At 47.6% G+C, this 57,671-nt stretch carries 37 protein-coding genes, 1 tRNA gene and 1 CRISPR repeat array (1 of these 39 running past the window's edge); of the genes, 27 read left to right on the top strand and 11 right to left on the bottom strand.

Features of this window, described 5'->3' with window-relative positions; all coding sequences use genetic code 11:
• The 12 genes from ACQY6I_RS24425 to ACQY6I_RS24370 all read left to right on the top strand — a co-directional run.
• Positions 1-67 carry the final stretch of a CvpA family protein gene (locus ACQY6I_RS24425; protein ID WP_044617402.1) on the top strand. It extends 422 nt beyond the left edge of the window, so the window shows 67 of its 489 coding nt (coding positions 423-489); the start codon falls outside the window, past its left edge; the stop codon is at positions 65-67.
• Between the two features lie 28 nt (positions 68-95).
• Positions 96-1,619 (top strand): amidophosphoribosyltransferase, encoded by a 1,524-nt coding sequence (purF, locus tag ACQY6I_RS24420; protein ID WP_428244286.1) that lies wholly within the window; start codon positions 96-98, stop codon positions 1,617-1,619.
• A 116-nt stretch (positions 1,620-1,735) separates the two neighbouring features.
• Positions 1,736-3,331: a methyl-accepting chemotaxis protein gene (locus ACQY6I_RS24415; RefSeq protein ID WP_428244285.1), complete on the top strand. Its 1,596-nt coding sequence runs from the start codon at positions 1,736-1,738 to the stop codon at positions 3,329-3,331.
• A gap of 69 nt (positions 3,332-3,400) precedes the next feature.
• A complete protein-coding gene (locus ACQY6I_RS24410; protein WP_428244283.1) occupies positions 3,401-4,327 on the top strand; it encodes an AAA family ATPase in 927 nt (308 codons plus the stop codon).
• A 5-nt stretch (positions 4,328-4,332) separates the two neighbouring features.
• Positions 4,333-5,319 (top strand): DUF58 domain-containing protein, encoded by a 987-nt coding sequence (locus ACQY6I_RS24405; protein WP_428244282.1) that lies wholly within the window; start codon positions 4,333-4,335, stop codon positions 5,317-5,319.
• Positions 5,309-7,321, top strand: a complete 2,013-nt coding sequence (locus ACQY6I_RS24400) for a transglutaminaseTgpA domain-containing protein (RefSeq protein ID WP_428244281.1) — start codon at positions 5,309-5,311, stop codon at positions 7,319-7,321. Before ACQY6I_RS24405 ends, ACQY6I_RS24400 begins: the two co-directional genes overlap by 11 nt.
• Positions 7,322-7,614: 293 nt before the next feature.
• On the top strand, positions 7,615-9,072 hold the full coding sequence (locus tag ACQY6I_RS24395; RefSeq protein WP_428244280.1) for a glyceraldehyde-3-phosphate dehydrogenase: 1,458 nt from the start codon (positions 7,615-7,617) through the stop codon (positions 9,070-9,072).
• A gap of 189 nt (positions 9,073-9,261) precedes the next feature.
• On the top strand, positions 9,262-11,319 hold the full coding sequence (locus ACQY6I_RS24390) for a phytase (RefSeq protein ID WP_428244279.1): 2,058 nt from the start codon (positions 9,262-9,264) through the stop codon (positions 11,317-11,319).
• A 328-nt stretch (positions 11,320-11,647) separates the two neighbouring features.
• On the top strand, positions 11,648-14,683 hold the full coding sequence (locus tag ACQY6I_RS24385; RefSeq protein ID WP_428244278.1) for a glycoside hydrolase family 9 protein: 3,036 nt from the start codon (positions 11,648-11,650) through the stop codon (positions 14,681-14,683).
• A 169-nt stretch (positions 14,684-14,852) separates the two neighbouring features.
• The gene (gene gltX, locus ACQY6I_RS24380; RefSeq protein ID WP_428244276.1) at positions 14,853-16,352 is read left to right on the top strand and encodes a glutamate--tRNA ligase; all 1,500 of its coding nucleotides are present in this window, start codon (positions 14,853-14,855) and stop codon (positions 16,350-16,352) included.
• A gap of 119 nt (positions 16,353-16,471) precedes the next feature.
• Positions 16,472-16,547 (top strand) — tRNA-Ala (locus tag ACQY6I_RS24375).
• Between the two features lie 1,555 nt (positions 16,548-18,102).
• Entirely contained in the window at positions 18,103-21,003 is a 2,901-nt protein-coding gene (locus ACQY6I_RS24370; RefSeq protein WP_428244275.1) for a non-reducing end alpha-L-arabinofuranosidase family hydrolase, read from the top strand.
• Positions 21,004-21,519: 516 nt separating this feature from the next.
• On the opposite strand, the gene ACQY6I_RS24365 is transcribed toward ACQY6I_RS24370, so the two are convergent.
• From ACQY6I_RS24365 to ACQY6I_RS24355, 3 genes are all read right to left on the bottom strand, one after another.
• A complete protein-coding gene (locus ACQY6I_RS24365) occupies positions 21,520-21,987 on the bottom strand; it encodes a DUF962 domain-containing protein (protein WP_428244273.1) in 468 nt (155 codons plus the stop codon).
• Between the two features lie 503 nt (positions 21,988-22,490).
• Positions 22,491-22,649, bottom strand: coding sequence for a hypothetical protein (locus ACQY6I_RS24360; RefSeq protein ID WP_428244272.1), 159 nt, complete (start codon positions 22,647-22,649; stop codon positions 22,491-22,493).
• A 4-nt stretch (positions 22,650-22,653) separates the two neighbouring features.
• The gene (locus ACQY6I_RS24355; RefSeq protein WP_428244270.1) at positions 22,654-22,962 is read right to left on the bottom strand and encodes an isoamylase early set domain-containing protein; all 309 of its coding nucleotides are present in this window, start codon (positions 22,960-22,962) and stop codon (positions 22,654-22,656) included.
• Between the two features lie 165 nt (positions 22,963-23,127).
• On the opposite strand from ACQY6I_RS24355, the gene ACQY6I_RS24350 reads away from it, so the two are divergent.
• The 5 genes from ACQY6I_RS24350 to ACQY6I_RS24330 all read left to right on the top strand — a co-directional run bounded on the left by ACQY6I_RS24350 (position 23,128) and on the right by ACQY6I_RS24330 (position 31,262).
• Positions 23,128-24,399: a DUF2868 domain-containing protein gene (locus ACQY6I_RS24350; RefSeq protein ID WP_428244269.1), complete on the top strand. Its 1,272-nt coding sequence runs from the start codon at positions 23,128-23,130 to the stop codon at positions 24,397-24,399.
• Positions 24,396-25,793, top strand: a complete 1,398-nt coding sequence (locus tag ACQY6I_RS24345; protein ID WP_428244268.1) for a GTPase/DUF3482 domain-containing protein — start codon at positions 24,396-24,398, stop codon at positions 25,791-25,793. Before ACQY6I_RS24350 ends, ACQY6I_RS24345 begins: the two co-directional genes overlap by 4 nt.
• A 361-nt stretch (positions 25,794-26,154) precedes the next feature.
• Entirely contained in the window at positions 26,155-27,150 is a 996-nt protein-coding gene (locus ACQY6I_RS24340) for an alpha/beta hydrolase (protein WP_428244267.1), read from the top strand.
• A gap of 92 nt (positions 27,151-27,242) precedes the next feature.
• Positions 27,243-28,607: a tRNA 5-hydroxyuridine modification protein YegQ gene (gene yegQ, locus ACQY6I_RS24335; RefSeq protein WP_428244266.1), complete on the top strand. Its 1,365-nt coding sequence runs from the start codon at positions 27,243-27,245 to the stop codon at positions 28,605-28,607.
• A gap of 327 nt (positions 28,608-28,934) precedes the next feature.
• Positions 28,935-31,262, top strand: coding sequence for a putative bifunctional diguanylate cyclase/phosphodiesterase (locus ACQY6I_RS24330; protein WP_428244265.1), 2,328 nt, complete (start codon positions 28,935-28,937; stop codon positions 31,260-31,262).
• 44 nt (positions 31,263-31,306) lie between these two features.
• Here the strand turns inward: ACQY6I_RS24330 and ACQY6I_RS24325 are convergent, their stop codons facing one another.
• Genes ACQY6I_RS24325 through ACQY6I_RS24315 form a run of 3 tightly spaced genes read right to left on the bottom strand, consistent with a single transcriptional unit; the run spans position 31,307 to position 34,582 of the window.
• A complete protein-coding gene (locus ACQY6I_RS24325) occupies positions 31,307-32,377 on the bottom strand; it encodes an aldose epimerase family protein (RefSeq protein WP_428244264.1) in 1,071 nt (356 codons plus the stop codon).
• Positions 32,378-32,387: 10 nt separating this feature from the next.
• Positions 32,388-33,542, bottom strand: coding sequence for a galactokinase (gene galK / locus ACQY6I_RS24320; protein ID WP_428244262.1), 1,155 nt, complete (start codon positions 33,540-33,542; stop codon positions 32,388-32,390).
• Positions 33,539-34,582: a UDP-glucose--hexose-1-phosphate uridylyltransferase gene (locus ACQY6I_RS24315; protein WP_428244261.1), complete on the bottom strand. Its 1,044-nt coding sequence runs from the start codon at positions 34,580-34,582 to the stop codon at positions 33,539-33,541. The genes galK and ACQY6I_RS24315 overlap by 4 nt, the downstream gene beginning before the upstream one ends.
• Positions 34,583-34,731: 149 nt before the next feature.
• Here ACQY6I_RS24315 and ACQY6I_RS24310 point away from each other — a divergent pair, with 149 nt between their 5' ends.
• Positions 34,732-35,745 carry a LacI family DNA-binding transcriptional regulator gene (locus ACQY6I_RS24310; RefSeq protein WP_428244260.1) on the top strand — a complete coding sequence of 338 codons (1,014 nt, stop codon included), beginning with the start codon at positions 34,732-34,734 and terminating at the stop codon, positions 35,743-35,745.
• A gap of 4 nt (positions 35,746-35,749) precedes the next feature.
• On the opposite strand, the gene ACQY6I_RS24305 is transcribed toward ACQY6I_RS24310, so the two are convergent.
• From ACQY6I_RS24305 to lrp, 3 genes are all read right to left on the bottom strand, one after another.
• On the bottom strand, positions 35,750-36,304 hold the full coding sequence (locus ACQY6I_RS24305; protein ID WP_428244259.1) for a cytochrome b: 555 nt from the start codon (positions 36,302-36,304) through the stop codon (positions 35,750-35,752).
• 144 nt (positions 36,305-36,448) lie between these two features.
• Positions 36,449-37,546, bottom strand: coding sequence for a D-alanine--D-alanine ligase (ddlA, locus tag ACQY6I_RS24300; protein ID WP_428244258.1), 1,098 nt, complete (start codon positions 37,544-37,546; stop codon positions 36,449-36,451).
• A 65-nt stretch (positions 37,547-37,611) separates the two neighbouring features.
• Positions 37,612-38,097, bottom strand: coding sequence for a leucine-responsive transcriptional regulator Lrp (lrp, locus tag ACQY6I_RS24295; protein WP_428244257.1), 486 nt, complete (start codon positions 38,095-38,097; stop codon positions 37,612-37,614).
• Positions 38,098-38,305: 208 nt separating this feature from the next.
• On the opposite strand from lrp, the gene ald reads away from it, so the two are divergent.
• A complete protein-coding gene (gene ald / locus ACQY6I_RS24290; RefSeq protein ID WP_428244256.1) occupies positions 38,306-39,424 on the top strand; it encodes an alanine dehydrogenase in 1,119 nt (372 codons plus the stop codon).
• Between the two features lie 245 nt (positions 39,425-39,669).
• Here ald and ACQY6I_RS24285 read toward each other — a convergent pair whose 3' ends face one another.
• A complete protein-coding gene (locus tag ACQY6I_RS24285; protein ID WP_428244255.1) occupies positions 39,670-40,017 on the bottom strand; it encodes a hypothetical protein in 348 nt (115 codons plus the stop codon).
• Between the two features lie 281 nt (positions 40,018-40,298).
• Here ACQY6I_RS24285 and ACQY6I_RS24280 point away from each other — a divergent pair, with 281 nt between their 5' ends.
• The 3 genes from ACQY6I_RS24280 (at position 40,299) to fliD (ending at position 48,020) form a co-directional block, all read left to right on the top strand.
• The gene (locus ACQY6I_RS24280) at positions 40,299-43,400 is read left to right on the top strand and encodes a flagellin (RefSeq protein WP_428244254.1); all 3,102 of its coding nucleotides are present in this window, start codon (positions 40,299-40,301) and stop codon (positions 43,398-43,400) included.
• 78 nt (positions 43,401-43,478) lie between these two features.
• Complete coding sequence (locus ACQY6I_RS24275) at positions 43,479-43,868, top strand: flagellar protein FlaG (RefSeq protein ID WP_428244253.1); 390 nt, start codon at positions 43,479-43,481, stop codon at positions 43,866-43,868.
• Between the two features lie 234 nt (positions 43,869-44,102).
• Positions 44,103-48,020 (top strand): flagellar filament capping protein FliD, encoded by a 3,918-nt coding sequence (fliD, locus tag ACQY6I_RS24270; protein ID WP_428244252.1) that lies wholly within the window; start codon positions 44,103-44,105, stop codon positions 48,018-48,020.
• 97 nt (positions 48,021-48,117) lie between these two features.
• Here the strand turns inward: fliD and ACQY6I_RS24265 are convergent, their stop codons facing one another.
• Positions 48,118-49,974: a LamG-like jellyroll fold domain-containing protein gene (locus ACQY6I_RS24265; protein ID WP_428244251.1), complete on the bottom strand. Its 1,857-nt coding sequence runs from the start codon at positions 49,972-49,974 to the stop codon at positions 48,118-48,120.
• A 721-nt stretch (positions 49,975-50,695) separates the two neighbouring features.
• Here ACQY6I_RS24265 and ACQY6I_RS24260 point away from each other — a divergent pair.
• The 5 genes from ACQY6I_RS24260 to ACQY6I_RS24240 all read left to right on the top strand — a co-directional run bounded on the left by ACQY6I_RS24260 (position 50,696) and on the right by ACQY6I_RS24240 (position 56,227).
• Positions 50,696-51,577, top strand: coding sequence for a carbohydrate ABC transporter permease (locus ACQY6I_RS24260; RefSeq protein WP_428244249.1), 882 nt, complete (start codon positions 50,696-50,698; stop codon positions 51,575-51,577).
• Positions 51,574-52,482, top strand: coding sequence for a carbohydrate ABC transporter permease (locus ACQY6I_RS24255; RefSeq protein WP_428244248.1), 909 nt, complete (start codon positions 51,574-51,576; stop codon positions 52,480-52,482). The genes ACQY6I_RS24260 and ACQY6I_RS24255 overlap by 4 nt, the downstream gene beginning before the upstream one ends.
• 111 nt (positions 52,483-52,593) lie before the next feature.
• Positions 52,594-53,904, top strand: coding sequence for an ABC transporter substrate-binding protein (locus ACQY6I_RS24250; RefSeq protein WP_428244247.1), 1,311 nt, complete (start codon positions 52,594-52,596; stop codon positions 53,902-53,904).
• A 52-nt stretch (positions 53,905-53,956) separates the two neighbouring features.
• Entirely contained in the window at positions 53,957-55,009 is a 1,053-nt protein-coding gene (locus ACQY6I_RS24245; protein WP_428244245.1) for a LacI family DNA-binding transcriptional regulator, read from the top strand.
• Between the two features lie 261 nt (positions 55,010-55,270).
• Positions 55,271-56,227: a glycoside hydrolase family 43 protein gene (locus ACQY6I_RS24240; protein WP_428244243.1), complete on the top strand. Its 957-nt coding sequence runs from the start codon at positions 55,271-55,273 to the stop codon at positions 56,225-56,227.
• Between the two features lie 622 nt (positions 56,228-56,849).
• A CRISPR array of direct repeats spans positions 56,850-57,657; the repeat unit is 28 nt; unit sequence GTTCACTGCCGCACAGGCAGCTTAGAAA.
• Positions 57,658-57,671 lie beyond the last annotated feature (14 nt).

The raw sequence follows: 57,671 nt of genomic DNA, 5'->3' as shown, positions 1-57,671 counted from the left end.
AGTAATTCGCTGGACCGGTGAATATGTTCACAAAGCTTCCGAAGCGTTGATCAATATTGGTCAATAATCCGATTCAAACTTAGAGAGAAACTTTCATGTGTGGCATTGCGGGTATACACGCTTATTCTCCTGTTAACCAGTCTCTATATGACGCGTTAACGGTTTTACAACATCGTGGTCAGGATGCCGCTGGAATTGTGACTGAACAGGATGGCAAATTCTTCCTGCGCAAGAGTAACGGTTTGGTCAGGGATGTATTTCATACCCGTCATATGACTCGGTTGAAAGGTAATACCGGTATTGGGCATGTACGTTATCCGACTGCCGGCAGTGCAAGCTCTGCGGAGTCTCAGCCATTTTATGTCAACTCTCCATACGGTATTGTTCTGGCTCACAATGGTAATCTGACTAACCAGCAGCAGTTGGTCAGAGATCTGTTCAAAGCCGACTTACGTCATGTCAATACTAACTCCGATTCAGAAGTACTGCTCAATGTGTTTGCCCACGAGTTACAGTTACAGGGTAAGCTGCAACCGACCGAGGAAGACATTTTTGCGGCGGTGGAAAGCCTGTTTAAACGTTGTCGCGGGGCATACGCTGTCGTCGCGATGATTTCCGGTTATGGCATGCTTGGCATTCGCGATCCATACGGTATTCGCCCGCTGGTATATGGTCAGCGGACGGACTCCAGAGGGCGCACCGAGTATATGATTGCCTCTGAAAGTGTTGCTTTGGATGCGCTCGGATTTACCATAATCCGTGATGTCCAGCCGGGAGAAGTAGTGTATATCAACGCCCAGGGTGAGTTGTTTACTAAAAAATGTGGTCCGTCATTAACCCAGACATCCTGTATTTTTGAATATGTCTATTTTGCCCGTCCCGATTCATTTATCGATGGTAGTTCAGTTTATCGTGCCCGGGTGCGAATGGGGGAATACCTTGCTAACAAAATTATGCGGGAACATCCCGAGCATGATATTGATGTCGTAATTCCAATTCCTGAGTCCAGTCGTACCAGTGCTTTGGAACTGGCCAACCATCTTGGAGTCAAGTTCCGTGAAGGGTTTGTGAAAAACCGTTATATCGGCCGTACCTTCATTATGCCGGGTCAGGCAATGCGGAAAAAATCAGTGAAGCAGAAATTGAACCCTATTGGCCTGGAATTCAAGGATAAGAATGTTTTGCTGGTAGATGATTCCATTGTGCGCGGAACCACGTGTCAGCAGATTATTGAGATGGCCAGGGAATCTGGGGCCAACAAGGTCTATTTTGCCTCTGCGGCTCCAGCTATCCGTTACCCGAACGTTTATGGGATTGATATGCCGGCCAAATATGAACTGATCGCTCATGACCGGAGTGATGGGGAAGTTGGCACTGCAATCGGTGCAGACTGGTTAGTGTATCAGGATCTGGAAGATTTAATTAAAGCGGCAACTCCGAGTGATGAAGTAGATGGTACCAGGGAGTTTGATTGTTCAGTTTTCGACGGCAAATATGTGACCGGAGATATTGATGAACAATATTTGGCGGCTTTGGAGGCCAGCCGAAATGATTCTGCACGTGAGACAAGAGACAAAGAAGATAAAAGTGCAATGATCGATCTGCACAACAATGCTTAAAAAAACGTAACCTGCATCAGATCAGTCTGTTAGCGGTTAGCTGTCCCGGCTCGTTGAAAGATAATACTTATTGGACTATATCTGAATAAGCATATCTTCATTGAGTCAGGACAGCTATGGGACGCCCTTTATCACTAAAAGTATTGATGGTCTTGATACTGATTTTGATTACTGCCATCGAAGTTATATTTTCATTTTTGATTTTCTCCAGTCAATCCAATATACAGACGATACGAACGGCCCAGTTACTAGGCTCTGCGGTGCAACTGTGTTTGCTGGTTTATTTTTTTCTGTTGTTCCGAAAATTTATTCAAGGCTCTTATCATAAAGTGGCACAGCATCTGGAGTGGCTGTCTACCGGGGACTTCACCCGGATACTGGATTATGGCGATGTTCAGCAGATCGGTGAGTTGGGTGAACACTACAATAAGTTATCGACCAATATACGTGACGTTCTGGCAAAGTTTGGACGAGAAAGTGTTGCCACTGCCCGTATTGCAAAAATACTGGATGGGCAGTCCAAACAGCTGTCGACCAGTATTGATGAAGTGGTATCACAGCTTCATGCCTCTGCAACCGCCAGTGAAGAGTTGGCGTCCTCTGCCGTGGAAATCAGCCATAACTGTTCCGTGGCCTCGGAGAGTTCTCAGCAAGCCCGCGAGGTGGCCGGGCATGGCAAGCAGGTTGCCCAAGCAGCCAAAAAAGCAATGGATCAGGTGGCTGATGTGGTTGCCGAATCCGCGACCATTACCCAGCAGCTGGATAAGCGTTCAGATGAGATTGGCAGTATTACTGAAATGATCAGAAGTATCGCTGATCAAACTAACATGTTGGCGCTGAATGCTGCGATAGAAGCCGCCAGGGCCGGAGAGCATGGTCGCGGTTTTGCCGTTGTGTCAGATGAGGTCCGGAAACTTGCCGCCGAGACTTCGGAAGCCGTTTCACAAATTAATGAAACCGTCACTTCCATGCGCAATGAGCTTGTTATGGCTGTGAAGAGCATGGAGCAGACTGTTGCCTTGGTAAGTGTTGGCTCTGAGGAGACTAAGAAGTCCGGTATTGCCCTTGAAGAAATTGCGACCAGCATTGAGTCTGTGGTGGCTGAAATCCAGCATATTGAAAATGCTTCGAAAGAGCAGACCAGCACAACAGATGCTTTGTCTGGCAATATTCACAGGGTTACGGATCTAATGACCGATGAAGCGAAAAATATCAGCAGTAACAGTGCTGCCATTGAGCGCATGGAGAAAATGGCCCGGGATATGAAACAAATGATTGGTCGGTTCCGACTGGTGACTCCTGATGATGCCAGGGCAATGGTCGACAAGGCATATGAATATATTAAGACTCATGGTCGGGAAAAAGCGTTTGCCGAATTTAACAATCCTGAGGGTGAGTTTATTCAAGGGGAGCTGTTCATTCTGGCACAGGAGTTTGACGGATTGATGCTGGCATACGGTGGTGAAGCCCCTCTGGTGGGGAAAAACCTTAAAGATGCCTGTGATGCAGATGGCAAGCTATTGGCTCCACCACTGATTGAGATAGCTCGTACCAAAGGCGAAGGATGGCATCAATACCACTATATGAATCCTCATACCGATCGGGTAGAACCCAAACTCACCTACATTAAAGCGCTGGAAAATAATGCCTATATTGCCTGTGGAATTTTCCAGCCACCGGGCTACAAATATGAATCAGTTCAGTATTCCTGATATATGGGTGGGTTAATCGCCTGGACTGTTCTATATTAAAAGCTTTTGATCCTGAAGGAATGTTGTGTAGTGAGTCAAAAGCTTAATCAGATTATTCACCAGTCACTCGCCACGATCAATGACGTGATTTTAGGCAAGGAGCCTCAGGTTAAGCTGGCGTTAGCCAGTATCTTTGCCCGCGGGCACATTCTATTGGAAGATTTGCCAGGCATGGGTAAAACCACTTTGGCACAGACTCTTGCCAGAGTATTAGGTCTTGAATACAAGCGTATCCAGTTTACCAGTGATCTGCTCCCTGCAGATGTTATTGGAGCACCCGTGTTTGAGCCGGACAAGGGCCAGTTCCGTTTCCATCGCGGACCGGTGTTCACTCAGGTTGTACTTGCTGATGAGCTTAATCGCGCTACCCCTAAATCCCAGAGTGCCCTGCTTGAAGCGATGGAAGAGCGGCAAATCAGTATTGACGGTACCAGTTATCCGTTGCCTGAGCCGTTTTTTGTAATTGCTACCCAGAACCCTTTATCTCAGGCCGGTACTTTTTCCTTACCGGAATCTCAGTTGGATCGCTTCCTGGTGCGCTTTTCTTTGGGTTATCCTGATCCGGCGTATGAGTTGCAATTATTGAAAGGCAATAGCCGTGATCGGTTGCAGGCGGTTAAACAGGTTTTAAATACGGAAACTCTTACACATATTCAAAGTCTGGTTCCCAAAGTTACGGCCACCGATACTCTGCTGGATTATCTGCAACGACTGGTTGCCCGTACCCGTGAAGATGAAAGCTGTGAACTGGGCCTGTCTCCGCGCGGTGCTATAGCGCTTTTACGGGCTTCTCAGGCTTGGGCATTGGTGAATGGCAGAACACATGTGTTACCTGAGGATGTTCAGGCGGTATTTGTTCCGGTTGCGGCTCATCGTATTGTGGGCAGGACGGAAAAACAAAATGAGGTGCTGGCAAGACATCTGCTGGAACAGGTAGAGGTTCTGAGTAAGGAATAAGCCAGATGCTGAATCCTCTGACTATCATCCAACAATTTGTCTGGCAACGATTCAATCGCTGGCTCTCTCAGCGTATCCGTCCAGAAAAGCAACTGCAAATGAATCAGAAACGGATCTACATTTTGCCTTCGAAGGCGGGCCTCGTATTGTTTGTTCTGATTCTGGCGCTGCTGCTAATGGCCATTAATTTTCAGAACAACCTGGTATATATGGTTACTTTCTGGCTGTTGGCATTGTTGGTCATCAATGTACTGTTTACCTATCGCAACCTGTCTGGATTGAAACTGGTGGTGGTAAGGGCTGGAAGCTGTTTTGCCGGTGATCGGGTCAGGTTTGAATTTGATGTTTTCAATCATAGCAATCGTGCCCGCCAAGCAATACAAATCGGCTGGCGCGGTCAGGATCAGGTAACCATCACTCTGGAAAAAGGTGAGCAGCGCAGAATCACGTTAACTCATGATACCGCGACCAGAGGTTATCTGAGTCCAGGTAGGCTGGAGATTCTGACGCATTTTCCAACCGGACTGGCCAAAAGTTGGGGGTATATGCACCCGGATGTCACTGCTGTTGTGTTTCCCGAACCAAAACTGGCGTTGCAACTCGATGGTGTGCATCACGAAGGCGATGAGACTGAAGATGGTCAGGAAATTAAGAACGGATCATCGGATTTCAGCCTGATCAGGGAGTTTCGACAGGGAGATTCCATCAAGCGTATTCATTGGCCGGCCTATGCCCGGACTGGAAAACTTCACAGTCGCGAGTTCGTTGACTATCAGCATCATGATCAATGGCTTGATTGGAGCAACCTGACTCTTAACGGCACCGAACAAAAATTGTCGCACTTGTGTGCCAGAGTGCTGGAAATGTTCGAACAACAGAAACACTGGGGATTGCGCATTCCCGGTACTGAAATTGCGCCCTCTTTGAGTGAGCAACACAAGATTCGTTGCCTGACTGCACTGGCAACGTATGGACTGAGTCATGAACGTTAAGCCCGGGCAGCAAAGTATTCATCGCGCCAGTTTAATCTGGCTGTTATTGACGCAAATCGCTGTAGCGGTGTCATTTCTCGATGACTTGCCATCTTGGTTGTTTCCCATGTTGATAGTAACCGCGGGCTGGCGTTTATGGATCGTCCGTGGGCACTGGCAGAAAACCGGCTGGCAATTAAAAACCCTGGCTATTTCCATTGGTGTGACTGGTGTTGCGTTAAGTGGTGTCCCACCAATTTCGCTGGAAGCTGTGAACTCGTTATTGATGCTGGCTTATCTGCTGAAGAATCTCGAGCTCAGTAGTCGGCGTGACGGAATGGTCGTGGTCTATACCGGTTATTTTCTGGTATGCACACAATTTCTGTACTCCCAAAGTATTTTGATAACGCTTTATAGCTTGGTGTTACTGATCGTATTGACGGCAGGTCTGATCAGTTTGCAACAGACGCATAGTCGTCCGGTGCGAGAGCAGTTGAAATTGTCGTTGAATATGCTTGGGCTGTGTCTTCCATTAATGTTGGTGGTCTATCTTTTGTTCCCGAGGCTGCCGGCATTATGGAGTGTGCCGATGCCCGATTCTGCCAAAACCGGCGTGTCAGATGAAGTTACCCCAGGGGACATTGCCAATCTGGCTCGTAGTGATGAATTGGCGTTTCGGGCGACTTTCCAAGGTAATCCGCCGAGAGCTTCCGAGCGTTATTGGCGTGGTATTGTTCTTAACTATTTTGATGGCAAAACCTGGCGGCAGGGAAGGGAGGGTGACTGGGCCCGTACCAGTTTTCGTACCCGCAGTAGTGTACCGCAGGATATCGAGTATGGTTCGCGCAGTCTGTCCTATTCGGTGATTTACCAGACCAGCTATCAACCCTGGTTATTTACACTGACTCCCTCAGCCAATATCAGCGGAGATGCTGTCGGGCTTGAGGATTATCGCTGGGTCAACCGAATGCCGATCTCTGCTCCAACTCGTTTTGAGTTTGAGGCTTATCCAGATGCGGTGATTGGTAAACATCTTAACCGTGTTGAACGATCGCGGGCCTTGATGCTGCCAGAAGACGGGAATCCACAGAGTCGCGAATTTGCCCGTCGGCAACGAGCTCTGGCCGGTAGTGATGAAGCTTATGTGCATAATGTCGCCCGCTGGTTTTTTCAGGAGCAGTTTTACTACACGCTACAGCCGCCATTGCTCGGAGATACTGACACCATTGACCGTTTTCTGTTTGAGAGTCAGGCAGGTTTCTGTGCTCACTTTGCCAGTGCCTATACTTTTTTAATGCGTGCTGTTGGTATCCCAGCCAGAATGGTTGCTGGATATCAGGGTGGGGAGTGGAATGCTGACGCCAAATACATAGCGGTTCGTCAGTACGATGCTCATGCCTGGGTGGAAGTCTGGCTCGAAGACAAAGGTTGGGTGCGAATGGACCCGACTGCCTATGTTGCTCCAAATCGGGTTGAACAGAATCTACGCTCGGCGATCAGCATCAATGACAGTCAGCTAATGGCGGGCAACTTTCAGAATCGGTTTAAATGGCTTAACCGGCTGCGTCAGCAGATGGACGCCATGCAATATGCCTGGCAGGTTTGGGTATTGGATTTTGATATGGAAGATCAATCCATGATGCTAAGTATGATACTTGGCGATATCAATGTGTATAAAACTGTTTTGTTTAGCGTGGTGGTGATGGTGGTTATTGGTACTGTCTGGGGGTGGTCTCTTGGTTTGTTTACTGGCCGGAGAAAAACCAACCCTTATTATCTGCAACTACACCAACTGATAGAGATGCTGCTGGATCGCGGAATTTCTGTGTCCCGGGGGGCCGGGCCCGGACAACTTCACGATGAATTGAATCAGCAAACCTTCAAAGGTAAACAATCCGTTCTTGATTACCTGCTGGCATTGAATCAGCAGCTTTATACCAACGAGCCAGATCCACAACTGAGGCGCAAGTTTCGTCATGCCCGACAGGCTCTGGTTAAGTGGAAACGTTTTCGGCGGAAGTAATCATCTGTTCTAATGTTGTTAATTAATAAAAACTCTACTTCTATAGGTTCAATAAAGGCCGTAATTTTGACAGTGCTTTGTAATTAACTTTCAGCGGATAGACGGAAGCCGCTGTCAAATTGAGTTTTTCTGAGGAGCATTGTTAACCTTCCCTGGAATTCAGTAATAAAGTTTCATAGCAGAGTTATTTTAGAGACAATGAGGCGAAAGCACTCTTTTTTATGCGTTTCTGTTTTTCTGAAATAGCCCTGATAATGCACACCTTTGACAAACAAGATGGAAAAAAGAGGTCAATGGTGAGCATCATAAACACCCAGAAACAACTATCCGAATGGCAGGAAAAAGAAGCGCTGCTGGAACAAATGATTCCACTGATCGGTCGGTTGTATCGCCAAAATAATGTGATTACATCGATATATGGTCGCAGTGTAATTAATCAGTCGGTTATCAATTTGGTTAAGTCTCACCGTTTTGTGCGCCAGACTGAAGGCCATGAACTGGAACCTTTGGATACATTAGCAATTTTGCAAGTGCTGGATACTTTGAACCTTGGTTCTTGTCATATTGATATTGGTAAATTGGCGATTGCTTACCGTCAACAGCAGGAGAGTTCTCTGTCAGATTGGTTGGCCTCGCAACTGTCTGAGGTAGTGAACCAGTATGATCAAAACCATGGAAATCAGGCTACCCTGCGCAAAGATGTTGTGCTTTATGGCTTTGGTCGTATTGGTCGGTTTCTGGCACGTATTCTGGTTGAGAAAAGTGGCGGTAGTCCGTTGGCGCTACGGGCTATTGTGGTGCGCAAAAGCGGTGCTGCCAATGATTTGGTAAAACGCGCCAGCCTGCTGCGAAGAGATTCCGTACATGGTTCGTTCGAAGGTACGATCAGTGTTGATGAGGAAAATGATGCTATCATCGCCAACGGAAATTATATTCAGGTTATTTATGCCAATAGCCCGGCTGAAGTAGATTATACATCGTATGGTATCGAAAATGCCTTTGTTATCGATAATACGGGTGTTTGGCGCGATAAAAAAGGACTTAGTCAACACCTGCAGAGCAAAGGTGTCGATAAGGTTTTGTTAACTGCTCCAGGAAAAGGCGACCTGAAAAATATTGTGTATGGTATTAATCATAATACGATTGAGGAGAGTGATCGGATTGTCTCTGCGGCATCGTGTACTACCAATGCAATTACACCGATACTGAAAGTCATTAACGATACATATGGTATACAACATGGTCATGTAGAGACTATTCATTCCTATACCAATGATCAGAATCTCATTGATAATTTTCATAAGGGTGACCGGCGTGGTCGTAGTGCACCATTGAATATGGTCGTCTCCGAAACCGGTGCTGCCAAAGCCGTGGCGAAGGCACTACCAGAACTGGGTGGCAAGCTTACTGGAAATGCTATTCGGGTACCCACTCCTAATGTATCGCTCGCGATTTTGAATCTGGATCTGCTCAAGCCAGTTAGCCGGGAATCCCTGAATGAAATGTTGCGGGAGTCTTCACTGTATTCAGAACTGAATAAACAAATCGATTTTGTTAATTCACCTGATGCGGTTTCCAGTGATTTTGTGGGTAATCGTCGTGCCGGTATCGTTGATGCCAAAGCGACCATCGTTTCCGGACAAAAAGCCATACTCTATGTATGGTACGACAACGAAGCTGGATACAGCGCTCAGGTTATGCGATTGGTGCAGAAAATGGCCGGTATCGAATATCGTTTCTTCCCCGCGTAAATTCTCCTGTTAAAACTTGGGGGATTCTGAGAAACAGACTATTTTCAGAAGCTCCCAAGTGCCACTATTGACGTTGTTCCGTCATCTTACCGATTGAAATTCTGTCTACGACTCTTAAGTTGTCATGGAAATGACATTCCTGGAATGTAAATTTCAAACGTTTGGCTACTCAATATATGAAGGATAGATATGAACATTTCTCTATTGGTTCGATGCATTCTGGTCACTTGCCTGATATCTGCTCCAGTCAGTTTTACGCTGGCTGCTGATGGCCTGTCCACTGTACTAAAATCCTCCCATAGTTTTGAAGATATTGCCGATTCTGCGTATTGGCGTGCAGCAGATGGGCGTGCTGAAGGGTATTTGATTGCGTCTCTGGAAGGAGATGGTCTTGCCGTATTTAATCAGACAGGTGCTCTGGTGCAACGTGATGAACGGTTCGAAGTGCTTGGAGCAGATGTCCGTTACGGTTTCAGGCCAAGAATGCAATACCCTGCGATGGATATCGTCGCAGTCGGATTACCGGAACAACACGCTTTCGGCTTTTATCGCGTTGCTCCAGACCCGTCAGCACCACTGCAGTTTCTGGGACAAATAAATACAGATAGCACCGTCGAAGGTGTGTGTCTCTATCAGAACGTGACTACCGGCGAAGTGATTGTGACGGGGTTTACCGAAGAAGGCAGTATTGTGCAGTACAAACTGGACTACGATGGCCAGCATATCATCAGCCGGGTCCGCGACGATAAAGGTGTACCGATACCGGTACGTGTGACTCCGGTCGGAGGTAAGCTCAGTAGTTGTGTGGCTGATGATGAAACGGCCACATTATTTATTGCTGAGCAGAATGTTGGTATCTGGTCTTATGGTGCTGATGCAGAAAACGTCAAAGACAGATACCTGATTGATGTTGCCCTGCCATTGGGGCATATAGAAGAAATCGAAAACATGGATCTGGTGTATCAGCCTGATGGCAAAGGTTTATTGGTGGTTGCTGATGAGGGGCAGGGATTTCTGGTATACGATCGCCAGAACAGTCATAAATTTTTGGGTGGTTTCAATGTGACTGGTTTTGAAGAGGCCAAACTGGTAACCGCTGCAGCAGATGGTTTGTGGTTAGGTAACACAGAAGCAGACCAACCGGTCTATGAGAAATTACCGTATGCCCGTCTGGCGTTTCTCAGTGATGTTCGAATCAATACGGCGATGGATTTACGGCACATGAGCGTCGATGGTGTATCCCTGGTTGCAGCTAGCGGTGAAACACAGGCGGTTGATGATGATGGTGATGCTGCTGACGATCCAGCTATCTGGGTGAATGAACAGAACCCACAACGCAGTCTGATTATTGCCACCAACAAGCAGGGCGGGTTAATGGCCTATGATCTGAGCGGTCGGGAAATACAGTATCTGGAAGGAGGCCGGCCCAATAATGTTGATATTCGTCAGCGGGTTAAAACTCCGGATGGTGGCAGTATTTCCCTGGCAGCGGCATCCAACCGGGAACTCAATACCATTGTACTGTATACCATACAGGACACAGAAGCTCCTATCAAAAAACTCCCGATCCAGGGCGACCATACTCATTCTGATGCGGCAGAACTGATATCACGGGTGGATGAAGTGTATGGCCTGTGTATGGGGCAGACAAAAGATGGTCGAACATATGTCTTCGTAAATGGTAAGGATGGCCAAATTGAACAATGGCGTATTTCGCTAAACGAAGACAGTGCCCGCGCCACTCTGGTTCGAACCATGAAGGTGAATTCGCAACCGGAAGGTTGTGTCGTCGATGACCAGACACAGACGCTCTATATCGGTGAAGAAGACCAGGCAATCTGGTCGTTCGATGCTCATGAAGAAGGTGGGACTCAGGCGACTCTGGTTGCCAGTGTGGATGGCAGGACTCTGGTGGATGATATTGAAGGATTGGCCATTTATAGCAAGGGTGAGAAACGCTATTTGCTGGCATCCAGTCAGGGTAATAACACCTATGCAGTTTATGACTTGGTTCAGAATAACCGATACGTCGGCAGCTTTGCGATCACCGGCAATGATGAAATAGGAGTGGACGGCACCAGTGACACGGATGGTATCGATATTATTTCTACTGATCTTGGAACAGAATATCCAGACGGCATTATGGTAGCCCAGGATTGGTATAACGTGAATAAACGCTATGAGCTGGAAAACCAGAATTTTAAACTGGTAAGCTGGCAAGCCATTGCTGAAGTATTATTCAAATAACATCTGTTCAGGCTGTGGAGAGTAAAACTCTGCACAGCTCTCTCTTCTTTATTTTTATCCCAGAACCGGAAAAAAGCTGCTTTTCGGTGCTCTGAGCGCCATCGATTGCTCGGCGTAAATGCCTCAATATTATCTCGGATAAAACCACTTCACACTTCCAAAGTGATCTCACTTGCAGACTTGGAATAAATACCTACAAATTTTGATGTCTTGCTTACTTATGTGAAAGCAATGGCATATTCCGTTTCGTACTTTAGTAATATCTCAAACGTGACCGGTAAAAAAACCACCAAAATAGCCGGGTTGATCAATGGGAGTGAGAATCTTTATGAAACAATTTGTTTATAATTCATTGTCTTTGTCTATCGTTATGGCAGCGACATTGACTTCAACTGCTGCTTTTGCCAGTACAGGCAATCCTCGTGTTAATCAAAATGGTTATCTGCCTAATGGTTCTAAGGTAGCCACTTACGCCAACAATTCTTCATCTGTCCTGGACTGGGAGTTGTGGAAGAACGGCAACCTGGTGACATCCGGTAAAACCATTCCCTTTGGTCAGGATTCCACAGCCGGCGAATATGTGCATCAGATAGACTTTTCAGCATATACGGCAGAAGGCGGTAACTACGAGCTGCATGTCGGTTCGGATGTCAGTTATCGTTTCATGATTGATGCTTCAGCATACACGTCACCAATGTATGATGCCTTGCGTTACTTCTATCATAATCGTAGTGGTATCGCGATTGAAACACCCTATACCGGTGGTGGATTGGGTAGTTATCAACCAAACAGTATTTGGTCGCACCCAGCCGGTCATATTGGCGTCAGTCCTAATAAAGGCGATACCAATGTTCAGTGCTGGCCTGGTACCTGTAATTATGCATTGGATGTTTCTAAAGGTTGGTATGACGCCGGTGATCATGGCAAATATGTGGTCAACGGTGGGATTTCCGCGTGGAAACTGCTAAGCGCTTATGAGCGGGCCAAATATCAAGGTCATAATCTGAATGCTTTTGCCGATGGCATGCTGAATATCCCGGAGAGTGGCAATGGTGTGTCCGATTTGTTGGACGAGGCCCGCTGGGAAGTTGAATTTCTGCTGTCCATGCAAGTGCCTGATGGTCAGGAGTTGGCTGGAATGGTGCATCACAAAATGCACGACGAGGCCTGGACAGGATTCCCCATGGCACCTAATAACGATCCACAACAGCGTTATTTGGTTCCGCCAAGCACCGCCGCTACATTGAATGTCGCCGCCGTTGGTGCACAGTGCGCCAGGATATGGGCCGATATTGACAGTGCTTTTGCCAACCGATGCTTAACGGTAGCCAAAAAAGCCTGGGATGCCGCTATGGCTCATCCAAGTGTCATTTATGACGATGAATATAATAATGGCGGTGGTGGTTATGGTGATCCTGATGTAACAGATGAATTCGTCTGGGCAGCTGCTGAGCTCTACATTACCACTGGTGATAGTAAATACGCCGGACAAATAGATACCACTTTGTACAGTGGAGACTGGGGCTGGGCGGGTACTAAAGCAGCGGCGCTTATGTCGCTGGCAACGGTCCCGACTTCGCATACCAGCAGTCTGGCTGAACAGGCCCAAAATACTATCGTGACCCTGGCAAATGATATGATCAGTGTTGCCAATGACCAGGGATATGAAATTCCTATTGATCAATATGGCTATTATTGGGGATCCAACAGCGGTTTGGCTAATAAGCTGATGTTGTTGGCTACTGCCTATGATCATACCGATGACCATAAATATATTGACGCGTTTGCCAAAGGTGTGGACTACCTGTTTGGACGTAATGCCTTATCACGTTCTTATATCACCGGTTATGGCGAGAATGCCGCCAAACAACCTCACCATCGGTTTTGGGCTGGAGCGCTGGATAGCAACTACCCTTGGGCTCCTCCGGGTGCCATGGTTGGTGGTGCCAATGCCGGCCTTGAGGATGATGAAGCCAAAAAAACCTTAAGTGGTTGTGAGACTGCGCCACAGACTTGTTATGTCGACCGTATTCAAGCCTATTCCGTTAATGAGATAACTGTCAATTGGAACAGTGCATTTGCCTGGATTATGGCGTTTTATGATGATTATGCCACTGCTGGCAGCAGCGATAATTCTGCACCAACTGTCATGCTGACAACCAGCAGCGAAGCCGGAGAAGCTCCCTTGCTAGTGGCTTTTGACGCCACGGGTTCCTCAGATGTTGATGGTGATACCCTAAGCTATACCTGGGATTTTGGAGACGACAGTGTTGCATTTGGCTTGATGGCAGAACATACCTATAACACTGCGGGCAGCTATACTGCGACATTGACAGTGAGTGATGGACAGGGTGGTGAAGTCAGTAAAACGACCGTTATAAATGTAACGGCTGCAAACACAGGTGTCCTTGCGGGACAGGCTTTATATGAGCAGGGCTGTCTGGGTTGCCATGGTGCCAAAGGAGATGGTGTCATTAGTTTTGACCCAACCCAGACAAGCTATGATGGACAGTCATTGGCAGATTATATCCGAGATGAGATGCCGCCTAAGTCGCCTGGTTCATGCGATGCCGATTGTGGCACAGCTGTAGCGGAATATATCCGTAGCTGGAACGATAACGGCTCAGGTTCCGACAATGGTTCAGGTTCAGACAATGGATCCGATGACGATTCCGACAATGATTCAGGTTCTGATAACGGCGACGACGATGACTCCGATAACGGCTCTGATAACGGCGGTAATTCCGGTTCGGACAACGGCGGCGATGATGACTCCGATAACGGTTCGGACAATGGCGACGATGATGACTCCGGTTCAGATAATGGATCTGACAACGGCGGTGACTCCGGTTCTGACAATGGTTCCAACAATGGAGGTAACACCGGTTCTGGTACTACGAACGGTGATGTTGCCCAAGGACACGCCTTGTATGACCAGCAGTGTGCCAGCTGTCATGGCGCGAAAGGAGACGGAAGCATCGGGTTTGACTCAACGAAACAAACCTATGAAGGTCGATCGCTTGCAGACTACATCCGGGATACCATGCCACCTAAGTCACCCGGTTCATGTAATGACGGCTGTGCCGTTGATGTAGCGGCATACATCCGCAGTTGGAATAACAACGGTTCTGACAATGGTGGTGATTCCGGTTCTGACAATGGTGGTGATTCCGGTTCCGACAATGATGCTGGCAACGGAAACGGTGATGATAGCAACGGTTCAGCAGGTAGTGGCAGCGACTCCGGGGCCGATAGCAATGACGATTCCAGTACCACCAGTACAATATCATTTGGTAGTTTTGGATATTGGATAGTCGCATTATTTGGAGGTTTGGTTCTGTCCCGACGCCGTACAGTAAAGTGATCTAATCGACCAGATCAACATCAGTCAGGCCGGGTCATTCATAGACCCGGCCTATAGTCCTCAGAATAATGCGAGTTCTTATCCCGGCCCATCAGGCTATTCCGCCCCCTTGTTCCAGCGCGTATAATCGGCGGCCATTTCTATCATCCAAGAGTTTGAGAGCCATTTCATGACTGACGTTCGAGTTCGAATCGCCCCGTCACCCACTGGTGATCCCCATGTCGGGACAGCATACATAGCCCTGTTCAATGCCGCATTTGCCAAAAAACACAATGGCAAATTTATTCTTCGTATCGAGGATACCGATCAGGCACGTAGTACTCCTGAATCAGAGCAGGCCATTTTGCGGTCGTTGAACTGGCTTGGACTGCGTTGGGATGAAGGCCCGGATGTAGGAGGGGAATATGGCCCCTACCGGCAAAGTGAACGTGGCGATATTTATAAAAAATATGCCGACGAACTGGTGGAAAAAGGCCATGCCTTCCACTGTTTTTGCAGCTCAGAGCGCCTGGATGAACTGCGTAAAAAGCAGATCGAAGAGGGTAGTAAGGTAACTGGCTATGACGGTCTTTGCTCGCATTTGCCACAGGAAGAGGTGCAGCGGCGTTTGAATGCTGGTGAGAGCCATGTTGTGCGGATGAAAATTCCAGCCGAGGGACAATCAGAATTCACCGATCTATTACGTGGTGAAATCGCCATCGATTGGGCACAGGTCGATATGCAGATTCTGCTCAAGAGCGATGGGATGCCCTCCTATCACCTGGCCAACGTGGTTGATGATCACCTGATGAAAGTCACTCATGTCATGCGTGGTGAAGAATGGATATCCTCCACCCCGAAACACGTATTGCTTTATCAGTACTTTGATTGGAAGGCACCAGTCTTCTGCCATTTTCCGTTATTGCGTAATGCCGATAAGAGTAAGCTGAGTAAGCGTAAAAATCCGACCAGCATCGACTATTACCATCGTATGGGCATTCTGCCGGAAGCTCTGCTGAATTACCTGGGCATGATGGGTTGGTCTATGCCGAACGGCGAAGAAAAGTTCGATTTCGCCACCATGGTGGAAAATTTCGACATCTCCAGGATGTCTCTGGGCGGTCCAGTGTTTGATCAGGAAAAGCTGAGCTGGTTGAATGGCCGTTATATACGTGAAAATCATACTCCTGAACAGTTGGCCCAGATTTTGGGTGAGTGGGCATACAACCCAGAGTACTTTATGCAGTTCATGCCCCTGGTTCAGGAACGGATAGAAAAACTGTCAGATGTGGCACCATTGGTCGCCTTTTTCTTTTCTGGACTGCCAGCCATAACATCGGAGAGTTTTGCCGGTATCAAGCTGGAGCCGGAAATGTTACAGAAAACCCTGCAGTTCCTGTTGTGGAAGCTCGAAAGCGAGCGGCATTGGAACAAAGACAGCATCATGGCTGACGTTAAACATATTGCAGCCGCTTTAAATTTGAAAATGCGTGATGTCATGGCTCCCATCTTTGTATCCATCACAGGATCAACTGCATCAGTCTCGGTATTGGATGCGATGGAAATTATCGGCCCTGACTTAACCCGCGCCCGGTTGCGTCACGCCTTGGCAGTCACAGGACTGCCATCCAAGAAGGGGTTGAAGAAACTGGAGAAGGAATATCAGCAGATTGATTCATTCATGGACTGATGTACTGGCTAGAGCTTTTTGCCCAACTTATTGAAATTGCTAAGAAAAATAGTTGACATGCCCGAGGCTCGTAACTAATATACGCAGCCTCTTGAGGGCACTCAAGAGATACCCGAAAAGGGGCTATAGCTCAGCTGGGAGAGCGCTACAATGGCATTGTAGAGGTCAGCGGTTCGATCCCGCTTAGCTCCACCAAATTCTAAAGAGACCCGAGGTCAGCAATGACTTCGGTTTTTTTGTTTCTAAAGGTTTGCTTTTATATCGGGGTAAGGATCGAACCGCATGTGGTTCACCTGAGATGTCGGACCACCCGTTTAGCTCCACCAAGTTCTAAAGAGACCCGAGGTCAGCAATGACTTCGGGTTTTTTGTTTCTAAAGGTTTGCTTTTATATCGGGGGAAGGATCGAACCGCATGCGGTTCGCCCGAGATGTTGGACTACCCGCTTAGCTCCATCCAATTCTGAAGAGACCTGAGGTCAGCAATGACTTCGGGTTTTTTGTTTCTAAAGGTTTGCTTTTATATCGGAGGAAGGATCGAACCGCATGCGGTTCGCCCGAGATGTCGGACCACCTGCTTAACTCCACCGTATTGTTATACAACCCAAGGCGAGAAAAAGTGGGTAGTACTATCCATTCTCAGATTTTTAATTTTCCGAAGCTATGCAATGTAGAAGGCAAAATGGAATCTGTAGGTGACCCGAGTATTTGTTTTTTGAGCGAGAGAGGTATAAGGCGGTGCTTTATTTATCTGATGATTGGCCTGAAAGCACTACAGGCCAATCATCAAGTCGTGATCATTGTTTGGTAATCACAAAGCTTTTTCAAGCAGTATTTAATTTCGAGCCAAAAAAGCCTTAGCCGTACCTACACTCATAATATGTATCGTACGGACCAGAAAATAAAATCCAGCCACTGCCTGGGTTAGTCTGGCTGCAATATAAGTATCCATTTACTTTGCTCTGGTATTTATAATAGGGTGCGGGTCCTGCCGATACAGAAGTGCTGAGTAATAGGGTTGCACTGGTCAAAAGCGCGCCAAGAAAAGTTGATGCTATCTTCATTGTGACAAACCTCTTGCTTTTAAGTGTTATGTTGCTCGATTTTGACAAACTATGCCAAATGCAAAGCTAAGTAAATGGGTCGTTTGGTTGTTAATACCAAAGAACGAAACACCCAGAACGATGTTTTCCTGCCTTATATATTGATTCTTTTTGTGATTGCGACCGGCATTGAAAAGAAAAACATAAAATATACGTAGAAGATCGATCACCTGATTTACCGGGACTCGCATTGGCATGGCCAATGGTGCCGGACAATCGTTGCTTTTAGAGAATGAATACTCTTCCGGCGGGCTATGCATTTTTGCCGATCAAAGTAATAAGGGTCATTAACGGTTGATAAATGAATTTTTGTCACAGTTCCAGGCGTAGTATTCAGGAGTCATATATGTCTGTATGCCAGGCTATCATGAGTTGTTTTTTAATAGACAGCAAATACTCCTGTTTAGTGTTCTGCCAGTAAAACACTTAGCAAGGCAAATGTCCTGAGTAAAACTATATTTAATTCCGTAAAAGTTGAGAACAAGTCTACAACTTGGCTAACAGCCGTCGAATGCTTTTTTCCGTTTTAGCAATTGTGTGTGCTAGTTCCGTGATTCCTCATAATTACCTGTCAAGATATTGTTATTACGTAAAAATTTGTTCTAGCCCAGTGCTGGATTTAAATTGGTCTACAAAGCTGAGAATAACTATGAGCTCAAATAAGTTCGTCAAAAAACGTCTGGTAGGACTTTTATTGGCTTCGATGGCACTAAGTGCTTGCAATGTTGATATTGTCGATTCCGGAGATCCGGTGACAGATTCTTCAAATAATGGCGGCAGTGATTCATCCGGTTCAGATAATGGCACCGGTGGTGACGATAACGGCAGTGATGATTCTGGTAGCCCAGGTAACAATAACGGCGGAGACTCCGGCTCGGACAATGGTTCCGATAACGGCGGAGACTCTGGCTCGGATAATGGTTCCGATAACGGTGGTGATTCCGGTTCAGACAATGGTTCAGGTAATACCGCTGGTGATGTTGCCAGAGGTGGAACCTTATATGTCGATCAGTGCGTTGCCTGCCACGGGGCAACAGGCAACGGTATTACCGCAATTGACTCTACCAAGCAGACCTATGAAGGGCAGTCTCTTGGAGATTATATCCTTAACACAATGCCACCTCGCTCACCAGGTTCATGTGATGCAGGCTGTGCAACGGATGTGGCAGCTTATATTCGCAGTTGGAATGACAATGCTGGCAAGGGTGGCGATAACTCTGGTGGAAACGGCAACGGCTCTCCATCAGATGATTATCAAGTGCCTGAAAACAACTTTGCTTTCAATGGTGATGTTGAAAACAATCTGACCAATTGGGGTACTACAGCGGGTGAAATTTCCCGTTCCACTTCTGTCAAGCATGGCGGTTCAGCCAGTGCGTATATTACCAACAGAACCTCCGCCTGGAATGGACTGACATTTGATGTAGGTAAATTGACTCAAGGTAACGAGTACGAAGTGGCTGTTTGGGTAAAACTGCCTGAAGGTTCTTATGATACGGTTATTACGTTAACTGCTAAACGTGCTGACGACAGTGATAGCAGTACGTATAACGAATACACCAATATTGAAATGGTGACTGCGAACGATCGCGAGTGGACTCTGCTCCAAGGGTACTATACCCAGACTGGTACAGATTTTGAGCATTTCATTATTGAATCAAACGATGAAACTATCAGTTTTTATGCTGATGACTTCTCCATCGGTGGTGAAGTGGCTGATGACAATAATGGTGGCAACACTGGTAATGACTCAAACCAGCGGTTTTTTGTCGGTAATATCACCACATCCGGTCGTGTACGATCAGACTTCGCACAGTACTGGGATCAAATTACCCCGGAAAATGAAGGCAAATGGGGATCTGTTGAAGGAACCCGTGACCGCTATAATTGGGGCGGTGTGGACGCTTCTTATAACTATGCCAAGCAGCACAATATTCTCTTCAAGCAGCATACGTTTGTGTGGGGAAGTCAGTATCCTAAGTGGATGGATTCTTTGAGTCCCTCTGAACAAGCAGCAGAAATTGAAGAGTGGATACGTGATTTCTGTACTCGCTATCCTGATGTCGACATGATTGATGTCGTGAATGAGGCTACGCCGGGTCACGCTCCAGCAGACTATGCTAGAAGTGCATTCGGTAATGACTGGATTACTAAATCCTTCCAGTTGGCACGGAAATATTGCCCCAATGCGACGCTCATTCTGAATGACTACAACGTATTGACCTGGAATACCGACGCCTTTATCTCTATGGCCAAACCTGCCATTAATGCTGGGGTTGTCGATGCAATCGGCTTGCAGTCTCACGGTTTTGAAGGCTGGGCTACCGACAAACTGGAAGCCAATCTGAACAAAATCGCTGCACTGGGTTTGCCGATTTATATTTCAGAATACGACGTCGCCAAAACCAACGATCAGGAACAATTGCGGATAATGCAGTCTCAGTTCCCAATGATGTATAACCACCCATCTGTCAAAGGTATTACGCTGTGGGGATACGTCTATGGTAGAACCTGGGTGGATGGCAGTGGCTTGATCCGCGAAGATGGCACTCATCGTCCGGCCATGAACTGGTTGTTGCAGTACCTGAAAGATCATCCGAAGAACAATGGTGGTAGTGATAATAATGGTGATTCTAATAATGATCAGACATGTGATCTACCATCAAAATTCAACTGGACTTCTACTGCCCCGTTGATTACGCCTCATAACTCAAATTGGGCGTCTATCAAAGATCCGACTGTCGTCAAATACAATAACCAATACCACGTATTTGCCACAGTATTTGATACCGCTAAAAATAACTGGGGCGGTGTCTATATGAATTTTGGCGATTTTTCTCAAGCCAATTCTGCTCAACAGATAGATATGTCAACCACAAAAACCGGAAACACTGTGGCACCACAGGTGTTTTACTTTGAACCTCAGAATAAGTGGTATTTGATTTATCAATGGGGAGCTAAATACTCTACGAACAGCGATATCAGCAATCCGTCTGGGTGGAGCGCTCCAAAATCTTTGCTGAGTGGTGGACCAAACAACGGTATCGATTACTGGGTTATTTGTGATGATAACTATTGCTACCTGTTCTTTTCAGGAGATGACGGCAATCTTTATCGCTCCAAAGTATCTATCGGTAATTTCCCGAACTTCTCAAGCTATGAGATTGTGATGTCCGATCCTGTTGCGGGTAAGCTGTTTGAAGCGTCCAACGTTTATAAAGTAGATGGTACTAACAAATATCTGCTGTTGGTGGAAGCTTATGGTCCTCGTTATTTCCGTTCCTGGACATCAACCAGTTTGGATGGCCCATGGAGCCCATTGGCAGACACCCAGTCAAACCCGTTCGCTGGTGCCGCAAACGTAACTTTCAACGGCAACAAATGGTCTGATGATATCAGCCATGGTGAGATGATTCGTTCTGGCTATAACCAGAAAATGACCATCAATGCCTGTAATATGCAGTACCTGTATCAGGGTGTGGATCCAAACTCTGGGGTATCAGATTACAATAAACTGCCTTATAAAATTGGTCTGATCAGCGCCAATTAAGTTAAGTAAATCGTGTCGTTAAACCAACGACACAACCAAAAAAGCCGTTAACTGTATTCGGGTTAACGGCTTTTTTTTTGTGGTGTGTGAGGTGAGGTCAAAATCAATCCCATGCTATCGAACTATCAGTTTTCAGAATAACCATTAATTCTTATAAATCTGGGTTGTCATATTTGGTAAGCCTGTAAATATCACGTTCAAATATTCACAAGGATTCGTCTGACTTGCCTTCGGTTTTTTAACCAGACTGTATTATTCCTACACGCCCTGACGCTCGCCTGATTTTGATAAAATACCCAGTTTCTTTCGATCAACCGCATATGGATCGATCACTCTTTCCGCGACATTATGATCAATCGGATAGTGCTTGCCATCTCCTTATAGAGGCGGGCTTTTTGAAAACTCTGCAATCCTTAATCATTTGAAAACACCTGGAAATGCCAGCCGAGAATGGTGTCTGAGAGATGTTTTCAATTTTCTGCTGTTTTTAAGACGATCCCTTATTTTATTGCCGGGTTATTTATTCAACCGAATGCCCAGGCGGCGATATATAAAACTCATTAACCAGGCCGGACCAATTAACAGAAATTGAAGGTCCTTGAAAAAACTGGGTCGTTTACCTTCCACTTTATGGCCAATAAATTGTCCTATCCAGGCAACAATGAATAAGGTTATCGCAGTTTTCCAGAGAGGTAGTGTCACTGCTCGTTCGTGCCAAAGGATCAAAGCAATAGACAGAGCACTGATGATCAACATGCCGAGCATCAGACGTAGTGATAAGTGCGCATAGAAAAACAGTCCATATACGATAAGGACTGTGGCAAGATTCAGGTAGCTGGATTGGGGTAGCCGTAATTGCCAGAGTAGAGCCAGTAGGGTCCAGAAAATAACCGGTACACAAATCCAGTGAATAAATTTATTCACCTTGTTTTGGTGGCTTTCGCTGTACTCGGCCAACCACGTTTCAATGGGTTTGTTAAACATAATGTTCTCCTGTCATTTTATTATTGTTGTTATTGAAAAACCTATTTCATCGGTTTTGTGAGGACATGAAAAGTACAAGACATTCTGTTGAATTTATTGTTGTCAGAGATGCCTGCTAACTGTATGTTTTTTATGCTGCTATATCGTAGATCTCACCAATAGGTAAAATCAAATGTCTGGTCGCAAGGGGGTTAGGGAATTCGTTCTGAATAGTTCTACAAAAGCTTCGTTGTATCATCGCAATCACCAGAGATCCGGTGGCTTAACTGTTCGCAAAAAGAATATTTGGTTGTTGCAGAAACCGGTTTATACAACTTGTCAGTAAATCAATATCAGACTCATATAATGTTACTGAAAAGTACTGTTTGATCGCGTTGACTGATGCAGGCTGTGAATACAGCCTGTCCTTTGGTCTGGCCCGGGGGACCGTTGCCTCTAAAAAAGCCTGGCCTTTACACAAACGGAATCAACGGGCTTAACTTTATGGAGACAAGAAAACTCTATCAATTACCGATGTTTCGGTCCAGCTCATCCACCGCCTGATCACGTCTTTGACGTTGGTCTTCAGGGGAGTTTGACGGATTTGTACCGGGCGATGCACAGGATACCAGCATGAATAAAATACCAGCCAGAGTGATCGCTTTCTTTAATATTGAATACAAATTATCAAACCGCGACGACGGAGTTTTCCACTGGTAATGACTTTGCTGGAACATAATTATCAGCTTCCCAGTCATTTTCCCATTGTTCGCCATCGATACAGTAACGGAACTGATAGTCCTGTCCTGAATCCAGTTCGAGCTCGACTTTAAACTCTCCGGTTTTCAACTTGGTCATAGGAGTGGCTTTGGGATCCCATTTGTTAAAGTCGCCAACAATGTAAACTGCTGATGCATTGGGAGCGGCTTGTTTAGGGAGTCTGAAGGTGCATTTGGTTTTGCCAGTAGATTTTACGTAGCGTTTTTTAATGCTCATCGATTGTGGTCCTTAGCTGCTGTCATCAAGTGTTTCAATTGATATAGCGTTGTAGAAAAAGCATTATGTCTCTCTACAGTATTGTTAATCAGCAAGTAATGTTCCAGTTATTTTTTTACAGCTGCCCCTCCATGGGCAGCAGGTCAACAAGGATTCTATATAAACGTGCATCTGATCACCAAAATACAACTATTTGCTAAAGTAAAACAAGCGTTATCACAAAAACTTTATGGTGACTCGAAAATAACATCAATGGACGGTTCTGACCGGCAAAGTCAGGACTCATGGCTGTTGTTATCAACTTGGCTGCAACGCATCGGTCATACCAAAATACGATCCGTTAGCTTGGGTTGGATAATCCTGGCAGGGTTTGTCTTCGGAATTATGACGATGACAGGATTATTGTCATATTCTGGAAGCGCTCCTATTAACCTGATTTATCTATTGTTGGTGTATGGGCCTCTACAGTGGTTGCTGATGGTTTTGGCGCTTTTATCAGTGTCGTTGCAAGGTAAAGGACTGGCTGTTACCCGTTGGCTCAGTGGTCAGAAATTTCTGCAGACTTTCCCTGCTTTCTTTTATCGTTGGTTGCTTTTTTGGTTGAACCAGTGGCTGTCACTCAGTTTTTTGCTGGGATCTCTGGCTGCATTTTTATTACTACTGGTTAGTCAGGATCTTGCATTTGGCTGGAGCACAACGATTGCATTTGCACCAGAGCATATCACCGACGTGCTGCATATTTTATCTACGCCGTGGGCATCCTGGTGGCCGCAGGCTACTATTAGTCCGGAGTTGGTTAGTGGAACTCAGTTTTTTCGTCTTCAGGGAGTGCAGGGTAATTATGATGCGACATTATTTGGTCAGTGGTGGACGTTTATTCTGGCATTTATCCTGACTTACAATTTATTGCCCAGAGGCCTGCTGCTGCTGTTGAGTCAGCTAATGATGATCACCAGAGTTAATGCGCTGTTGTATCAGGATGCAGAGGTCTTTCAATTAATTGATGACCTTAAACCGGTCGTTGTGGAAACTGGCAGTCATCGCGATGCTCACTATCAAACGGCTTCTGAGCCGAAAACCAGAGTCTCGCATGGTGGATATGAACCGGACGCTGCTCTTCTTCTGTGGGGACTCAGCGCAGAGGATTTGAAGCATTTGCATTTGTATGAGCGCTGCCAGAAAGCGATACAGTTGACGGATCACCTGGATGTATCAACACAGACAAAATTTACGCTTATGGTGCCCGGCTGGGAGCCTCCCATTGCCGAACTTACTGACCTGTTGGAACGTTTTCCGGCGGCTTCGGTGCAATTGCTATTGATGCCGCTGGGCCAACAACTAGATGAAGCGGATATTGCAAGTTGGCAAATGTTTAGTGATTCGCTGCAGCAGATTGAACGTTTGTCAGTGTGGTCAGATGAGGAGCCAGTATCATGATTCACCCCTGTTTTGTTATTGTGGGTCATCCTAACAAGGGGAAGTCGAGTCTGGTGGCTACATTGGCACAAAATGATCAGGTCGGCATTTCTGCACTATCGGGTACGACCCTTGAAAGCACGGTCTACCCTATGACAGTTAATGATCAGCTTTGTTATGAGCTGGTGGATACTCCGGGCTTTCAACGCGCTGCCCGGTTGCTTGAGTGGTTACAACAGCAGCCGGTAACTGCATCACAACGGCAGGAAACTATTTTGGCCTGGTTGCAACATGAGGAAAATGAAAACCATTTTCCGGATGAATATCGTCTGCTGATGCCGCTGGTCTCGGAGGAGTCTGCCATTATTTACGTTGTAGACGGCTCCAAACCCTACCGTTCAAGTTATGAAGCTGAGATGGAAATCCTGCGTTGGACCGGACGGCCCCGTATGGCCATCATCAACCCTATTTCGAAAACAGATTTTATTGCTGATTGGCAACAGGCTTTGGATCAATACTTCAGTGTGGTCAGAGTATTTAACCCGGTGCAGGCGTCATTTGCGGAGCAGATCGACCTGTTAAAGGTTTTTTCGACTCTCAAACAAAATTGGCAGGATTCGATTGAGAGAGCTGTGACTGCTTTACGGCAACAGCGTGAGGAAAAATTGCGTGATGCCCTGGAACATTTGATCGTAGGAATGGAAGAAATTTTAACGTTGAAGATGAAAATTCCATTGCCACCGCAGGAGCAATTAGCCGATAAAGGTTTTCAACTGGTACAAGCTCGCTATCGTCAAAAAGTGGCAGAGTTGGAGCAGGTTGTTCGCAAACGGATTCTAAAATCCCTGCATCATTATCATTTTCAGGACTTGTCGGAACCATTGTTGTTACAGAGCAGTGACTTGTTTGACCAGCGGCAGTGGCGAATATGGGGATTGCCAAAACGGCAACTGGTATGGTTTGCTGCTGGTAGTGGTGCTGCTGCCGGGGCGCTGGTGGATATTGGGCTGGGAGGCAGTTCGTTGCTGATGGGAGCCGCGATTGGTTCTGTATTGTCCGGTGGTACGGCGCTGTTGTGGGGGGAGGATATCGCTAAGGCTAAACTGGCAGGCAAAATTCCTATGGGTTATGAGGAGTGGAACATAGGACCTGTCCGTAATCTTTCATTTGCCTGGGCGTTACTTTCGAGGTATTTGTATTTGATCGAAATGCTGTTACATCGTAATCATGCCCGCAGGGATCGGATGGAAGAGAATGATCAGGAATTGATCGCCAGTAATTTCCGTCAACGGGTTGACCAGTTGAATAATAAAGATAAGTTTAAACTGAATGCCTGGTTACAAAACGGCAAAGGATATTTCAATAGCCATGAACAGTTGGTATCGATATTGGCCAGGCTGATTAGTGTTGAGTAAGTTGAATTATTGGTATGCTGTCGATCAGGGACAGTATTCGATATTTAATTGAGAATGTTACTGAATACGCTGGACCGGAGAATGGCGAAACGTGGTGTTTCGCCTGAAAGTAATGCGGAACATTAGAAAACTTACAATAATAGATGCGATGTTAACCGTAAAATGGTGCATATCAGGGTTGATAATGCGTTATGAACTCTGATGTGTGTTGATTAAACAGTACCTTAACAATGGTTCAAAAACAGGTCGGATGATCATGTAATTGTGACGGCGTGTGGGCATCTGCTGTGATTGTATGCCTGAAGGCTTGGGTTTAAGGGATTATTGTAGTGCCATGAGAGTGGATGGAATGGAGAGTTAAGTGAGGAGTTCAAAGATAGTGATTGCATTGGTGTGTTTAGGAGTACTGGTCCTGCTGGTCTTGATTGGGCCCCGTCCTCAGATTGATACGTCAGAGCGAAAGGTCAGCCCGGAAATCCCGGAGCAGTTGTCTGCTTTGCCGGAATGGTTGAGTAAGAAAGAAGCGGATTTGGGTAATGTTGTACCTGGAGCGGAAAAAAAGATTGTCTGGGCCAATCCTGAGCAACCGGCTCAAACAGATATTGCTGTATTGTATCTGCACGGTTTTTCCGCCTCGCGACAGGAAATTGCACCGGTGCCTGAGTTGGTGGCCAAGGCACTTAATGCCAATATTTATCTGACTCGATTGCCCGGCCATGGTCGTGGTACTGAAGTGATGACCAATGCCTCTGCCAATGACTGGCTTGAAGGAGCCTGGGAGTCCTGGCAGATCGTTTCCAAGCTTGGGCGTAAAGTGGTGGTTATTTCTGTTTCCACCGGAGCGCCGCTGGATGTTTGGCTTCTGCAGACTCAGCCAGGAGTGCAGGAGAAAACCCTTGCCAATATATATGTGTCACCCAATTTCGCGGTGAATAACAAAGCCTCTTCGATGCTGGCCTGGCCCTGGTCAAAACATTGGGTACCTTGGGTGTTGGGGCGTGAATACTCCTGGGAACCCAAGGGTGAACTTCAGGCCAAGTACTGGACCACGCGTTATGGCGTCAAAGTATTGTCTCAATTGCAGGTACTGTTGAATTGGGCAGCCAAACAGGATTATTCCACGATTAAGGTGCCGTTATTGTTGATCAATAATGATAAAGACAAAGTGGTTGATCCCAAGGCCGCTGATCGGGTATTTGCTGCCTGGGGTGGTTACAAACAGCATGTAGAGATTCTGGCGCCAGGTGATCCGAATAGTCACGTTATCATTGGTGACATCATGCATCCGGAAAACAATAACGTGGCCGTGAAAAATATACTGACATTTTTGGAAAAAGTTCAGAACTCCACACGGTAAGCTTGTTTGATTTTGTCTCTGTCGGTCAAAACCTCTTCAGATCGAGATCAGGATTGATATAATTCGCGCCCTTTTTTAATCGGGCGTGAATTATGCCAGTCTCTCATCAGCCAGAACTCCTTTCTCCAGCGGGCACTATCCGCAATATGAACTTTGCCTTTGCCTATGGTGCGGATGCTGTGTATGCAGGACAGCCCCGTTACAGCCTGCGAGTGCGTAACAATGATTTTTCCCATGAAAATCTCGCGGCTGGTATTGCCCGTGCCCATGAATTGGGGAAACAATTTTACGTGGCATCCAATATTGCCCCGCACAATGCCAAGATCAAAACCTACATGCGGGATATTGAGCCAGTCATAGAAATGCAGCCAGATGCGTTGATTATGTCTGATCCCGGAATGATCATGATGATCAAGGATCGTTGGCCGGATCAGGTTATCCATCTGTCCGTACAGGCCAATGTCGTCAACTATGCGTCAGTGAAGTTTTGGCACCGGAATGGTATTCAACGGGTCATATTGTCGCGAGAGTTGTCCTTGGATGAGATCGAGGAGATTCGCCAACAGTGCCCGGAAATGGAGCTGGAGGTTTTTGTACACGGAGCTCTATGTATTGCTTATTCCGGTCGCTGTCTGCTGAGTGGCTACATCAATAAGCGTGACCCGAACCAGGGAACCTGTACCAATGCTTGTCGCTGGCCCTATAAAGCACACGAAGCGAAAGAGGATATCAGTGGAGATGCGATTCCCGTTGATCCTCAGATATGGACACCCTCGGCGCAAAAAATCGCATCCGATCAGCCTACTTTGGGTGATGGACCTGTGACAGATAAGATCTTTCTGTTGGAGGAAGAAGGGCGCCCCGGTCAGTTTATGCCGGCTTTTGAGGATGAGCATGGTACCTATATCATGAATTCAAAAGACCTCCGTGCTGTTCAGCACATTGAGCGGCTGACTCAAATGGGGGTTCACTCCCTGAAAATCGAAGGACGGACGAAATCCCATTATTATGTTGCCCGTACCGCTCAGGTTTATCGTCAGGCAATAGATGATGCGGTTTCCGGCCGCCAGTTTGACCGTCAGTTGATGGGACAACTGGATAATCTGGCCAACCGTGGTTATACCGAAGGCTTTTATCGCCGACATGTTCACGATGAGTATCAAAATTATGAAGTGGGTCGTTCAGTGGCAACGCAGCAGCAGTTTGTGGCCGAAGTGATTGAGCGCCATGGTCAGCAATTGGTGATGAGAGCCAAAAATAAATTCCGGGTCGGCGATTCGCTGGAGCTGATGACTCCGGCAGGCAATCACAACTTCGTACTCGAAAATGTGAAATTGAAGAAAAATGGCAGTGATATGCAGGAAGTACCAGGCTCGGACTATGAGGTCACCCTGGATGTTCCGGAGCAAGTGGCTGCCGCCGCCGAAGAATTCGGTCTGTTGATGCGGAACTTTTAGTTTAACTCACCCGGCGGCCCTGTTCTGCTCATACCTGGTGGCTCGATGCATTAAACCGAGTGCTCTGATCTGTTTAATGTGTCGGGTTCGCTTTGAGGGCCCGCCAGCGGTCAAACCTTCCTTCAGGTCACTATCAACCTGACATAAATACTTATTGGGTTAATCATATCCCTCCACTACCGCGCGCTGCATTATCGATGCGCTTACTGTTCCCAGTCCGTTTATTCCCATGCTAACTCTGTCGTCGTGTGGACAGTCCCGGGTTGGCTGTCTATTCTCCAAACATAAGAACGAAAAACTTGCTATATCCATTGCTTTGGGTTGAATATGCACAAAACGCAGGGTCAGGGCCAACATGCCGACGTCTGGCCCCTTGCCGATGAGTTTGAAAGCCAGGTTCGGGCGATGCAGATCCAGTCCGTGGTTCGCATTACTCCGTTGATTGCCTGCGTGAATATTTTAAACGCAGTCATACTTTCCTTTGTTTTCTGGAATGATGACTATCGTCTGCCACTGTTGATATGGGGCGCAGCGATCCTGATTTTCTGCGTTAATGCTCTACTGACCTGGTTTCGTACCCGTGACCGGCAAGCGCCGATGCATGCATCACGCAGAGCTATTCGCCGGGCCAACATACATGCATCGATACTGGCTGTTTTGTGGGCGTCACCTGCGGCCGTTTTGTTCAGCTCCTCCACTCCAGAGCAGCAACTGCTACTGTCCAGCGTGACCATCGGTATGATGTGCGGCGGAGCGCTGATTCTTTCGAACATCGCTTTTGCTGGTAGCAGTTATTCCTCTATTGTCGGGCTTGGAGGAATGATTGCATTACTGTCTTCTAATCTCCCCACGGCTTTGCCATTAGCTGTGCTGCTATTGATCTATATTGCGGTATTGGATGCAGGTGTGATCCACTTGGCCAGAATTTATCGCGCTCGTATTGTGGCGGAGCTGCTCGCGGAAAATCAGAAGCAGGTTATCAGCCTTTTGCTGAATGATTTTGAACAACATACGGCAGACGTACTGTTGGAAATGGATGGCAATCTGAAGTTCCGGCGCGCCTCCGATAAACTCGCGACCTTTTTGAAACTCCCAGAAACGGACATTATTAATCATTCACTGATTGAGCTGATTACCGGCTTTCAAAAAACATTGATGCCCGAAACCCAGGCGGCCGCAAAGCAGTCATTGGCGATTCTGAAGCACCATTTTACCGGTCAAAAAGCATTCCGGGACATAGAGTTTCCTGTTCAGCGTGGAGAAGAGCAATTCTGGTGGTCGTTGACGGCCCGTCCTATCAATTCTGTGGGCTGGCGTGGAGTGATCTCGGATATTACCGCAGCCCGTAGTGCCCAGCAGCACATCTGGCATTTGGCCCACAGTGATGCGATTACCGGGCTTGGAAATCGCCATCAGTTTCAGCATGTGTTGCGAGAGGTGTTTTCATGCATGACAGGGTCATCGCAGATGGTAGCGGTGTTATGTATCGATCTTGATCGTTTTAAATCTGTTAATGACGCATATGGGCATAATGTTGGGGACAAACTGCTTTCCTTTGTAGGCCGGCGACTGGCCAAGCAAAGTCGGGAACAGGACCTGGTGGCCCGGATCGGTGGGGACGAGTTTGGTATTGTTTTAAAGAGGATAGGGGGACGTGTCGAGGCCGAGCAGATTGCCGAACGTATCCTCGGAAAGCTGCAGGAACCCTGCAACATTGATGGTAATGCAATTCATATTGGAGCCAGTTTGGGGTTAGCTCTGGCGCCAGAGGATGGTGACAAACCGGAAATTCTGTTGAAGCATGCTGATATGGCGCTTTATGCGGCTAAGGCAGATGGTCGTGGCTGTATGCGTAGTTTTTCAGCGGCCATTAGCGCACAGGTTGAGAAAAAACTGGTGCTGGAAAATGCGCTTCGTACAGCCATTCAAAGGAATGAGCTATCTCTGGCATATCAGCCACAGCAACGTTTGAAAACCGGTCTTATCGAAGGGTTTGAGGCCTTGCTGAGATGGGAGCATCCCGAGTTTGGCAAAGTGCCACCGGGGGTCTTTATTCCGGTCGCAGAAGAGAGTGGGCTGATACGTGAAATTGGTTTATGGGTTATTGAGCAAGCGTGTATTTTCAGTCGTTCGCTACCTTTGGGAATGCGCATTGCCGTTAACCTTTCACCATTGCAATTGGTTGGGCACGATCTGATTGATCAGCTAGAGGACATTCTGGAACGTTATGAGATTTCCGCTGATCGCCTGGAACTTGAGGTGACTGAATCCATGTTGATCAACTCAGATTCTGATATGGATATGCTGACGCTGTTGAAGGCAATGGGGATACGTATTGCACTGGATGACTTCGGTACCGGGTATTCTGCCCTGGCTTATCTGCGCCAGTTTCCATTCGATAAGCTGAAGATTGACCGCAGTTTTATGAAAGAAATTAAAACTCATCAGGACGCACTGGCAGTGGTTGGAGCCATAATCGATATGGCTAAGGCTCTGGATATGGAGGTTGTAGCGGAAGGCATCGAGGATGAGCAGACGTTGAAACTACTGACATTATACGGCTGTGATACTGTACAGGGGTATGTAATTGCCCGGCCGATGCCGGAGAAGGATGTCGCTGTTTTTCTGAAAAATTACCAATTGGTTGCAAAGTAGAATAGCCCACTCGAAGTGGGCTATTCAGTGCGATTTGGCAATGATCACGGACGATAAATATCAAACTGCCATTCAATGGTTTCGTGATAAGCATGTTCCGGTGTAATCAGTGTCGACGGAAAGTGTTTGTGGTTTGGTGTATCCGGAAAATGCTGAGGCTCCAGACAGAAGCCGGCGAAGTTCTGATAAACACCTCCATCACGATTTTGTGTTCCGTCCAGTACCTGACCGGTAAAAAACTGTACACCGGGCTGGGTGGAACTGACTTGCAGACGAATCCCTGTATCAGGGTTGATGGCTTCGGCCTGCAGCATCAGATCATCATCGTTTTGGGTTTTGATCACAAAATTATGATCAATGCCGCCATAGTTTTTGACGAAGTCCTCGCCACTGTTCAGAGCATCCTCGATTGAGCGATAATCAGTGAAATCGAGCACCCCGTCCTTCACAGAAACCAACTCCCCTGACGGGATCAATAACTCATCACACTCCGTGACCTGGCTGCCATGAATTTTAAACAAATGATCGGTGACTTTCTGATTTGTCTGTCCACTCAGATTGAAATAGGCATGATGCGTGACATTCAGGTGTGTAGCTTGATCGGTGGTCGCATGAATATCAAAACGAACCCGGTTTTCATCATCGAACGTAATGGTAATGGTGCACAGCACATTTCCAGGATAGTGCTGTTCGCCATCAGCTGAGGCTCGTTCAACGACCAGGGTAGGGATACCATCTGTCAATTCCGCTTTCTTGATCGTCCACAGGTTTTTGGAAAAATCATTGTTGCCATGCAAATGATGTGGGCCAAGATTGCAGTCAAGCTGATAAACCTTGTCTCCGACGGGCATGCGGCCACGATCGATACGGTTGGCAAAGCGACCTACAATTGAGTTAAGACCGATATTCTGTTCATAAAACCCTTTCAAATCGCCACAGCCCAATACCACATTAGTAGGCTTCCCATTCTGATCGGCAATCATCAGATCTGTTACATTCAGACCAAAGTTACAGATTGAGATTTCATTGCCATGGCTGTTCTTGAGTACGACTAATTCAGCCCTGGACTGATCTGGCAGCAGCCCATAAATTTGTCTTGAAACCATTGCGGTCATATTGGTTACCTCATGCCTGGTTAGCAAAAGCACCCTGACTGGCTTTGCAAATGAAAATTTCCGGTGTCAGGCCGGTTTTCGCCGGGTATTGTTCAGTGACAGCGTCAATAACCTGCTGTTGTAATATTTCGGGCACCAATGCTATCACACAGCCACCAAAACCACCGCCAGTCATTCTAACTCCGCCATTCTGTCCCACAACTTCAGCAATAATGTCCACCAGAGTGTCGATGGCCGGGACGGTAATTTCAAAATCATCGCGCATTGAAATATGAGACTGCGCCATCAGCGTGGAGAGACGCTTCATATCGCCCGCTTCCATCGCCTGAGCAGCCTCAACCGTGCGGTCGTTTTCAGTCACCACATGTAATGCCCGTTTATACGCCACCGGGTCAATCTGATCTTTATGGCTTTCAAGTTGAGTCAGCGACACATCCCGTAGTGCTTTGACATTCAGTTGTCGGGATACCTGTTCACACTGTTGGCGGCGAACATTGTATTCAGAGTCAACCAGACCGCGTTTGACAGCAGAATTGATGATTACCAATGAGGTGTTTTCCGGCAGTTTGTATGCTTTGGTTTCGAGGCTGCGACAATCAATCAATAGAGCCCGCTCGGATACTCCCAATGCAGAAATCAACTGATCCATGATGCCGCACTGAGTGCCGACAAAATTATTTTCTGCTGCCTGGCCGACGAGTGCTGCCTGGACACCATCAATGGTTTCACCACTCAAATCACACAGACATGAAATCGTCACCATTTCCAACGCCGCTGAAGAGCTTAAACCGGCACCCGTAGGCACGTTACCCGTGATAACCAGATTGGCACCACAAAGTTGATATCCGCGCTGCCTTAATTCTTTGACCACGCCACGGATGTAATTGCTCCAGCTGGCGTCAGGGTCGGCGGTGATTTCCTCATCAAGATGAAAACGGCTGGTAGTTAATCCCATATTGACAGCGGTTAGCTCAATGATTCGGTCATCCCGGGTGGAGGCAGCGATCATATTGCAGTAGTCGATTGCGGCCGGTAGTACAAAGCCGTCATTGTAGTCAGTATGTTCGCCAATAATATTGACCCGTCCCGGAGCCTGGTAAATCTTATCTGCTGGGCGCTGGTACAGGCTGAGAAATGTTTGATTCAGTTGAGCTTCGAGGGTCATTTGGATTGTCTCTTATAATGTGTGTCAGACAGCATCTGTAATTTTTGGGCAGCTTGTTCCGGCGTCAGATCACGTTGTGGTTCGCCCAGCATTTCATAGCCGACCATAAATTTTTTAACGGTCGCAGAGCGCAGCAATGGCGGATAAAAATGTGCATGCAATTGCCAGTGTGCATTATCTTCTCCATTAAATGGAGCACCATGCCACCCCATGGAATAGGGGAAGGAACATTGGAACAAATTGTCGTAGCGGATGGTTAATAAACGAACTATTTCTGCCAGGGACTGACGTTGCTGAAGTGATAACTGAGGCATTTGTGCTATCTGAAAGCGTGGCAGAATCATCGACTCAAAGGGCCACATGGCCCAGTAAGGTACTACCGCCACCCAATCATCGTTAGCGACAATCACCCGTTCCTGCTTTTGCACTTCCTGTTCAACATAATCCAGCAGCATTGGCCGCTGATAACGCTCAAAATACTCGCGCTGATGAAGGTCTTCGAGCTTGATTTCCGTTGGCAGGTGCTTTTGTGCCCAGATCTGGCCATGGGGGTGTGGTTGTGAACAACCCATAACCGAGCCTTTGTTCTCGAAGATCTGCACACTGGCATAGCGGCTGCCCAGATCCTGGTACTGTTCGATCCAGGTGTCGACCACGACTTTGATTTCATCTGCGGTCATTTCCGGCAGCGTTTTAGAGTGATCTGGTGAGTAACATATTACTCTGGCCTCGCCTTGTTCTGCCTGAAGTGTAAAAAGAGGATCCTGTTGTTGAAATTCTGGCGTATCGGCTTTGAGAGCGGCAAAATCGTTACCAAAGACATAGGTGTTTTGATAGTCTGGATTATGGTCACCGGATATTCGTTTGTTACCTGCGCACAGATAGCAGTTAGGATCATAACTGGGAGTCACTGAGTCTTCTGACTGTTCGGATTGTCCCTGCCAGGGACGTTTGGCCCGATGGGGTGAAACCAGTATCCAGTTACCGGTCAGCGGATTGAGCCTTCTGTGAGGATCATTGACTGCATCGAAAGTGGTCATAAAGTGATTTCCGGTTGACGTTTTCGTTATTATGGTTTTTCTTGAAAACGTTTTCAAATAATTATTGATACGGTCTGTTACAATTTGTGTCTCCTGGGTTTTTATGCAGTTATTCCCAGCACTATTTACAATGATCAGGAGCTTAACCTATGGCCACGATTAAGGATGTAGCCCGAATAGCTGGCGTTTCTATTTCTACGGTTTCACGCGTGATTAATAACCCCGAATCTGTTGCTCAGGAGAAACGGGATGCCGTGAACCAAGCGATGAAAGAGGTGGCCTATCGACCCAACACGCTCGCCAGGGCCTTAGTCAGTAACCGTTCTGACTGTATCGGCTTGATGGTCGGGGAGTTGGGCGGAATCTTTTTTGCCCAAGCGATGCAGGGGATCGACAAGGTTGTTGTTCAGGAAGGCAAACATGTCATCATCACCAGCGGTTATCACACAGACCATATGGAGCGTGAGGCAATTGAGTTTTTGATTCAGCGTCGCTGTGATGGATTGATACTGCATTCCAAGGCGCTCAGCGATGACGCCTTGCGGGAAGTTGCCAGTCGACCGACACCGGTAGTGTTTATCAACCGCCTGATTCCAGGGCTGGAAGACCGCTGTATTTTTGTTAACAACGTTAATGGCGGCCACTTGGCGACTGAGTTTCTCATCCAAAAAGGCCACCGGGAAATCGCCTTTATCTGCAGTAACCTGGCTTCGGTACCCGATGGTCTGGAGCGTGAGCAGGGCTATTTTGAGGCACTTCGGCAAGCCTCTATTCAACCCCGTAACGAATTGGTGATGAGAGCGTTCCCGGATGAACAAGGGGGGTATGAAGCCACTAAACGGCTGATACATAGCGGGCAGTCATTTTCAGCGCTGTTTGCCTATAGCGATCAGATGGCAGTTGGTGCTATTAACGCCCTTGATGACCATCATCTGAAAGTTCCTGAGGATGTTTCGGTCATCGGCTTTGATGATGTGGATATGGCCAAATATTTGCGGCCCAGTCTGACGACAATCCATTATCCAATCAATGCAATGGGGGCAAGGGCTGCTTTGAGGGTTCTGTCGATGATTGACCCTGAACAGTACCCCGACCATGGCGGTGAACTGGAATTCATTCCGAGCCTGGTAGAACGCAAATCGGTGATTGCCAGATCAGCTTAACGAGCTATCGTCTCAGGCCCAGCATGCGTCTCAAGGTTGCATCTTTATCCAACCAGTGGTGTTTTAAGCTGCCAACGATATGAAGCACCAGGGCGGCCAGTACGATGTATACCAGTTTAGTATGGCCAAATACTCCCAGACGATAGATGAAGTCGTTATAGGGCACCATTTTATGAGGGTCATCCGCTGACGGGTTTGGAGGAATGATGACCCACTCAAATACATGCAGACTAAAACCGCCGGCACCAGAATACATCATCCCGGAAAGGGGCATACCAATGGTGGCCAGAATCAAAATCCAGTGCGTGATCCTGGCCAGTATCAATTCATAACGCGGATGCGCGTCATCTACTGCCGGCCAGCCTTCCCGGATTCGCCAGACAATACGGATCAGAGCCAGACAAAACACAATGACGCCAATGGACTTGTGATAGTAATAAAGCTCAAGGTTGTAAGTGGCCCGCATGTAAAAGCCTAGTGGAAGCATAAAGATAAAAGCCAGCGCGATGAGCCAGTGCAGAATAATGGTGGGCGTACTCAGTATGGATGTATTTTTCATTTGAGCCTCCTTTGGAGTGCACAAGCACTCTGGCAGGTTGTTGATTTCCATGTGTATTGCAAATGCTGCTTTAGCACAAGAAACCTGCAACCTGCTTAAAGAGGCATGATAGCTGTCTGGCGTTGTTTTGGTAAGGTAAGGCTGTTATCGGTTGGTGCTGAGATGCCGTTTCTGATCGAACCGTTCCAGGGCCAGCTCAATTAGCCGGGTAACCAATTGCTGCTGCGACATTCCTGACTGCTCCCATAATTTCGGATACATGCTGATATTGGTGAACCCTGGTAGGGTATTGATTTCATTGATGAAAATTTCATCCTCCGGGGTCAGAAACATATCCACCCGGGCAAGGCCCGAGCAACCAAGCAGGCGATAGACTGCAATCGCTGTCTGCTGGATTCTGGCAGTTTGCTCAGCACTGATATCGGCAGGTATTTTCAGTTCAGCGGCATCGGCATCAATATATTTGCTCTCATAGCTGTAAAACTGATCAGTGGCGACAATTTCGCCCACGCAGGAGGCCATGATGTCATCGTTTCCAAGCAGGGATATTTCCAGTTCGCGGCCCTCAACGGCTTTCTCCACCAATACCTTCTGGTCGTATTTGAATGCGTAACGAATGGCCTGATCCAGTTGTTCCCGGTTTTTAGCGCGGCTGACACCGACGGACGAACCCATATTGGCGGGCTTGATGAAAACGGGGTAACCAAATTCTGTTTCTATCTGTGCCAGTGGCCACTCCGACTGCCAGTGATACAGAGTCATAAATTCAGCATTCAGAATACCGGCATCGCGCAACAGGCGTTTCATAATGTCTTTATCCATACCCAGCGCACTGGCTGTGACATCAGCGCCTACACAGGGAAGATTTGCCATTTTGGCTAGTCCCTGAATAGAACCGTCCTCTCCATAAGGACCGTGCAGAACTGGAAAGATAACATCCACCTGACCGAGGGTTTCCTGGCTATCGATCCGGACCAGTCGTCTTTCCGGACCATTGGGAATAAGCCCTACCTGTGGGGCCGACAGATTGAGGGCAATGTCAGAGGGATTATCAGCATTTAACAGCTGGATAGACTGTTCATTGAGGAACCATCTGCCTTCGCGATCAATACCGATCAGGACCGGCTCAAACTTTTCCGGATCGAGAGAGTTGATAACATTTTGGGCTGACTGAAGTGACACTTCGTGCTCGGCTGAGCGTCCACCGAAAACAACTGCCACTTTGATTTTATGACTGGACATGATAACTCTGAGACAACTAAAAAAAGAGGCAACATGTTACGTGGCTGCTGCCGATATTAAAAGAATCAGCGCTTATAACGTACCGGCACTTCCAGAGTCTCCTTGACCTGTTCCATGACCACGTAGCTGGTACTCTCCTGGACGCCCGGCAGAGTCAGCAGAGTCTCGCCATAAAACTTCCGGTAAGCACTCATGTCGGCAACGCGGGCTTTAATGAGATAGTCGAAGTTACCCGAAACCAAGTAACACTCCTGTACTTCCGGTAGCCTGGCAATCGCTTCCCTGAATTGATCGAAAATATCCTGGGCCGAACGATTCAGCCGGATTTGTACCAATACTACCAGAGCAGAATCCAGAAACTCTGGATTGACCAGAGCGCTATAGCCGAGGATGACCCCGTCTTTTTCCAGTTTCTTCACCCGTTCCATGCACGGTGTCGGGCTCAATCCGACTTTGCGGGACAATTCTGCATAAGAAGTACGGCCGTTCCTCTGCAGTACCCGCAGAATATTGCGATCAATGGTATTGAGTTCTTTGGCGCGTCTTTTCATAAGATAGGGCCTGATTTTGGCGGGTTGTATAGAATGTGCTAATAGTGAAATCATCTTAAAATAAAATCAATATTAGTTGAATCATCTATAACTAGAAAATATCCATCTGAAATGATCTTTATAATTCGTAAGATTGCTAAGGAATCTCAAAAGCCGCTTGCCTATACTGTTGACCATGAAGACGTAACGAATAACACAGGTGATAGTCATGTTGATTGGTGTTCCAAAAGAAATTAAAAATCACGAATATCGGATCGGTTTAACCCCTGGCGGTGTTCGCGAACTGGTGGCCAATGGCCACAATGTGATCGTTGAAAGAGATGGCGGCGCGGCCATTGGTTTTGACAATGAGCAATATGTCGCTGCAGGGGCCAGTATCATCGATACGGCACAGGAAATTTTTGCGACTGCAGACATGATCATCAAGGTCAAAGAACCACAGCCTCAGGAATGCAAAATGCTGCGTCCGGGACAAGTGTTGTTTACCTACCTGCATTTGGCACCCGATCCGGACCAGACCCGCCTGCTGGTAGAGTCCGGAGCGACCTGTATTGCATATGAAACGGTGACAGACGCTCGCGGTGGCCTGCCATTACTGGCCCCGATGTCTGAAGTGGCTGGGCGCATGTCCATTCAAGCAGGTGCTCATCACCTCGAAAAAGCTCAGGGTGGACTGGGAATGTTACTGGGTGGTGTGCCGGGTGTTGCACCTGCCAAAGTGTTGGTTATCGGTGGTGGTGTCGTGGGTACTCATGCCGCCCGGATGGCTGTTGGTATGGGAGCTGACGTGACAATCCTGGATCGCTCTCTGCCACGTTTGCGTGAGTTGGACAGCGAGTTCGATGGTCGTCTGCGCTGTGTGTATTCAACTGCGGATGCGATAGAGCAATATGCATTGGAAGCGGATCTGGTCGTTGGTGCCGTTCTGATTCCGGGAGCGGCTGCGCCAAAGCTGTTAACCAGAGACATCATCGCTAAAATGAAGAAGGGTGCCGTTGTTGTGGATGTAGCCATCGATCAGGGTGGATGTTTCGAAACATCTAAAGCGACAACCCATCAGGAGCCTACTTATGTGGTAGACGGGGTTGTTCACTATTGTGTGGCCAATATGCCGGGTGGCGTTGCGCGCACCTCAACCATGGCGCTGACCAATGCAACTCTGCCGTTTGCTGTGGCTTTGGCAAACAAAGGGGCGAAACAGGCGTTGCTCGATGACGTGCATCTGCTTAATGGTCTGAATGTGCACGCAGGTAAGGTTACCTTTAAAGCCGTTGCCGATGTCCTCGGTTACGAGTTTTTGGATGCCCGTGCAGCATTGGAAAAATAGGTTTTAATTGAATCAGAAAGCCTGATCTTCCAAATCGGTCAGGCTTTTTTCGATTTCAGGGGATTCTGGAATGACGGCCAAGCGATGACGGGTGCCGTGCATATCAGTGAAGATCTCATTCTGATACTACATTTGCGAGACGGCAAAGTTGCCAACCCCTTCTGGATCCCTCTTAAGAAACTGGCTCACCTGTTACGAGTCGTCACTAAAATAATCGTGTTTTAGCTGGCATCAACCAGTAATGATTATTCTTCAGCCCCATAGGCTTTGAGTGCATTCGCGCGCACTTTGAGCTGATTTTGTTCCTTCAGCAGCATTTCCTGTTTTTGCTCCAATACCTGCCGTATTTTGCTGTGCTGTTCGCGGATATAGTCGATGTCATCGGCAATATGGCTACGAATTTGATTGCGGCTTGTCGAAGCGCTTATCTCAATGAAGGAAAAAAAATCCTCAATTTTCTGCTGCCTTTTTTGGCTGCACTCTAGCAGTCCCTGAATATCGTCTGCTGCAAATAGTTGATCGATCTCATCTGTCATTCGACGAATGCTCTGCCAGTCCCGCTGGATTTTCTTAGGAAGTGTCTCTGTATTCATAAATTTGTAACCACTTGTAAAAGACAAGGCAAATTGTTGCCGCTATTTTGACGGATCATCTTGTTGGAGCAATCGCCATTCCATCAGTTTAGATGTTTTAACCGTGTATTCTTCATTTTAGACAACCGGTTTGTGATAAAAGAATATTAAATGACTTTAAAATAACAATTTCATATAAAAGAAACATCTCCAACCGCCGCTAACACCATTGTGAATGAACAACATCGTTGGCAACAACGGCAATACCGCCGCTGTGCTAAACAACGAAGGAGATGTAAATCATGCCTCAAATTATTAATACCAACATTGCTTCTTTGACAGCACAGCGCAACTTGAATACTTCGCAAAGTGCTAACCAAACGGCTCTGCAACGGTTGTCTTCCGGTCTGCGTATTAACAGCGCCAAAGACGACGCGGCAGGTCTTGCGATTTCCACCAAGTTTGACTCCCAGATCAGTGGTCTTGGTGTTGCAATCTCCAACGCCGGTGACGGTGTTTCTCTGGCCCAGACTGCAGAAGGTGCACTGGGTGCCATGACTGAAAACCTGCAGCGTATTCGGGAACTGGCAGTTCAGTCTTCCAATGCGACTAACTCTGAAGATGACCGGGTGGCTCTGCAGGCCGAGGTAGAGCAGTTGGTAGAGGAGATTTCCCGTACTGCAGAAGAAACCACATTTAACGGTCGTAACCTGTTGGATGGAACATTCTCCGGGGTTTTCCAGATTGGTGCCAATGCCGGTGATACCATCGATGTAAATATTTCTGAATTAACCGCCGGAAAACTAGGTTCATCAGCCACAGCTGGTGTTTCTGCGATTGGCAGCTCCAATGCCATTTCCAATGGTGACCTGACGATCAATGGCGTGGCTGTTTCCGCCAGTAGCGCATCTGATGATGAATCCTCCACTTACAATAAAGCCGCCAGTGCAATCTCTAAAGTGGCAGCAATTAATGATGTTTCTGAACAGACCGGTGTCAGTGCTGTAGTAAATGAAAATGAGGTGGCTGGTACCTCAATGACCGCTACGGCCATGAGTGGTACCATCTCCCTGAATGGCGTCGAAATCGACATTCAAACCACTAACGATGCCTCTTCCTCCCGTGCCTCAGTGGTTGAAGCTATTAATGCTGTATCCGAGCAGACTGGTATCGTTGCTTCAGATTCCGGATCTGATTCTGGTGGTGTTACCCTGACTGCTGAAGATGGACGTAACATTACTCTTGGTTTTGACAACCTGACCAATACGGCTGGCAGCTCTTTTGTCGAAACAGCTGGTTCTTCTAACTACACCCTGAATGAAATTGCTGCTGCGACCGGCTTGGCCGTCGGTGGCCAATACAACTCACTCGATACTGGTGCAGCTGCAAACTCATTTACCACCAGCACCGCATCGGTCACAAACAATGCTGCCCAGGCATCAGCGGGTACTTATGAAGGTGGTTATACCTTAATCGCAAATGCCGGTACTGACGAAATTGTTATTGAAGGTGGTAACGATACTGGTCGCGGTGACCTGGCAAATGCCGGATTGGTCGCCGGAACATATACCAGCTCAACGGCAGCTTTGGTATCCAACAAGCAGGCCGTAAGCTATTCGGAAACGGCGCTTGAGGTCACCGCTTCTGCTACTCAGATTCTGGATGCTGATCGTATCGCGGCAGCAGCCACCAACGATGCAGCTGCCGTAACTGCGTTCTCTTTCTCAGTTGATGGCTCAGAGGTTTCCAGCGGTGTTACTTCCGCTGCGGCGCTGAGCTTGGGTGAGGTAACTGATGAATTGAATACTCAGTTGGCGGCTGATGGTGTTACTGATGTAGTTGCCTATGAAGAGTTTACGGTCGAACTGAGCATGAGTGCTGGTAACCTGGCTCAGGGCGATACCTTTGATCTGGAGACAGAAACAACGGCTACCACTGTTTCGGCGGTTGTCGGTGATGTTGCATCCGGTAATGGATTGGCAGAATTGGCAGATTCGATCAACTCAACAGATTACAGCTCAATCGGACTGGAAGTCAGTGCTGAATTGAACTCTGCTGGAGATGGTGTTGTTCTGACTGTACACAACTACAGTGGTGAAGCTGTATCCATCGGTGGTACAACCGCTGATGCGGGTAACCTGCAAGGTGCATACGTTAAACCTGACGGAACCTCTGTTGCAGCAGAAGATATTGAAACTGCGGATCTGTTTGTCACAGGTAATCTGGCTATTTCAACTTCGTCCAATAAGCAGGTCAGCGTGACGTTAAGTGATGCAACCCAGGTATCCAAGCTGTTCAACAGTGATACCGTTGCGTCAGAAACGTTAACTGCAGCTGCCACAGTGAATGGCTTGGATGATGGTGATTTGGTATTGAATGGTGTGGGGGTTCCGGCACCTTCTGGTGCTGAGGATACCGCCAGTGCTACTTACGCCAGTGATGGTTCTACATCGATCTACTCTTCCGATAAGAGTTTGAGTGCCATTTCCGTGGCAGCGGCAATTAACTCAGTATCAGAAGAAACCGGTGTTACAGCTGAAGTGAATGCCACTCAGGTGACTGGTGGTGACGGTACTGCCGCTGCCACTGCGATTGCCAACGATGTGTTTGAAGAAGGTGATCAGGCTGGTCTGTACATCAACGGTGTATCAGTTGGTACGGTTACTCTGCAGAACGATAGTTCAGGTACTTTGGATGCAGACAAAGCCAAAGCCGATACGATTGATGCGATTAACCAGAAGTCTGGTGAAACAGGGGTCCGTGCGATCGATAATGGTGTTTCTATTACTCTGGAAGCAGCTGATGGTCGGAATATCTCTGTCGCGATTGATGACAAATCAGGCAACTCTGCATCAATTGGTTCTATCTTAGGTCTGGATGCTGCCGAAAACGGTATTGGGGAAAGCACATTTGGCTTGGGAGATACGTCAAATGGTACTAATGCAGAAGCCAGAACCTATGAAACTACCTATGGTACCGTCAAACTGACCTCTGCATCGTCCATTGATGTATCTGTTGGTACTAATGGTAAAGATGAGCTGGCTGCATTGGGTCTGCAGTCAGGTACTTACGGCGGCGGTACAGACGGTACCTTCCTGAAAGATATTGATATCTCCACCTTCCAAGGTGCTCAGGATGCAATCAAAGCTATCGATAACGCATTGCAGACTGTATCCAGTCAGCGTGCCGAACTGGGTGCTTTGCAGAACCGGTTTGAATCAACCGTCAGTAACCTGGAGATTACCTCTGAAAACCTGACAGCTGCAAACTCACGTATTAAAGACGCTGACTTTGCTGCTGAAACTGCAGAACTGAGCCGTACACAGGTTCTGCAACAGGCCGGTATCTCTGTTCTGGCACAGGCTAACCAGCAGCCGCAGCAGGTGCTGTCACTTCTTGGTTAATCAACAAAATGAAGCTGCCTGATATACTGAAGGCAGCTTCTCAAAAAGTTGTGAACTAAGGTAGCGACGAGGTGGAATATGAGCGATATACGAACTTCGAATGTGTTTGAAGCCAATGCTCGGCCTCAGTCCTCGGCACCCAAAGGATCTGTGAACGGCGGCAATAGTTTGCCAGCGGAGCAAGGGAAAGGGGTCGATGTTGACCGTATTGTTAAAAAGGAAACAGCAGCTGGGGTAGAAGAACAGCGCATGGTTGATGATGCTATATCCAAATTACAGGATTATATGCAGAATGAACAACGTGGTCTGAACTTTAAGATGGACGAAGAAGCCGGTATTACTGTAATCAGCGTATACGATGCTGAAACTGAAGAGCTGATTCGCCAAATACCCAGTGAGGAAATGGTTTCTTTGGCAAAGCGACTAAATGAGCAGGAACCTTCAGTTTTATTCTCAGCAAGAGTGTAGAGAGCGAAGGGGAAATTAAAGCCGGCCGTACGCCGGCTTTTTTGTATCAGAAGGATACTGATCCGACAAAAATATACGCGGACTGATTTGTTGTGTTTGACCTAATTGGCTTGAAAGGTGCTTAACGATATACCAGTTCATGAAACTACAACTGGTTACAAGGCAATCATCAAGAACTTTGCCTGACTGCCGATATTAACGTTGATGTCATCTTTCTTAGGGTAGGTAAACACCATGGCTAGCATAGGGTCATTGGGCGTGGGGTCAGGTCTGCTGACGAGCGAGCTGCTTGACAGTATTATCGCATCAGAGCGCGAAGCCTCTGATTTGCGCCTGACTGAAAAAGAAGCTGTTATCGATGCCCGGATAACGGCGTATGGTGCTGTTCAAAGCGTGCTTGACAACCTGTACTCAGCGGCAGATGCACTGGCTGAGTCCTCTACGATCACCAAAACCACTGCGACAGCATCTGACTCATCAGCGCTTTCTGCGACGACTTCAAGCACCGCAACTACCGGTACCTACAGCCTTAATATCAGTTCCATCGCCAAGGCACATACTCTTGCCAGCCAGCGTTACACCTCTATCACGGATTCAGTTGGCACAGGCACAATGACGATTAAGTTCGGCTCGACTACGTATGATGCCAACACTGGTGACTACGACAGTTTTTCCCAGAATGCAGATGCTGGCATCATCAATTTAAATATAGACAGCTCCAATAACACGCTGGCGGGTATTCGTGATGCCATCAACAAAGCGGATGGCGGAGTCACGGCTTCCATTGTTAACGACGGCCAGGGATATCGCCTGTTGCTCACATCTGATGAAACAGGTGAAACCCACAGTATGGAAATTACTGTGAATGGCGATGCCGGCCTGCAGGGCCTTGCTTACAACTCCGCGCAGAATGACGAAAACAGTAACATGATGGAAACGCAGGCTGCCCAGTCTGCGGCGCTGACGGTGAACGGGCTCAGTATCACCAGTGAGAGCAACCAACTGACAGAGGTGATCAAAGGTGTCACCTTGAATTTGACATCCGATACTGATGGCAAAGATATCTCTTTAACGGTTGCCCGTGATGTGTCGGCTGCTTCTGAAGATATGGAAGCCTTTATATCTGCCTATAATGACTACAAGGACATTTACGATACTCTGACCGCATTTGAAGAAAGTGATAATGATGAAGATGTCAAGACCGGCATTCTTTTGGGGGACTCTACTCTCAGAACCATTCAGTACCAAGTGAAGCGCACACTGTTGAATGTGGTGGAAGGGTTAGGAGGCGACTATCAATCATTGGCTGATATCGGCATTACTACGAATAAAGACGATGACTATAAACTGGTTTTCAATTCAGCAGTGTTTGAAGAGGCTCTTCAGGATGACGCTAACAATGTTGCAGGGGTGCTGGCTAATTCCAAAACCACGACAGACTCTCTGGTCAGCATCATCACCCTAGGGAAAAATGCTCAGCCGGGCAGCTATGATGTTGAAGTCACTCAGGCAGCCACCCAGGCCAAAATCGAAGGGTTGTCTGTGGATGCCTTTGATTTTGCCTCTAGTGTCGTCATCGGTGGGTCGAACGATAGTTTTACCGTCAACCTGAACGGCAAAAGTGCTGCCATTACCCTAGAGCATGGTCAGTACAGCAGCGGTGATGAGTTGGCTCTGATGATACAAAACGCGATTAACAATAATTCCACGATCAGTGACAGTGGCGGCAGTGTTTCAGTTGGGTTTAACAGCTCAGAGCAACGACTCGAATTTACCTCCAGTAAGTATGGTAGTGCCAGCTCGCTGTCATTCTCCAATCTGGATTCCACTATCTCGAACACCCTGGGAATTGCAGCTCCCGGACAGGGTGAGGTCAACGGCAGCTTTTTCTCATCCTTGTCAGACAACGCTTTTGGAGCAACTACTGCGCCGGGGAGTGGGGCGGTATCGGAGAAAGACTCCTATGACTTCTCATCCAACACCATGACATTTGATCTGGTATTGTCCGGCACGGCAGCGAATGATGGCACATACTCCATCACCCTGGATGAAGACCTGAGTGACATCGTGAATACCGATGGTGATGTCACCACTGATCGTACCCGTGATGACATGTTGTCTTATATTAATTCGGAATTGGCCTCGGCTGGCTTGGCGGGTGTAGTGACTGCATCGTTCAATAGCGCCGGCCGGATGGTGTTCAGTAGTACTCCCGAAGCTGGCAGTCAGACGCTGGAACTGACTAATGTCGTTGCTTCCAATATGGACTTTTTAGGCCTGGGAGATGCGGCTGGCACATCGACCAGTGGTGTGACTGTGGCCGCCGGTACCATCTTTGAACTCGATTACAGCAATAGTTTTGGTGCGGTTGAGTCCGGTACTATTACCGTTCCGGCAGGTACCTACGAGACTGGAGATGATCTGGCGGCTGCCATTCAGAGCGCCATCAATGCAGATGCCAATATCGCCTCAGGTGCCCAGGCTGCACAGACTGTTAAAGGTCTCGTAGATTTGAGTAGCGACATCGATTTCGATACCAACTCATACGGCTTCTCTTTCAGCTGGAATGGTAACCAATATGACGTATTGGTGGACACGTTTGATACCGACAACCTGACATCCATACAAAATGCAATCGATACCGCGATGGGGGGAGATGCTGGTAATGTGGTCGCCAGTCTTTCTTCCAATGGCCTGGTGCTGTCCACTGCCAATACCGGTAGCAATCAGGAAATCCAAATTCTTTCCGATGGACAGGGTGACACCACAACGCCAGGCTCTGCTATTGCCACAGGTATTGATTTCAGTGCCTCGCCTTCAACCTTCTCTCTGACCGTTGATGGTGAGGAGTTGAGCATCACTCTGGATGACGATGTCAGCGCCAGTGTAGAGGATACTCTGACCTATATTCAGGGCCAGTTGGATACCGCGTTGGCCAACTATGATGGCGGTGGCGTGTTTGCCGCGGGAGACATCGTGGCTAAACTGGATGGCTCAAATCAGATTTATTTCGAAACGGTTTCCAAAAATGGAGAGCAGACATCTGCCACATTTGGTGCGGATGCCTCTATATACGTTTCCGCTGCTGATGCCAACACCACGACCACTTTGGGCTTGACTACCGGCAGTGCGAATCTGAACGGCTACAATTCCTTCGGACTGTCATTGGGGTCTTATGTTGGTTTTGATTCTCAGGCAACCGTCAGTTTTAGTCAGAATGATGAAGGGAATGGTGGCTTTTCGATTAAGTTTGATAACAACACCACCGTTGATATCTCCAATCCCAGCGTCGGTGCTGCGGCATTGTTAGGCTTGTACCCTACTGACTCCTCCAGTGCAGAAGGTGCTGTTGGTACTGATGTTGAAGGCACGATTAACGGGGTCAAGGCAACCGGTAAAGGGCAATATTTGACGGCTGGCAGGGGAGATGAAGCCGCAACGAATGGTTATGTGCTGGGAGACCCGGGCGCAGATTTCAGTAGCGCGGTAGTGATTGACAGCAGTAACAAAACCTTCAAAATCAAAGTGGATGGTGTTGAGTCACAGGATATCACCCTTGCCGAAGGCACCTATGCCAGTGCTGATGACCTGATCGCTGAGATTAAAAAACAAATTAATGCAGATCAAAATCTGTCTGAAAAAGATGTCTCTGTTGATATCAAATATGATGAAGACACCGCGATTTTCGGTATCTTCTCCACCTCAACCGGTAAAGAATCAACGGTGAGGCTGACATCGATATCGAATGGGTTGGCTTCGATACTCGGAATGTCTGCCGCGACTGCTGGAGAAGCGGGCAAAGATGCTACCGGTGAAGAAAACCCGGCCGCCGGTATCATCTTAAAAGTAGAGGGTACAACCACAGGTAGTCGGGGCAGTGTGAACTACATACAAGGTATTTTTGGAGAGCTTTCCGCTATACTGGATGACATGCTCGATTCCAGCGGTGTGATCGAAACGAGGCTTTCCAACCTGAATGATCAAAAGACCCAATTGGAAACAGATAAGGACGCTCTGGATAAGCGCATGACCGCATATTACGAGCGATTGGCCTCCAGTTTCAGCTATAACGACGCCCTTATCTCAACTCTTCAGACCACCGAGGACTACCTGGTTCAGCAGTTTGAAGCCATGAATGCAGGCAAAAATTAACACGATACTCCCTTAATACCAGGCAGCATCAAATAAAAACCCCACATTAGCGTGGGGTTTTTTGTGTGGGTTGATAAAGAGGGTTTATATCAATCGCTTAATGGCTCAAAAGCCATTCAGATCTATCCAGGGCACGATTAGTAATACGAACTTCCGAAATCTGGCCTGCAAACAGATCGGCCGCTGCACCCTGCCAACTACTGATACCAATAGACCACGGTTGACCTGGCTCCACAAGCAAGCCGTTCAGCTCGCCAACGCTTTCACCCGTGCGCATCACCAGAGAGCCATCAACATACATCTGGGCATACTGGCCGTCATTGACAATCGCAACGTGATACCAATAGTCATCCATGATTTCCCAGGACCAATTGCTCTCTGCGTTACCATTTTGAGCAGTGCTTACCCACTGAAATTCCTTAAGTGATGAAATATTCAATCCCAATGAATAATCTTCGCCGGTACAGGACAGCTCATGGTACTGACACACCTGAGAAATATCGGGGCGATGATTCAGGACCGCAGACCATTTATTGTCTTCAGGTTTCCAGTCATTCAGTTTTACAACGGCTTCAATGGTGTAAGTGGGCAGATAGCCAGGTTTGCCGGCACTGCTATTTGAAAAGGTCAAACCTGGGCCATCGGTCGTCAGATAGTATCCGCCAGTGCGGTTGTTACCCTCAAAATTAGCCGATCCAGAAGCATTGCCAAAAGAGGGGGTGTCTGAAATGACGGTGAAGTAATTTTCGCGTGGACCTTCAGGATTATTAAAGGCTTCAAGGTGAAGACTGTTGCCATTTCCGGAGGCATCGCGGAATTGCACAGAACCATCCGTTGTGGTGATTTTATGTGCTTCGTCGAGAATCCAATATGCCTCAGTACCTTCGATATTACCCGGTTGATCAGCGGTTTCCTCTTGATTGAAATTGCTGAAACGCGTATTGAAATTCATAGGGACTGAAAATTCCCAGCGGGATAGTTGATCCTGCGGCATGCGTTCGCTTTCTGGCATAGCGGCCACCCATGGAGAAAATGAACGGAACTCCAGTTCTTTACTGGTTTCATTGAAGCCAACAAGCTGCATCATGCTATTGCCACCCCAGAATCCAGACTGGTAATCCACGACCACCATCACCACATCACGACCATAGGCATTTTTCGCCACCATCATCGCTTCACCGTGATGGTGACCATTGAAGGTCAGGAAAATCTGATCATTCTTACTGATCAACTTATCCCAAAGGTATGCCCCATGGTCAGTGAAAATGGCGGTTTCGTCATCCCCGGCAATATTGAGCAACTGATGCGTTGTCAGAATAGTCGGTAAATCCGGGTGACTGTCGAGCACACCTTGCGCCCAGGAAATGCTGTCTTCGGAAACGCGCCAATCCAGCGCCAGTACTAAAAATTCCCGCGAACCCGCTGAAAAAATATGATAACTGTTGAACCCAGTACTATCCGTTCCTTTAAAGGTAGTAAAGTTACTTGCCTGTAACGTCGCCGGAAAATTCTTCAGGAAAGGCTCGTTTTCAAGAGTTCGTTCGTTATCCCATTGACTTGCGTTCATAACGTCGTGGTTACCCGCAAGAATGCTATAAGGCGTCTCAGCATTTGCTTCAAGAATCTGCATCGCCTGACGAGCATATTGCCATTCAGTCGGTTGATCTGCACGATCAACAACATCTCCCAGATGCAAAGTAAATACAATACCTTCCTCTTTGTAGTTGTCCGCAATCCACTGAGTTTGAACGTTATAACGTTCCGGTGAATAGCGGGCATATTTCTGGGTATCAGGTAGCACAGCGATCGTGTAACTCGCCTTTGACGTTGCAGGCCCACCGAGGTCCTGGTCTGCATCAGATATACTGCTTGAATTATCATCTGCCCCACAAGCTGAAAGCAAAACAGCGAAAGAGAGCGGGGCTAACCATTTACGATAGGATTGTGTTCTCACAACATCGACTCCAACAAATCAAAATGAATGGAGCCATGAGAATAGGAAGTTGATATGAAAACTTAATTACAGATTGGGATCTCCCCACCAAAACTGCACACCAATTAGCGGCATATAATGCAAGCCTTTGAATATACAGGATAAATTGAATAAGCGAATTAGCTGATATACCAAAGTCCATGAACATTGTTGATGGGTATACTCATTCGCTATAAAGCGCTACCGCTCAAAAGCCTGTGCAACCGTTTTATGCACAATATGTTACAGCTGTTCAAATATCGTTGAATGAAGCAAACCGGAGAAGCGGTTCGCCCAACTCACCAAAAAAGGCCATCAGAGCAAGAAGATAAAATTGCAACAAAGCATCTCTTCACAGTGGAGGCCCCAGAGCCAGGCTGTGAAGCAACCTGAACGTTGCTCAGTTGAAAATTTTGCACACGAGACCAGGACAAATTCGCCAGTCCATTCATGACATTCGTATTCACGTATTAGCCATCGTTTTATCTGAATAACCAAAAAAGAAAGATAAACAGCCATAATTTCTATGTCGATTATAATATTAGTAATAATATTATGAGCGCTTAAAATAACAATAACTTGCGCAGTGATACAGAAGTCTGCGTGCCAGCGTTCCTGAGTCGACAGGTCTTCAGTTCAGTTTGATATATAAATAACTGTTTTGATAATTTCTGTTGCATCGCTCAGGGACAGGAGGTAATGCATGAGTTTTACCAATAGCCGTAAAGAGCAGCTGTCCAGTTTTTCATTTCTGGTTCCGTATTTATTGGTTTTTATTGGCATGATAGTCGTGCCACTGTTCTGGGGGATATACCTCAGTTTTCAGAAAGTGGACTTGTTCGGACCCGGAAAATTCATCGGTCTGAATAACTACGTTCGCTTGCTGAACGATAGAATTTTCAGACAGACCGTCTGGAATACATTGTACTTTGTAGTATTAACCGTTCCCGCGCTGGTCGTGGTCGGTTTATTGCTGGCGCTGGTGCTGAATCAAAAAACCAAGGTAGCCAGCATGTTGAGAGGTATCTTTTTTGCCTCAACCATCCTATCGGTGACAGTGGTTACCCTGATCTGGCGTATCATTTTTATTCCAAATGATGGCTTGATGGCCACATTGTTCACCCATATCGGCCTGGAGCCCATTTCTTTTTTGTCCGATCCGGACTGGTCCCTCATCTCAATTGCCATCGCAACGGTCTGGTGGTGCCTGGGATTACCGATGATCCTGTTTATAGCGGCTTTGCAACAGATTCCAAGAGAAATCTATGAAGCTGCTGCTATTGATGGCGCCAATCGCTGGGCCGTGTTTTTTCGCATCACATTGCCCTCCATCGGCAGAACTATCGTTCTGGTGATCATTATTGAAATCGTCATGCAATTCCAATTGTTTGGACAGGCATTACTCATGACGAATGGTGGTCCCAACAATAGCTCCAGATCCATGGTGATGTATATCTACGACCTGGGATTCCGGCGTTGGGATGTTGGTATGGCCGCAGCGGCTTCTCAACTGCTGTTCCTGATCATCCTTATCGCTGCCATGGCACAGTTTTTTGTAAGTCGTCGTAAGGGAGCTGATGTATGACCCAGTTAAAAGTATCGCAGCCAGACAAATCCCGAATCAATCGCCGTAAACATTCCGTCGCGGCTCGTGAAGTTTCACTATTTGGTGCCAAAAACCAGCGTTTTGCCTTGTGGAGCGCTGGTATTCTGGCGTTGATCATGTTGTCTCCATTTTTGTGGACAGTGGGCCTGAGCCTTAAAGACAATCAGGAGCTCATGCTCGGAACGGATGCCGTATTCCGTTTTCCATATACCTTGCAAAACTATTTGGACATCTTCAAAAGCTCATCCGTATTTGGCTGGTTAAAAAACAGCTTTATCGTTTCTTGCTGTATGACCGCAGGGGTGTTGATTCTGTCCTCATTGGGTGGGTATGCATTTGCAAAACTCGAATTTCCCTACAAAAACACACTGTACATCGTCGTCCTGATGGGATTGGCCGTTCCAGAACAAGCCGTCATTATTGCCAGACACCAGATTTTCAGTCTGTTAGGGCTGCACAATACCTATGCCGGCTTAGTACTGCCCGGACTGGCAGGTCCTTTTGGTGTGTTTTTGATGACCCAGTTTTTCAAAGCCATACCAGCAGAAATTACCGAAGCAGCCGTGCTCGATGGTGCCAGCAAATTCAAAGTATTTTGGAAAGTACTGTTACCACTGACGTTGCCGGCGCAGGCCACCCTGGGGATATTGACATTTTTAACCTCCTGGAATGACTACTTCTGGCCGTTGATCTCTGCCACTGAACAAGAAATGTTTACGCTGACAGTTGGCATTGCATCATCACAAATGAATTTTGCCCAGAGTGAAGGGCTTGGTTTTCTATCATCTCAGGCTGTGTTTTCAGCGCTGCCTATCATCCTGGTGTACATCTTCTTCCAGAAACACATTGTAACGGCTGTGGCCGGTGGGGCAGTCAAACAATAACGAATTCGGGTCGATGCCCGGTATGGGTGGTACGGGCACTAACCCGACACGGATCGCCGATGAATCCGGCGACGTTCGGTTCAATGCAATAACAACAAAAAAGGTAATACCATGAAAAAACAACCTCTACTGCTACCGGTTATCCTGTCAGTCTGCATGGCAGCCGGTGGAGCGATGGCAAAAACAGAACTGCATCTGCAACGTTTTTTCGGTGCTTGTGATGCTCAGTATGGTACCAATACCGATGTTGACAAGGCCGAAGGCGAATGCGGCATCATGACCAGCCTGATCAATCAATTTTCCGCAGAACATCCCGATATCAAAGTCAAAGTCACGACTGTTGAATGGCCGGGATATGACCAGCTTACCGCTCAAATGGCATCCCGTACGCCACCAGATCTTGTAACCATGCATAATTCCGTCATATCCGACTACCAGTCCCGCAGACTGATTCTGCCGATTGACGATTTGATGAAACAAGTCGGAATATCTTTGGACGACTTCACCGATACTGCCGCCCGGGGTATCGTCAAAGAAGGTCAGGTATATGGCCTGCCCATCGATACCTGGACCATGCTGTTTCACATCAACATGAAGTTAATGAAACAAGCTGGTCTGGTAACAGAAGATGGCCAGCCGGTGCTGCCTCACAGTCCGGAAGAACTGTTGCAACAAGCCCGTCAGTTTAAAAAAGCGACCGGAAAACCCTATCTGGTACAGATTCTGTCCAACGAAACCTCAGCCTATACGCGGCTGTTCTATACCTACATGTTCGAACAGAATTCTGATTTTTTTGCTGACCCCAACAAAATTTCCTTACAAAGCGATAAAGCCCGCAACATCGTAAAAATGCTTAAGCAGATTTATGATGAAGACCTGACCACCAAAAACATGGATTACCCGGCAACTGTGTCCGGATTCACCAATGGCGATGGTGGCATCCTGATGAACGGTAACTGGCTGCTGGGCGCGTTTGAAGTGGAATCCCACAATCCTGACAGCGAAATTTATAACGCCTACATGGCCGTTCCGTATCCGCAGTTATTCCAAAACGACAAGCTCTACGTTGATGGACACTCATGGGTGATGCCCAATAAAAAACGGAATAAAGCCGAACTGGCTGCCACGGCAGAATTCTTCAAATTCATGAAAGAAAACGACTATCAATGGTCTCGCACCGGTCACCTGCCCAGCGTTAAATCCGTACTGAGCATGCCGGAATTTTTGCAACTCCCACACCGCCAGGCACTGCTAGGCGTCACCACTCGCGGAACCGGATTGCCAGAAGGCGTCAAACGCCAGTTTGCCGTGCAAGATATTCTGGGTGAAGAACTGGCTGCAGCGGTTACCGGGGTTAAACCCATCGATGAAGCCCTGAAAGAAGCTGAGCGTCGTATTAACGACATGTTGGCCAATCTGTAATGACTGACACGGGTGGAGACACATCTCCACCCGTCAGCTGCTGAGAAACGCCATGCGCAAAAAAAAAGTCACCATGATGGACATTGCCTCCGTTGTCGGTGTATCGCAGCCAACGGTATCGGCCATTATCAATGGCTCGGACACCATTAGAGTCTCTACAGAGACCAAACGCAAAGTGCTGCAAATCGCTGAAGAAATGGGCTACCCACTGAGGCGAAAGATACATCATGATGATCGCTCCGGATCAATTGCCCTGCTGATTAACAGCCTCAACATGCATGATCCGTTTATCGGTGCAATATCCGCCGCTCAAAAACGAGCCTGGGAACGGAATACTGTACTGACCGTTTTCGACTACGAAGACGACATGCAATTCTTCGAACATGTGTTCAAACGAGTCCGCCGAGATATTAACTGCCAGAGTGTCATTTATGCCATCAACAGTCCGCGCGAAATCACCGCCGTGACCGTTGGCGACCATCAAAAACTGGTTTACCTCAACTGTTTCGACCGCAAAGAAATGCGAATTCCCACGATCGTACCGGCAGACTTCATGGGCGGTTTTCGGGCGACTGAACATCTGCTCACTCAAGGTTATCGGCATATCGCCATGATCACCGGAGAAAGCTGGTCTGAGTCATCCGTTCAGCGCGTAAGAGGCTATCGTCAGGCCATGATCAATTCAGATTGCCCAATCAATGAGAGACTGATTGCCCCGGGCAACTGGTCCGTCAGACAGAGCTACCTGCAGGTGCAAACATGGCTGGCCGCGGGAGAAAAAATTGATGCCATCTTCTGCGCCAGTGACCTCATGGCAGTCGGCGTATATCAGGCCATACAGGAACACGGCCGAAAGATCCCCGAAGACATCGCCGTGATGGGGTTCGACAACCAACTACTGGCAGGAGAACTGCGACCACCCCTGAGCAGCATCGATCTGCCCTATGACGAAATGGGCAGAATGGCCGTGGATTACTGTTTGGACGGAATGATTGAAGGCATTGCCCAGACAAAAATTGAAGGAGAACTGTTCATCCGGGAATCCACCATTTACAACAACACAGCACAGCGCCACAGCCGCGCCCGAAAAAATGATGAGCAATAGCGGACTGCTTCAAAACTTAAGGAGCTCCCGAACAATGGCCCATCTTCACGCCGGACATTGTCAGCCCCGTCTCGCTCTGATTCGCATTTACGCCAGCAAACTATGGCTTTACCGGCGGTGCTTCCTAGCCTGTGTCAAAACGATGTCTGTTTGTCAGAGGCTCCTTAACAATCATCACGACAGACCGGTCAGCGACCGTGTTTCTGGCAAACCTGCCAGTACGATCACAGCGGTCTATGTTTTTACAGAGGTTCACAACCCATGACCACCAACCCAATCATATTGCAGCGCGCAGATCCACAGATTCTGTTGCACAGCGACAACCGATACTACTTTATCGCCTCCGTGCCCGAATACGATCGCATAGAACTGCGTCGCGCCGATTCGATCACCGCACTGTCCAGCACCGCAGACGTTGTGACCGTCTGGCATAAGCCAGACAGCGGACCAACCAGTGACCTGATATGGGCACCCGAAATTCACCACATCTTCGGGCACTGGGTCATCTACTTTGCTGCCGCCCCCAACCGGGAAATTTTCAACGACGCCTTCCAGCATCGAATGTACGCCCTGACCTGTCATGACGATGACCCGATCAATGGCCAGTGGACCTTTGCCGGTCAGGTCGATTCCGGTATCGATACCTTCTGTCTCGATGCGACCGCATTTACCCATCAACAACAGCATTACTACGTCTGGGCTCAGAAACACCCGGTCTTCCAAGGCAACTCCTGCCTTTACATTGCCACCCTTGCCGATGCCACGACACTGAGCAGCGACCCGGTCATGATCAGCCGGCCCGAGTTCAACTGGGAAATCAAAGGATTCTGGGTAAACGAAGGTCCGGCCGTACTTATCCGCAACGGCAAAGTATTTATCAGCTACTCCGCCAGCGCCACAGACGAACGATACTGCATGGGCCTGCTATGGGCCGGTGAACATGAAAACTTACTGGATGCAGAGGTTTGGCAAAAAAGCCCCAAACCAGTATTTGCCAGTCGGCCCGAAGCAGACATTTATGGCCCCGGACACAACAGCTTTACCCGTGATCCCGAACGAACCAAAGACTACCTCGTCTACCACGCCCGCAACTACACCGACATACAAGGCGACCCCCTGTGGGACCCCAACCGCCATACCTGCGTGCAGACGTTCGACTGGGATGACCAGGGCTTTCCCGTGTTTGGCGAGCCACAGCCGGAGATGGATGACGATTGACCCGGTCACCATTCACCCTTCAGATCCCATAAAAGGCAGCCCCGAGACACCTAGCCATGTTGTGCAACACACCATGAATCCTTGGGGCTCACTGTCTCTTTAACCTGTAGAGGTGCGCCAGCCATCACACCATTCACCCGGCATCAATACTTGCCCGGTGAATAAAACAACCACATTTCGGGCATTTATGAGTGTCATCTACCGATATATCCGTATCGAAAATGCCCATAGTCCAGCCCAAGCCCTAACCACCTTAGCCTTCAATACCTCAACCACTTTGAGAACACATCGAGCCAGCACAACCGCCACAAAAGCTGTGATGCGCCATAAGCACTTGCAACCTGATCGTAATAGCAGTAAAAAAGTAACCCCCTGAGACAACAGCGTCATCCAGGCTCCAGTGATGACTTTGCCAATGGCATATCACCAGCCTCGTATTAGATTGAGGCAACGCAGATGCCAGGGAAAACCAAAGATTGATACCCAAACATACCAATCTTTTTGGCTCATTAAAAAACTGCTTGAAAATCAATAAGTTACAACACCGCCCAAAAACAATGGTCAAACCCTTGTTTTTTCGCTAAGTGATTGTTGTGACTTATTTTTTTGCGTTTGTACTTCAGTTCACTGCCGCACAGGCAGCTTAGAAAAGTATGTACAACGGCCCTGGGAACGCAGAAGCGTTCACTGCCGCACAGGCAGCTTAGAAAAGCAACAGCCACAAACGAAACGCCTAAAGCAAGTTCACTGCCGCACAGGCAGCTTAGAAATGTTAATGGTGACCATTCTTGTACCAACAATCGTTCACTGCCGCACAGGCAGCTTAGAAAGTTCGAGCATTCAAAACTGATGGTGAACAGATGTTCACTGCCGCACAGGCAGCTTAGAAATACGCGAAAATATTCAATGGTGGCATCAAAACGTTCACTGCCGCACAGGCAGCTTAGAAATTTATCATCATTTCGGCTTTAGATTTTGTAATGTTCACTGCCGCACAGGCAGCTTAGAAATATAAGGTCTAGGAATTGGACTGCGTTGGCTTGTTCACTGCCGCACAGGCAGCTTAGAAATTGTAAGGTCCGAAATACTCAATACCCTACAAGTTCACTGCCGCACAGGCAGCTTAGAAATGCTGCTTTCGCAATGTAGGCCCCTGCGTTTTGTTCACTGCCGCACAGGCAGCTTAGAAACAGAGTAGATTGAAAGTTTTGCAACGTGTAAGGTTCACTGCCGCACAGGCAGCTTAGAAAGTTTCCAAAGACTACGCAGCAGCATCAACGAGGTTCACTGCCGCACAGGCAGCTTAGAAAGCCATCATCATCAGCGTCAAGCTCCTCAAAAAGTTCACTGCCGCACAGGCAGCTTAGAAATACTGGATACCAATCGCAAGGAAGTTCAACGCGTTCACTGCCGCACAGGCAGCTTAGAAATTATGTGCTGGGGC

This window comes from Gynuella sp., assembly GCF_050297175.1.
Classification (GTDB): domain Bacteria; phylum Pseudomonadota; class Gammaproteobacteria; order Pseudomonadales; family Natronospirillaceae; genus Gynuella.
This window is presented reverse-complemented; position numbering and strand designations above follow the sequence as displayed.

Excerpts from the sequence above, each read along its gene's own strand:
- purF (WP_428244286.1), top strand. The coding sequence starts at position 96 with ATGTGTGGCATTGCGGGTATACACGCTTATTCTCCTGTTAACCAGTCT.
- ACQY6I_RS24415 (WP_428244285.1), top strand. The coding sequence starts at position 1,736 with ATGGGACGCCCTTTATCACTAAAAGTATTGATGGTCTTGATACTGATT.
- ACQY6I_RS24405 (WP_428244282.1), top strand. The coding sequence starts at position 4,333 with ATGCTGAATCCTCTGACTATCATCCAACAATTTGTCTGGCAACGATTC.
- ACQY6I_RS24400 (WP_428244281.1), top strand. The coding sequence starts at position 5,309 with ATGAACGTTAAGCCCGGGCAGCAAAGTATTCATCGCGCCAGTTTAATC.
- ACQY6I_RS24395 (WP_428244280.1), top strand. The coding sequence starts at position 7,615 with ATGGTGAGCATCATAAACACCCAGAAACAACTATCCGAATGGCAGGAA.
- ACQY6I_RS24390 (WP_428244279.1), top strand. The coding sequence starts at position 9,262 with ATGAACATTTCTCTATTGGTTCGATGCATTCTGGTCACTTGCCTGATA.
- ACQY6I_RS24385 (WP_428244278.1), top strand. The coding sequence starts at position 11,648 with ATGAAACAATTTGTTTATAATTCATTGTCTTTGTCTATCGTTATGGCA.
- gltX (WP_428244276.1), top strand. The coding sequence starts at position 14,853 with ATGACTGACGTTCGAGTTCGAATCGCCCCGTCACCCACTGGTGATCCC.
- ACQY6I_RS24370 (WP_428244275.1), top strand. The coding sequence starts at position 18,103 with ATGAGCTCAAATAAGTTCGTCAAAAAACGTCTGGTAGGACTTTTATTG.
- ACQY6I_RS24365 (WP_428244273.1), bottom strand. The coding sequence starts at position 21,987 with ATGTTTAACAAACCCATTGAAACGTGGTTGGCCGAGTACAGCGAAAGC.
- ACQY6I_RS24355 (WP_428244270.1), bottom strand. The coding sequence starts at position 22,962 with ATGAGCATTAAAAAACGCTACGTAAAATCTACTGGCAAAACCAAATGC.
- ACQY6I_RS24345 (WP_428244268.1), top strand. The coding sequence starts at position 24,396 with ATGATTCACCCCTGTTTTGTTATTGTGGGTCATCCTAACAAGGGGAAG.
- yegQ (WP_428244266.1), top strand. The coding sequence starts at position 27,243 with ATGCCAGTCTCTCATCAGCCAGAACTCCTTTCTCCAGCGGGCACTATC.
- ACQY6I_RS24330 (WP_428244265.1), top strand. The coding sequence starts at position 28,935 with ATGCACAAAACGCAGGGTCAGGGCCAACATGCCGACGTCTGGCCCCTT.
- ACQY6I_RS24325 (WP_428244264.1), bottom strand. The coding sequence starts at position 32,377 with ATGACCGCAATGGTTTCAAGACAAATTTATGGGCTGCTGCCAGATCAG.
- galK (WP_428244262.1), bottom strand. The coding sequence starts at position 33,542 with ATGACCCTCGAAGCTCAACTGAATCAAACATTTCTCAGCCTGTACCAG.
- ACQY6I_RS24315 (WP_428244261.1), bottom strand. The coding sequence starts at position 34,582 with ATGACCACTTTCGATGCAGTCAATGATCCTCACAGAAGGCTCAATCCG.
- ACQY6I_RS24310 (WP_428244260.1), top strand. The coding sequence starts at position 34,732 with ATGGCCACGATTAAGGATGTAGCCCGAATAGCTGGCGTTTCTATTTCT.
- ACQY6I_RS24305 (WP_428244259.1), bottom strand. The coding sequence starts at position 36,304 with ATGAAAAATACATCCATACTGAGTACGCCCACCATTATTCTGCACTGG.
- ddlA (WP_428244258.1), bottom strand. The coding sequence starts at position 37,546 with ATGTCCAGTCATAAAATCAAAGTGGCAGTTGTTTTCGGTGGACGCTCA.
- lrp (WP_428244257.1), bottom strand. The coding sequence starts at position 38,097 with ATGAAAAGACGCGCCAAAGAACTCAATACCATTGATCGCAATATTCTG.
- ald (WP_428244256.1), top strand. The coding sequence starts at position 38,306 with ATGTTGATTGGTGTTCCAAAAGAAATTAAAAATCACGAATATCGGATC.
- ACQY6I_RS24285 (WP_428244255.1), bottom strand. The coding sequence starts at position 40,017 with ATGAATACAGAGACACTTCCTAAGAAAATCCAGCGGGACTGGCAGAGC.
- ACQY6I_RS24280 (WP_428244254.1), top strand. The coding sequence starts at position 40,299 with ATGCCTCAAATTATTAATACCAACATTGCTTCTTTGACAGCACAGCGC.
- ACQY6I_RS24275 (WP_428244253.1), top strand. The coding sequence starts at position 43,479 with ATGAGCGATATACGAACTTCGAATGTGTTTGAAGCCAATGCTCGGCCT.
- fliD (WP_428244252.1), top strand. The coding sequence starts at position 44,103 with ATGGCTAGCATAGGGTCATTGGGCGTGGGGTCAGGTCTGCTGACGAGC.
- ACQY6I_RS24260 (WP_428244249.1), top strand. The coding sequence starts at position 50,696 with ATGAGTTTTACCAATAGCCGTAAAGAGCAGCTGTCCAGTTTTTCATTT.
- ACQY6I_RS24255 (WP_428244248.1), top strand. The coding sequence starts at position 51,574 with ATGACCCAGTTAAAAGTATCGCAGCCAGACAAATCCCGAATCAATCGC.
- ACQY6I_RS24250 (WP_428244247.1), top strand. The coding sequence starts at position 52,594 with ATGAAAAAACAACCTCTACTGCTACCGGTTATCCTGTCAGTCTGCATG.
- ACQY6I_RS24245 (WP_428244245.1), top strand. The coding sequence starts at position 53,957 with ATGCGCAAAAAAAAAGTCACCATGATGGACATTGCCTCCGTTGTCGGT.
- ACQY6I_RS24240 (WP_428244243.1), top strand. The coding sequence starts at position 55,271 with ATGACCACCAACCCAATCATATTGCAGCGCGCAGATCCACAGATTCTG.